The organism is Virgibacillus sp. 7505 (genome assembly GCF_002272135.1).
Classification (GTDB): Bacteria; Bacillota; Bacilli; order Bacillales; family Amphibacillaceae; genus Terribacillus.
The window spans coordinates 1-57,671 of sequence record NZ_NPBF01000028.1 but is presented as its reverse complement, the minus strand read 5'-3'; the positions used below and the strand labels follow the sequence as shown (position 1 = coordinate 57,671).

The window sequence follows — 57,671 nt, the reverse complement described above, 5'->3', positions numbered from 1 at the left end:
TAGCTTTTTGTTTACCGTATTGGTGTATAAATACCCCGTCATAATGAAAGTAAACAAAAAAACTGTAATTACAATAGCATTACCCTTTTTTGCTTTTGCACGAAATAGACCATTTCCTTGAATCCGATATCCTTCAAACGCTCTTTCACTTTATCGAAATCCTCGCCGATCCGGGATGGTACATGGGCATCAGAGCCAAAGGATATGTCCACGCCATAATGCAGTGCCCGCTCCAAGATCCGGTCTGAAGGATACCATCCGCCTACTGCCTTCGTCCCTCCGGATGTATTCACTTCTATTGCAACACCAGTTTCCCCGATAACTTTTAAGGTTTGTTCAATCGCATGATCAGCAGGAATCTCAGAAAACGCAGGATAAAAGCCTTTCATCGCATCAATATGGCCAAGCACTTGAAATATGCCGCTTTTAGCCGATTGCTGAATCATATCGTAATAAGTTTCTTTCACCCGGATGTGGTCTGCTTCTGATAAGCCATCCCATCTGCCTTGATTGAAGATATTCACTTCATCAACATAGTGAACGGAACCGATAATATAATCGAATGGATACTTTTTATAGTAGTCCGCATATAAAGCAGCATGCTGCGGGAAGAAATCACTCTCTACACCTAAAAGGACATGAATCTGATCCTTATATTTCTCTTTCAGTTGCAGCACTTCCTGTACATATGCTTCAAATCCGCTGATCGGCATCGCAATACCAGGATAAAGCTGATCTTCCTCACTGTAGAAATAAGGAGAATGATCCGCTATCCCGATATAGTGCAAGCCTTTCTCAATCGCAGCAATAATATAATCCTCTATTCGTCCTTCAGCGTGCCCGCATCGATAATGATGTGTATGCAAATCGAATGTCATACCCCTGCTCCTTCAGCTACTTGCGTTTTTTCTACCAGGAATTCTTTAATCAGCATATTGACGATTTCCGGCTGCTCATGGTGCACCCAATGTGTCGCATCATCAATATATACCAGCTCGTAATCGGAACAGTACTTGGTAGATTCCTGCGCTAGTTTCTTTAAAAGGAATTGATCCTTAATTCCCCAAATAATCTTGGTAGGCACATGAACCATCACTGCATTCTTTTGGCCGTACACGCTAATGTTATCCTTTTCTGTCAAGGCTCGGTACCAGTTCAGCATGCCTGTCAGCGCACCTGGCTTTGACCATGCTTCTTTATAATTATCTACATCCATCTGAGAAAACGTTCCTTCTTGGCTGAACTTTGTCAAAGCCATTGCAAGACCGTAATAGTCATTAGCCGCCAATGATTTTTCCGGTACATCCTGCATTTGGAAAAAGGCCATATAAGAGCTCTTGAACCACTGCAGCGGATTGGTTGCGAGTATTTTTGGCATAGCTGCAGGATGCGGCATATTGATAGCAATGAATCTCTCTACATGTTCCGGCCGAGTGACTGCCAGATGCCAGCCGACAGCTCCACCCCAGTCATGGCCAATGATAATTGCTTTCTCTCTTTGGAAGAGACGAATCACTGCTATAACATCGTCACGGAGCTCGTCCAATACATAATTGGCCGTACCTTCTGGTTTATCACTCAAATTATAGCCTCGCTGATCAAGTGCAAGCACTCGGAATCCTTGTTCTGCAAGCGGAACGATCTGTTCCTTCCACCCATACCAGAATTCCGGGAAACCATGCAGGAGTATCACCAATTTACCATCATTCGGACCAGCTGCAGCCATATGCATGTTCATTCCATTCGCTTTTACCGTCAAATGCTCGACTCTCATTCATATCCTCCTCGTCTAACTTCGGGTCAATCCATAATGCGATAATGCCTGCTGCAAGGAATTATAGAAAAGTATATCCCCCACCTGTCTATCTCCTCCTAAAGTCTGTGCCAAATCTGGACGGACACCGGAAATTGCACAGTTTATTCCGAGCATTTGCAGGATCCGCACCATCTGACTGAGCTTTTCCCTTACCAGTGCTTCTGTAAAACTCGCTCCTGACATATCTATGAAGAGCGTTTCTATCCCTTTTTCCTTGCAAGCTTGCGGCATATGCTCGACGATCAGCTCTGCCCTCCGCTCACTTATTTCTCCGACCAATGGAAAAACACCGATGCCCTTCATGATTGGAATAACAGGTGAACTAGTCTTATGGATTACTTCGCGCTGACTTCTGATTTTCCTGTCTATCAGCTCATAATAGAACTTTGTGAATTTATTGATGACTTCATCTAGAGCACGATGAAGATTCTTCGACCACCGGATGACCATCGCAGGCGTGACATCCTCTTTATGCTCTTCTGTAAATGACTCGATAAATTCCCAAATGACCGTTCCTGATTTCCCTACTGCCTTCAGCACTTCATGAATTGGTGTATTGGTCTTAACTCGGCTATTCGCCACTTTTTCTACCCATATTTTGAGATTCTGACTATATTGCTCTTCATCCTCCAATAGTGCACTGGCAACGGTGACGATTGTCATTCGGTGCTGTTTTCTTAATTTCGCACGCATCTCTTTACCAGCATCATCTGCATAGATCGAATCTTTGTAGTCATATAATAATGCGGCCCATCGATCTGTTATATATGAGGCGTTGTCCATGATGTAGTCATATAATGCTTTGTTCATACCTGGCATGCGATTCTCCTTCATCTTTATCATTTGCCTTTATTATAACGGAACCGCCGAAGCGCTTCTATCTTGAGCACGTAAAAAAGGAGTCTGCCGAAGCAGACTCCTTCTAAACTCCCAAAGGTACGATATGTCCCTCGTTCACCCTGATATAGCCTTGATCCGTCAATTTCAATGCAGGACTCACCGGCAGCGAAAGGGTACTGATCGACATAAGAACATTATAATGCTTGTAACCGAGTGATTTAATAGACTTTGTCAGGTCAGAAACTTGTGCAGCTACTTCCTTCAATGGTGCTTCCGATAGAATACCCCCAACAGGCAATTGCACCATAGATAGAACTTGACCATCCTTCACACAGCAGATGCCGCCTTGATGACGAATCACTTCATTTGCCGCGAGGACCATATCATCTATATCACGACCGATAACAAGCAAGTTATGGTTATCATGCGAATATGTAGTGGCAATCGCCCCCTCTTTCAGCATATCCCCTGTTAAAAGACCAAAGGCACGATTACCGTTCTTCCCATATCTTTCCGCAGTCATGACAAGCGCAAGTCCTGCTTCCTGCCATTGCACCTGTCCAGATTCAACAGCCAAACGAACATGCCGTTCTGTCGTGAATGTCGAACCATCTTTTATTTCCATAACACGGTACCGAGCATCACTTTCGTCTGTTTCATTCAATAGAAGAAAATCGTCATGTCTCAGTTCATCCAGCTTAATGCTCTCATAGTAGAATGGGGGAAATTGTGGTTCAAGAACGATTTGCTCCTTTACAGCGTCCTTATCATATACTTGTTGTCCGCGCTTGAAAACCTCTTGGATGGAGAAGGTATGTAAATCATCAAGCAAGATGAAATCAGCTATCTTCCCAGGAGCGATTATACCTCGGTCCCTCATCTGCATTCGTTTTGCAGGTGCAGCAGTAGCTGCATATATTGCCCGCTCCGGCTTCATCCCCATATCTATAGCCTTTTGGACAAGCTGGTTCAAGTGCCCTTCTTCCAGCAATTTATCTGCCATGACGTCATCCGTTACAAAGCAGAAATGTTCACTTACATCGTTTTCAATTACGTAATCTATGATTTCCTGCGTCATAGATTTTTCCTGCAATTCTACAAACATTCCTGCATTGATTCGCTGCTCCATGCCTTCTACTGTCTGATGCGTATGATCGGAATCGACACCGGCATAAATCATACGCTGCAGTTCAAGATTCAAAAGCTTTGGTACATGACCTTCAATAATTAACTGGGGATATGCTTGTCTTACATGCTCCAGGATACGATTCGTCTTACTATCAGGAGCTGATATAACATCATAATAGTTCATAATCTCACCAAGGCATTGTATATTACCTGACAGCATCAGCGCATCGATATCATGGATATCAATCTCTCCGCCTGTCGTCTCCATCGATGTGGCCGGCACGGAGCTTGGAATAGCATAAAACATATCCACTGCGCAATCCGCACTTGCCTCCATCATGCTTTTCACACCGTCTACTCCGAAAACATTTGCCATCTCGTGGGGTTCAGGCACAATAGTCGTCACGCCGTTTTGAATAATGCCATAAGAGAAGGATGAGGGCGTAATCATCGTACTCTCAATATGCAAATGAATATCAATCAAACCTGGTACCATGTACCTTCCTGCTCCATCTATCACATTTTCCGGCTGCAGTTTATCGGTATCTTTCTTACCGATATAAAGGAATTTCCCATCCAGCAGAGCAACATCGGCATCGATGAATTTCTTTCGATAGCTGTTAAATACCCGCACGTTACGGATCAGTAAATCAACAAGCATGGTACACCTCCTAATCGACGAGCACGATTTGTTTCTTTGGAATCTCGAGTATAACGTCCTGGCCATTTGCCAGTGGTGCTGCTGCAGCATCATCATTTACGGTGAACTGCCCAATACTCGTTTGCACTTCATATTGATAACTGCGGCCTAGATACGTGCTGATCAGTACTTTCCCTTGTACAGCATTCTCCACCGACATTGGTGCTGCATCCACTGGATACAGACGCAGATCATCCGGTCTGATTGCTCCTATCAATCCAGCGGCATTGTCCTGCTGCTGAACAGTTAAAGTTATTCCTTGTACAGTTGCAGCGCTTCCATCTGCCTCCTGACGTCGGCTGTCGAATTGGATGAAGTTCTTGAATCCGATAAAGTCCGCGACAAATTTCGTCTTCGGCTGTCTGTAGATAGTAGCAGGATCACTTAACTGTTCAATGATTCCTTTATTCATGATGGCTACCTTGTCCGAAATGGAAAAGCACTCTTCCTGGTCATGCGAGACGTATACTGTCGTAATGCCCAGCTCTTGCTGTATCCTTCTGATCTCCACGCGCATATTCACACGCAGGTTGGCATCCAAGTTGCTTAAAGGTTCATCGAATAACAGGAGATCCGGCTCAATGACTAACGCTCTGGCAATTGCGACACGCTGCTTCTGTCCGCCTGACAATGCAGCTGGAAAGCGTTCTTCGAAACCTTTCAAACTGACAATATCAAGCACCCGCAGCACTCTATCCTTGATCGACGCTTTCGATACTTTTCGCTGACGCAAGCCGAACGCAACATTATCGAATACCGTCATATGCGGGAACAAAGCATAATTTTGAAAAACAAAGCCGAAATTGCGTTTGTTTACCGGAACTTTCGTATAATCCTTCTCGCGAAACAGGAATTTACCTTGTTTTGATTGCAGGAATCCAGCAATCAAACGAAGCGTGGTCGTTTTCCCGCAACCACTTGGACCAAGAAGGGAAACGAGTTCCCCTTCTCCGATAGACAAATTGAAGTCTTGAAGAATAGCTTGTTTCTGATAAGCAACCGTGACGTCCTGCAGCGTAAACAAAGACATGATAAAGCCTCCTAATTACCGTTTCGTGAAATAAGATAAGCCAAGCAACCGTTCGACAAAGAACATGAATAAAGCTGTGATGATCATCAATACAACGGATAAAGCAGCGATGGTCGGATCGAAGTAATTCTGCACATACGTGAGCATTTCGATTGGCAGTGTGCTTACGCCAGGTCCAGTCATGAAGACCGAAATGTCCACATTATTGAATGATTCCAGGAATGCGATCAGAACTCCGGCAATGATACCGGATTTGATATTCGGCAGAACTACTTTGAAGAAAGTACCGATTCTGCTTGCCCCTAAACTGACTGCCGCCTCTTCGATGGAAAAATCAAAGTTAGCCAGGCTTGAGGAGACGACACGGATAATGAAGGGCAGCATAATGACAGTATGCCCGATAAACAGACCTGCATAGATCGGAAGCTGATAGTATGTTATGAAAAAGCGCAGGAACGTAAAACCTAGCACGATACCCGGAATAATGATCGGGGATACGAATATACCTTCCAAAAGCGCCTTTCCTTTAAAATCGAATCGATTCAATGCATAAGCTGCTGGTATGCCGATCAACAGCGCAAGCAGGTTGCCCGCCAAGGAGAGATAGATGGAAACCTTGAACGTTTCCAGAAAACCGCTCACCTCGAATATATTTTTATACCAATCGAGCGAGAAGGATTCTGGCGGAAACCGAAGTACTGTCCCCTGTTCAAAAGAAGTGACAGAAATTATCACCAATGGCCCCAGCAAGAAAACGAATACTAGAAACGTGAATATACCAAGTCCTATATTTTTTTCCCGCATCGTCTACCTCCTCGGATTCAATCTATTTGCCAGTAAATTCATGCATGTGATAACAATGAGCGTCACAACAATCATGATGGCAGCTAGAATACTGGCCATATGCCAGTCGTTTAATGTATTAGCATTTTGATAGAGCAGCGTCGAAAGCACACGCTGCTGACCTCCTAGCAAAGCAGGCGTCGTATACGCGGTAAAGCTGCCGACGAAAACCAGAATAGCACCAATTACTAACCCAGGTACGCAAAGCGGCAGGACTACCTTCGTAAACACTCCAAATCGGCTAGCACCAAGGCTTGCTGCTGCCGTCAGTAAATCTGACTCAATATTTTCCATAACACCAACCAATGTAATGATGGTCAATGGCAGGAAAAGGTGGACAAGCCCGATGATGACAGCAGTTGGTGTATACAGAATTTCCAAAGGTTCCTGTATAATGCCAGTTCCCATCAACGCTTCATTGACCAGCCCATTGCGGCCAATGATGACCATCCAGCTGAAGGAACGCACAACAGGACTCGTCAGCAGCGGGAATATAGTCAAAATCAACAGGACTGCCTTCATTTTCGCAGACAATCTTGCAATAAAATACGCAGCCGGGAAACCAATCACCATACAAAGGATAGTAGTCAAAAGGCTTACCCGCAGTGTTGTCCATAGAATCTCCAAAAAGTATGAATCCCGGAAAAGACTGGCGTAATTGCTCGTATCAGCTGCTGCTTCATTTGGAAAGAAGGTCGAGATGATTGTCATGCCGATTGGGACGAGCATGAAAATTGTTAGAAATAGAACCCCCGGCAAGATCAGGAGATACTTATAATAATTTCGCATAATGATTTACTCCCGTTCTTTTGTCTAAGCGTTCAACAGCTTGAGAAAGAGGTCGAAGAAACGAGCTTCATCTAGCTCTAGACAAACATGCATATTCGCCGGATGTCCTAGACGGTTCTGGAAATCGCAGACAGTCTGACCGTCACAGTAGGTACTGTTTGTCTCCATCGTAACGTGCAGCCATTCTGTTTTTACCAGCTCGGAATCGATCGCAATCGCAACAGCTAGCGGGTCATGCATCGCACAAGCCCATACGCCATTTCGCTCAAAATAGCTATTGCGGTATGTCGCAGTGCTTGTCCGCACATAATCCTGCAATACTGGGTTCTGTATTAAATCAATATGTTCATCCTTCATCAAAGCACTTCTCGTAACGTCCAGTCCGACTTGTGTTAAGGACTGGAACCCTGCTTCGAAAACAATGGTTGCAGCTTCTGGGTCAGCGAACATGTTATACTCCGCCACCGGCGTCACATTGCCAACCCCTTTCACGACACCACCCATAAAGATGACTTCTTTGACTGCCGATACAATTTCAGGATACTGCTGTACAGCCTCAGCCAGATTAGTCAGTGGACCTGTCATGATCAATGTGATGTCGCCTGGTGCGGCCATGACTTGGTTTTGTATAAAATCAGTTGCAGATTGTTCTTGTATCTTACGGTGCGTAGCAACACCTTTCAGTGCGCCTCCAATACCGTCTTCTCCATGTACACGATGCTCGAAATGAGGTTTCCGGGTCAGCGGTTTGGCAGCTCCCGAGAATATAGGAGTCTTATCATCTTCAAGCAAATCGAGTATCTTGGCTGTGTTGGTCGTAGCGGTTTCCAAAGAGACATTGCCGCTGACAGTCGTGATACCAACGACATCTAGCGCTTCGCTTTTCACAGCAAGCATGATTCCAATTGCATCATCAATACCAGTATCTACATCCAATATGACTTTCTTCATCATGCTCCCCCTCACTTGGTCACTTCTTTATTCCAGCGATCGATCCATCCCTTAGAGTTCTCGACTAGGAAGTCTGCTGGCAGGACATGTAGTTCCTCGATGATATCTTCACCGTACGTAACACCTTCCTGCTCTTCATCGGAAAGTACCACTTCTGTATTAACCGGAGAATCCACCTTCGCTTTTGCTGTCTTTTCTTGTACTTCTGTACTCAGCTGATAATTGATAAATTCCTCAGCCAATTCTTTTTGATCGCTGTCTTTCACTACGTTAACTGTATTCATGACAGCATATCCGCCTTCTTCAGGTGTAACAAATTCAGCTTCGGGAACTGCTTCCTTCAAAGAACTGAAGTACATTTCCATAATCGGTCCGCCTGCGATTTCGCCTTGTCCAAACATATTGACGAACTCGGATGTTTGATTATATTCATTTACGATATTAGGCTTCAACGCTTCGAGCTGTTTGAATGCTGCATCTTCATTGAATGAATCATTGCCGCTCACTTTGGAAGCTGCATCAAGGAACATCGGTCCTGTTGTAGTCGTAATACCAGGAATTGCTACATTACCTTCCCACTCTGCACTCCACAGATCCTTCCATGATGCAACAGATCCTTTCACCATTTCAGGATTATAGGCAATCCCGAACTGTCCGATTGTGTATGCTGGTCCGTATCCTTCACCGTTAGGAGTCTTGGCTGCATCATAGATCTTATCCAGGTTTGTCAGCTTGGAAGAATCCAGCTCCTCGAACAAGCCATCATCCACCCCTTGCTGCGCGTAATAGTCAGATAGATAGACTAAATCAACGTCTGAGTTGCCTTGTCGTATTTTGTTCAATCGTTCTGCGTTATTTCCTGTTTCTACTACAATGTCGACATTGTGTTCCTCTTCAAATGGCGCATACACATCTTCATTGAAGAAATCTTCCGAGAAACCCCAAGTAGAGATGACAAGCTTTTCTTTCCCAGCACCAGCACTGTCACTGCCACAAGCAGATAAAGTAAGTGCAGAAGCGATTGCAGCTGAACCCAAAAGCATTTTAATACGACCATTCATGTGAAAAACCCCCATATAATTAGTGATTTATAAAAGCAAAAAAAGAAGACAATCTTAATAGAATGCGAGCATTCTACTAGATCATCTTCTCTTCGATCAACAAAGGTCAGACCAATCAAGCTTTTCTATGGCATTAACCGCACACCAGATGAATCCGGTGTTGGCTTAACTGCCTAAGACAATATTGGTAAAAGCACGTTGAGAGGCTGCGTCGTAATCTCGTAGTATAGACTCAATGTGCCATTCCGTTTCGGTATTAAGTTTTTCTGCCAAGCGTTTTTTGTACAGCATGGATAACCGGAAGTCGACCTCCTGCTTCAAGCTGGGAGCCTCGCCTTCCAAAGCTGCAGATCGCGGTGAACGCCGATGCTTGGCTTGGATGGTGATGATGTTCTGATCGATGGAAACCTTCAATAATGTCGTTCCTACACCGAACAATTCCTTCGACACATCATTGTACATATGTGACAGCTTCTTCTTGATTTCATTGCTATTCTCTAGCATGCCAACAACCACCTGTCATGTATGCGGTAAGGTCATTATACATACTTTAATAAACCAAATCAATATATTGTTCGGTTTTAAATGATTTTTTCTTATTTTCAATCCGTTATTGTTCACCAAAAAGAGAGACAGGCTTTACCATGTCTCTCTTACCATTATCATATCGCGGTTTGCCCGCTCTGCTTTTATTAGTTGCTTTGCCCTGTACAATCGAGTCTTCACTGTTGATTTGGTTAAAGATAGGTTAGCAGCAATTTCACTTTCTTTCATATCATTCACATAACGCAGCGCCAGCACTTCTTGGAGTTTTGGCTTCAGCTTTCGAATATCCTGCTCGAGTTCTCGTTTCGTCTCCCGCAGCTCGACCTCTTCCATGACGATATGCTCGAGATAATGCTGCTCAAGCTCCCAGCTGGCCAATTCTATACTAATGAACTTGCATTTACCTTCTTTGCGAAGCATATCAATGGCTGTACGTGAAGCAATTGTTGCAAGCCATGCACCTGCCTTCGACACATCCTCCAGCTTGTCCAGATTACGATAAGCTTTGATGAACGTCTCTTGCGCCGCGTCCTCTGCCAGCTGCGGATCACGCAGCACCTTCTGCGCTGCATGATATACCCGCTGATGGTAGAGCGAATAGATATGCTGAAACACCGACTCCGTCACATATACACACTCGCTAGCCACGCTTTATTCCTCCAGTTGGTTTTTGATTGATTCGGGGAGGTCATCGTATTCGATAGAGAGCTCATCTTGCATACTCTGTCCCCTGTTAAGGTTGAACGTTACAAAAGCGGAATCCTCTTCTTCGCTATAGTAAGTAATGTGATCGAGTATTTGCTTGATTACATCTTCATCCTCTATAGTTACCGTATTATTCCGTTCAGAATCCTCCAAATCAATACTTGATATATCCTCGGAATATACTTTTAGATCATCATAAAGCCCCGCATCCTGTAATACTTTAATCGTATTTTTATCACTGTCATCAAAATTTGCATAATAGTAATCTTGATCTTTATTAGTCATTAGATCCACTGAATAAGTTAGTGCTTCCTCTGAATACGCCTGTGGATCTTTAAGCTCTATATCTTTCTTGATAGCCTCAATAAGCGCATGTATCAAGTCTGGATCGGAAATCCTGGTGCTGCTTTGCTTAATGTTATTTGATTGTACATCCACAGCATAAATTTCATCGGACTCAATATTAAAGACTGCGTTATTTGCATACTTATACGCCTTTGATCCTTCAATCTTATGCTGCAGACTTTTCAGTTCAGGATTGTCATCAAGAGAATACGTATATGATCTAGCTATCTTCTTTCCGTTTTTCAGCTCATAAACGACGAACGTGGAACGTAAATTTCCTTCATACCAATCATCTACTCTCGGAGTATCTATTGCTTGCTCATGTAAATCCCGAACCAACTTTATATCTTGCTTATCAGTGAAATATAGCGGTTTAATACCCGGTTGCAAATATTCCCGATCCTCTGTGTACGTATAGGTATCTCCAAAATAAACTCTTTCAATGTTGTCTGCGGAAGGAATCTTATTTTCATAATTCTCTTTAACTAGATTCACAGAAATAAGAACAACTGCTAAGGAAATTGCGAATATCAGATAAGATTTGTAGTTACTATAAACTCTCCATGTTTTATTCAATATTGCTTCAGCTATAATAAACCCGATTAGCGATCCTGCAACATAGCCAAATATAACCCAAGCAAATGACGAAGACGCAATATGGAAATAATAACCACCTGCCATCATAAAGCTGAAAGTTACGCCATATTGGAAAACAGGTCGCAAGAAAGGAAATACAATTGCTTGTGAAGTAGCTTCCATTTGCCGGTGAGCGTATAACCAGAATGCAGCCAGATATAATAGCAAACCCGCTGCTGCATATGCTGACATCACAATCCAGGAAAAATCAGAACCAGGAGCAAAGTTAACAAAGAAATACGAGATTGGTGAGAATTTAAAGATTGCCATATCTGCATAATAATCCATTGGGTAACCTACGAATAAAATACTCATATTCGCAATTAGCAGGAGAGCAAGACCCGCTGGAAGCAAGACTAAGATATAAGTTAGTACAAAGTGCATGGAAAACATTCCTGTTATCATGCCTGTGAAAACCGTGGCCAATAACATAAAAGTATTAAGAAATAGCATTATGCCCAGCCAAGATAACACATGCATCCCATTAAAATAATTCCCTATGCCAGTGAAAGCCTGTAAACCAATCAGGATCAGCGCATTCAATATAATAGGAATGAATAATAATATCAGTCCTACAATTAGATGGTGATGATACAATGACGCCCTCTTAATAGGCATACTGTGGATGAAATCGGATACCTGTTTCTTATGCAAGTAACGCAATAATAATATCCCCAGAAGCACTGGCACTGTAATGGCCAGAAGCCACTGAACATCCGGAATATATAGGAAAAGATCGCCTTTTTCCATATATTCTCTATTTGGCAGGTCCGAATACTGGATAATAATTTGTATCGGCAGAATTAATAGTAAAGCTAAAAAATATAATACACTTAACCAACCAACCTGTCGGACATCATGCAAAATGATTTGCTTCTTAATCAAGGATGTTTTCGATGGCATAGCCAGCACCTCCCATTTCATAGATAAAGATTTCTTCCAAGGATAGCGGCAGCATATCCAGTACGACTGGGTTTTGTGCTGCAAGTATTCCTTCTAACTCATGATGGTCTGCTTTGACGATCAGCAGATGGATGCTCCCCCGTTTTTCCTGGTGAAGGATATTTAATTTTTCTAAGAAACTCATATCCTGCCCTTTGCGCAAAGCGAACTGGACCTTTTGAACCTCTGTCTTCATATCATCCAGATTCCGCTCCAGAATCATTTTTCCTTTATGTACGATTCCAACGTCATCACAGAGGTTCTCCATTTCCCGCAGATTGTGGGAAGAAATAAGGACGGTCATCTCTCTCTCCGCTACGTCATTGATAAGTAAGCCTTTAATTCGCTGCCGCACAACAGCGTCTAATCCATCAAGCGGTTCGTCCATGATTAGAAAATCCGGCTTTGCTGCCAATGCCAGACAAAATGCCACTTGTCGTTGCATCCCTTTCGAAAAGGTAGAGACTTTCTTGTTCTCCAGTTTGAATTGGCTGATCAGCTGGTCATATCGCTGCTGATCCCAATTCGCATACATATCAGCATAAAATTGCCCCATCTGCTTCACTGTATACTGCGGGAGAAAATAAAGGATATCTGGCATGAAGATGATGCGCTGTTTCATTGCCACATTTTCAAATACCGTTTTGCCGTCTACCAGGACACACCCTTTGTCTTGCTTCAGTATACCGGCAAGAATACGCATTATGGTTGTCTTTCCTGCGCCGTTCGAGCCAAGTAGACCGTAAATCGTCCCTTTTTTAACCTGAAAACCAACTTGGTCCAACACTTGTTTCCGGTCAAATTTTTTACTTAATTCTACTGCTTTGATCATTTTTCGCTTCCTCCCCCATTAAGCAGCTGCTGCTCCACCACATTTCGAATTTCATCTGCTGTCATACCGATATACAGTGCCTCGGTAAGCAGTTTTTTCAATTCCTCCTGCATCTGCTTCACCTTTTGCGGATCGACCTGTAAACTAATCGCGTTCACGAAACTCCCACGTCCCTTTACGGAATAGATCAATTCTTGATTTTCAAGCTCACGGTATGCTTTTTGGATTGTATTCGGATTGATTGTCAGCTGCTGGGCGAGCTCCCGTACCGAGGGAAGCTTCTCGTCTGTTTCCAGCACCTGATTGATGATCAGTTCTTTGAACTTATCAACGATTTGTTCATATATCGGCTTGCCGCTTCGCAAGTCAAGTTCAAACATGTATTCACCTCATTCGAGCTTCTGTATTAACTGTATTAGTTATAGTAGTACACTTGATACACCAAAGTATACACCAGCACTTTCTATTTGAAAAGAACTTTTTTCCAAAAATAAAAAAGCCAAATCATGAGATTTAGCTTTTCCAATAAATAAACAGAAATCAGATGTGTGATATTCCCGTTTCACTGCCACGTATTACAAATTCCTGCTGAACATAAAAACCCGTCCTAATCATTATTAGAACGGGTTAAAGCGCAAATTAACCAATACCGATGATATTGAAACCAGCATCCACGTAAACAATCTCACCAGTTACACCGCGGGAAAGAGCTCCGAGCAAACCTACAGTCATATCGCCAACTTCCTCAGCAGAAACATTACGGCGAAGCGGTGCAGTATGTTCCACTTTTGAAAGGATGTCATTGAAAGAAGGTACGCCTTTTGCAGCCAATGTACGGATTGGACCTGCAGAGATAGCGTTAATACGGATGTTATCCGGACCAAGATCATTCGCCAAGTAGCGTACACTTGCTTCCAGAGCTGCTTTTGCAACACCCATGACGTTGTAGCCCTGGAGCACACGATCAGCACCAAGGTAGCTCATTGTCACGATGGAGCCGCCTTCTGTCATTAACGGACGGACTGCTTTTGCTACTGCAACTAATGAATAGGCACTTGTATCCTGTGCGAATGCATAGCCGTCACGAGAAGTGTCGATGAAATCACCTCTCAAATCTTCTTGATGTGCATGTGCTACAGAATGCACAAGACCGTGGACAGTTGTGAACTTGTCTTTGATTTCTGCAAATGCAGACGCGATGCTGTCATCATCGTTTACGTCACACTGGATAACAGCTGCTTCCATTTCATTCTTTTCCAACAGCTTGTTCAACTTTTTAGCGGAACGCTCCTGGCGATATGTAAAAATCAGCTTCGCACCAGCGGCATATAACGATTGCGCAACGCCCCATGCGATACTGCGATCATTCGCCACACCCATGATGACGATGTGCTTATCCTGTAATTGTAGAAAATCCTTCATTTTCATTCTCCTTCTATATGAACAGCTTCGTTCACGTTTTCTACCGCCTATCATAACAGAAAACAGAAATGAAAGGAATGAGGCGGCTGTTCAGACAAGTCTTACTTCTATATAATAAAGTTTGGAAATAACAACCAAATAATCGCGAGGTGAAAAAATGGATACTACGCCTCCCAATAAATCCGGAGATCTGTTCGAACAAAGACTTCGGGAATTATTAGATCAAGGCTATATATCTAACGAAACATACTCGAACGCAATGACTGGGTATCGAACCAAACTGTCTTATGATGCTTCGAAACAGACTGAAACAAAGACACATCCAGAGATTTCCCCAGCACGTCAGACAGCTGCGGCGGCTGAACAGATGTACACTACACCAGAAACTGCTGTCTATTGGAATTCATCAGCCCACCAGAAACAGAAAAAACAAAAGACTCCTGAACAAATCCGAGAGCGCAATCTGACTATCATTCTCGTTCTCGGGATCATCATGCTTTTCTTTGGCGGGTTATATCTCGGCACTTCAAACTGGGGGAACTTCTCATCTTTAGGAAAAGTGCTATTAATCAGCCTGATTCCTTTCCTTTTCGCAGGATTGAGTTATATCAGCTATAAAGTTAGGATTCCGCAAACAGCCTTCGCATTCTTAATGCTCGCAGCGCTGTTTGTACCGATAGTCATCTTCTCAGCATCCTACTATCAGCTGTTTGGCAGCTATTTATCCTTCGGCGGTGACGGTGCAGCATTGATAGGAACTGCTGCGGCATTAAGCTGTACAGCTTTGTACTATGCAGTGGCAGCCCGTACAGGATCCAAAGCATTCATATGGGTAACATATGTCGGCTTATCGTCCACCTTAATCTCAGCATTACTATATGTCACGACTACGTATAGTGCATTTCTATTCTGCTTGCAGCTGGCCAACTTCCTGCTACTTTTGTTCGAGCGAACGATCCGCAATACATTTAAACTTAAGACACTGCAGCGTTATTGGCCTTATTATCTGCAAATGAAACTTGGAACAGAAGCCATCATCACAATCATTCTGATGAGCAGTGCCATCACCTATGATCTGACTTTACTGGTGATTGGCATTAACGCATTGATTTTGGCAGCCAAGAACTTCAGTAAACTTTATCATTTTGGATTTATCGCTTTTACCTTGATTGGCAGCATCTTGCTGCTTTTGGAGATTAACTCTTATTTCAATATGTTCTTTGGTCAATTCATAGGCTTAGGCTTCATTCTCGTTATGTTGACATGGAATTTGCCTCGCTGGCTGCAAGTGGTCTATGAATCTTTTATCCATGCAATAAATGGCTTTCTTTTTATCCTTTTCACAAGTCTTCTTTATTATTTTGATTTTAATTGGGCGTACTTAATCGGGATTTCATTCTTACTGATCCAGTATACGATCTGGACCGCTTCATCACGCAAAGCCTATTACAGCTATCCTAGCGTCGGACTGTTCCTGCTTGTCGTCTACTGGCTGCTTTATATGGTAGATGCTCCAATTTGGATCCGTACAATTGCGTTGGCGACGTTATGTTTCATCGGACTTTCATACAGTTATATTTGGCCAAGAAAGATAACATTCTTGGAGCCATTCCAAGTTACGATTAACTGGGCAGCCGTAGGGCTCGTCATCCCTATATTCCTGGTAAATCATAGCTATGGATATTATGAAGCCAATAGCTATCTGCTGCTATTAGTGGCTGCAGCAGGTTTCTTCTGTTACGAGAAAGAAAACGCAGAGGTTGTGCTCATCAGTAAGATCATTACCCCGATTAGCTTGATCGCAGCATTATTACTCGGCGGTTACCGTCTATATACTGAAAATGAATTTTATCATGAACAAATCGGTATTTCAGGACATGCAACTTTGATTGCATTGATAGCCATTGCAATTGCATTCCTATGCCGTAGATATCGATACCGGCCATTATTTTTATCGTTTTTCCTAACTGGTCAAATCCTGCAGAGTTGCGCTGTTCTGATTGCCATCTTTACGTGGAATTTACCTGCAGTCACAGTTACGATTGTTTCACTTATCAATGTCGGTATTCAATCAATGGCTCTTCAAGTCTTTCGGAGGCATCCATTATGGCTTGCAGTGCTCAGCTCCATCATTGTGACATATGTATCACTGCAAGATCTATTCGAAATTCGAGAGTCGAATATATTAACAGCTTATGTCTTGTTATGCGGAATGCTGTTCTTTGCAGCTAGCCTATACATGAAGAAGAAAGCTCCGATTGGTTCGCTCTACTTCTTCTGGTGCAGTCATGCTTTGATTATTTTCGGCACGCTATGGGTTTTGCTTGCACAGTTGTTGGATTTTGTTCCGCCTGTATGGCTTCTTATTCCGCTCGTTCCATTCGTGTTATCTGCACACATTGTTACGAGACCGATAGAAAAGTATATATTTGCAAATGCCAGTATTTTAATTGTCTTCCTTATCTCGATCACCCATATGGATCAGTACTCAGATCTGAGTCATCAATTTACACTGGCTGCAGCATTGACAACAGGCTGCATTGCCTTGGCATATGCTCTGCTGCCTAGCTGGCGTTCCTTATTGCGGATTAGCCTGCTGACTGGCTATAACGTTATTCTGCTGTTCGCATTAGCAGAGCTTACTGGCCTATTCTCCTGGCAAATCATCCTGCTGGCTATCTTTGTCGGGGTAATTGCAATCTATCAACAGCATCAATGGCAGCTAAGCATCGTTTCTGCCTGCACGTTGCTGTTACTTCTTGCCATTTCGCTTCTCTATGGAAGCATCGGCCAGGAAATCCGTTTAGCTTACTTACTGCTTGCCGGCGCAACAGGATTAGCACTTACCAGCTTCAGCAATTACCAATCTTTCGTTGCCGAAGCGGGCAAGAGTTCTGTTTCGAATAGAGTGGATATATATCGGATCGGTGCTATCGTTTATACTATCGTCGGCAGTCTGGCAGGTGTTGCAGCCTATGAATCAGGCCTTGCTGATACGCTATTTGGTTTATCAGTACCGGTACTTTTATATGCAATCAGTATATACACAGCACCAGCAGCTGAAAGACGTTATGTACGGCTTGCTGCCATCGTATCTTGTTTGTACCCTTATATACTCGTCCTGCAAGTCGCAGACATCAGTCCATATTTAACAACAGAGCTATATGTCGTACCGATAGCATTACTAGTTCTTATCATCTTGCGACTGTTTTTCTATGATCCCGATGTAACACCGCATATCGAGTTAGTTTTGCTAACAATTGGGTTCGGCATCCTCGTGCTAGATGGGCTGTCTTCAATGACAATTTATGATGCCTTATCTCTTGGCAGCCTTTCTTTACTGGCCGCTGTCATTGGTTTCTTACGGAAATATCGTGCGTATTTCCTGACAGGGACGATCACTGTTGTGTTTAACTTATTCTTTAACACCCGTACCCTTTGGGGAAGCGCACCATGGTGGTTATATCTGATTGGAGCTGGCATTCTGCTGATTGGCTCTGCCAGCTTTATCGAATATCAGAAGCAAAAGCATGACAGAACCACCGAATCCCTGCTCCAAGCAAGCAAATCCAGGTGGATAAAATGGTTTAAGCAATATAAATGAAAAAGGCAGCTGTCTTCTGCAGACAGCTGCCTTTCTTCATCTTCATCTTAAAAATCGAACTCGTCCGGATGCGGGCCACTGCGGGTACCATCATCCAATTGATCTAAGCGCTCCATATCTTCTGGTTGAATTTCAAAATCGAAAACTTCCTTGTTTTCGATGATACGCTTGTCTGTCATAGATTTTGGTATCGTGATGACACCATGCTGAATATCCCAGCGAAGCACAATCTGGGCCGGGGATTTCCCGTATTTGCCAGATAGCTCCAGCAGCAATGGCTGCGCCAGCAATTCTCCGTTCATAAGAGGTGACCATGCTTCCAAATGGATTCCATTTCTCTTCGTGTATGCACGCAGTTTTGCTTGAATCAAGCGCGGGTGGAATTCTACTTGATTGATTGCCGGCACCACAGAAGCGGTTTTTAGTAATTCTTCCAAATGATGAACTTGGAAGTTGCTCACACCAATTGCTTTCACTTTCTTCTCTTCATATAGTTCTTCCAGTGCTCGATATGGCTCTAAAAACTTATCTTTCCCTGGCCAGTGGATTAAATAAAGATCAAGATAATCAAGCTGCATTTTTTCCAAGCTCTCTCCATAAGCTGCTTTTGTTTGTTCCAACGTCAGGCCTGCATTCCATACTTTAGAGGTGACAAACAAATCTTCTCTTTTCACTAACCCTGCTTGGATGGCCCGGTTAATTCCTTGACCGACACTTGCCTCATTTCCATAAATAGCAGCAGTGTCGATACTGCGATACCCTTGCTCGATAGCAAAATAGACTTTTTCAGCTAGTTCCTCTCCATCCTCTACACGGAAGACACCGTAACCTAGCATCGGCATAGAATTGCCGTTATTGAGCTTTACTGATTTCATGAGATATTACTCCTTTGTTTTCTAGTTTTCTCGAAATAGCCGTTAAACCAACTGCTGCCGCAACCATAATGGCTGCTACCCAGCTTGTATGAAGCAGACCTAGCTGCTCTGTAATAACTCCGCCCAAATAGGACCCGAGGGCAATTCCAGCATTGAAAGCTGCAATATTCCAAGCAGAGGCTACATCAACCGCCTGCGGTACAAGCCGTTCGGCAAGCACAACGATATACGACTGTAAACCGGGAACGTTCATAAAGGCGAACAATCCCATAAGCAGTATGAACAGCAAACCAAGTCCTTTGACAGGTAATGTAAGGTATAAGGCAGCTAGTATAATTGCCTGTATGGCAAACATATAAAATAACGCATGAACCGGCTTTTTATTAGCCAGCTTACCACCAGTAATATTGCCGATTGCTACTGCAATACCATACACGAGCAAAAGCCACGTCACTGTCCCTGGCTGAAATCCGCTTATCTGCTGCAAAAGTGGTGATAAATACGTAAAGACGACGAATGTGCCGCCATAGCCAAGTGCCGTAATAAGAAGAACCAGAACGATAGGGACTGACCGCAAGAGACTAGTTTGATCTTTAAGTCTTACTTTTACGCCTTTAGGCAGCGTATTTGGCAGCAATGCCAGATTAGCCAAACCAGCAAGAAGTCCAATAACGACAATAAATAGAAAAGCGATTCGCCAATCTAGCTGCTGACCGATGAATGTCCCGAACGGTACACCGGTAATCGTGGCAACAGTAAGCCCGGTGAACATGATACTGATTGCTCCTGCCCGCTTATTTGGCGGAACCAAACTCGCAGCGATTGTAGAGCCGATCGACATGAATACGCCATGCGCAAGCGCCGAGATGAAACGAGCTACCAGCAGAATAGACATATTAGGAGCAGCAGCGGCTATACTATTACCTATCAAAAAGACAAGCATAACCAAAAGAAGCTGCTTCTTTTTCGGTATACGGGAAAGCATCGGTGTCAGGATCGGAGCACCGACAACAACCCCGATGGCATATAGGGACACTGTAAGTCCAGCCGCCTGCACTGATGAGTGAAAGTCATCCGCAATCAGCGGCAACAGACCCACACTGATGAATTCTGTTGTGCCGATCGCAAAAGCCGTAATAGCCAAAGCGATCAAGGCAAAAGATTGTTTTCCTTTCATATTACATTTCCTTTCCATTTCTTATATCTCCCGCATCAGCCGGAGTAATGTTATTATGTCGTATAGGATTCACATTGAACAGTACGTACTTTTTTGTGCTATAGGCACCTTTTAGTACCTATAAGGAGAGAAGAAAATGCAAAAGAAATATAATATTAGTGTAGAAGCAACACTTGAGGTAATAGGCGGGAAGTGGAAAACGGTCATTCTCTGCCATCTGACACACGGAAAGAAACGGACAAGCGAATTGAAGCGGCTTATGCCGAATATCTCCCAGAAAATGCTCACGCAGCAGCTTCGCGAGTTGGAGGCAGACGGGATCATTAACAGGATTCAATACCATGAGCTTCCGCCGCGTGTCGAATACGAACTGAGCGAGTATGGCTGGAGTTTGCAAGGGATACTGGATTCCTTGTGCAGCTGGGGTGAATCTCATATCGTCAAGGTATACGGAAATAAAGAGGACTATCTGGAAAAGACATATTTAAACGAATGAAAACAGCTATAGCATTATCGCTATAGCTGTCTTTTCTAATACATTTCGATTTTAACTCTGTTTTTCTGGTTCGCTTTTACTTTCTTTCCCGCTTGGAACACAACTTTCTCAGCAGGTACCAGATTCGTAAACACAACCGGGGTCAGCAAAGACGGGACCTGTGGTTCTATATTTGCAAGGTCAGCTTCCACTAGTTTCTGACCCGCTACGACTCTGTCTCCCTCTTTCACAAAAACCTCGAATCCTTCTCCCTTCAAATTCACCGTTTCCAATCCAATATGAATCAGCACCTCACGACCATTGTCTGCCTCTAAACCAATGGCGTGCTTTGTAGGAAAAATGTTGATGACTTTCCCGTTAATCGGAGAAACAACAGTTCCATTGACAGGTTCGATCGCAAAGCCATCTCCCATTAGTTTTTCAGAGAAGACTAGATCCGGTACATCCTCCAAATAACGCAGTGTTCCAGACATCGGTATGACGAATGGGTCATTTTGAAGTAGGTTTGACTGGATATCCTCGACCTGTAAAACGACTTCCGCTGCAGGTGCAGCTTCATTTTGCGAGCTTGATGTCTTGCCCATTATGATATCCTGTATCTGCTCTTTCAGCCCTTCCGATTTCGGCCCAAATATGGCTTGCATGTTGTTCCCGACTTCCAGTACACCCGCTGCCCCTAATTTCTTCAGTTCAGTTTTATCAACTTTGTTCTTATCATTCACTGTGACTCGAAGACGCGTTAAACATGCGTCCAAGTATTTTATATTTTCTTTATTACCCATCGCTTCAAGCACATGATACGCCAATCCTCCAGCCCGAGAGTTTCTTGTATTTGTTTCTTCTTTCACTTCTCTTTCACGACCTGGCGTCATGAGATTGAATTTACGAATTGCGAATCGGAATACGAAATAATAAATTACCGCAAAAGCTAATCCTACTGGAATAACCAGCCACCAATCCGTCCGGTTGGGCAGGATTCCGTACAAGAAGAAATCAATGAATCCACCGGAGAATGTCATTCCGACTTTAATATCCAGCATGTACATCGTCATATAGGAAAGTCCAGCAAATACACAGTGTACAGCGTATAACAATGGCGCAACGAACAAGAAAGAGAAATCAAGCGGTTCTGTGATTCCTGTCAAGAAGGAAGTCAGTGCCGCTGAACCCATCAACCCAGCAACAACTTTCTTTCTTTCAGGGCTTGCTTCGTGATAAATAGCCAAGGCTGCCGCCGGCAAACCGAACATCATGAACGGATATCTGCCAGTCATGAATGTACCTGCTGTCAGCTCCGCCCCATCTCTGATTTGCGCCATGAAAATACGCTGATCACCGCGGATCAGTTCTCCCGCCGCATTCGTGTAGCTGAAGAATTCATACCAGAATGGTGAATAAAAAATGTGATGCAGACCGAATGGAATCAATGCCCGCTCAATGACACCGAAAATGAAAGCCGTCAGCGTCATATTGGAAGATAACAAGCCGCTCGAGAAGCTATTCAATGCATGTTGGATTGGCGGCCAGACAACAAGCATCAACAGACCAAGCGCCAATGCACAAAGAGATGTCACAATTGGAACAAAACGCTTTCCAGCGAAAAATCCCAGATACTGCGGCAATTCAATTTTATAAAATTTATTGAACATAATGGCTGCCAGCACACCGACAATGATCCCGCCGAATACTCCTGTGGCGAGTGTCGGGATTCCGAGCATCGTCGTATAGGCCGGATTATTCCCTGCAAAGAATGCTGCTTGTTCAACAGCATCTTCCGGGATACTGCCATTAGCGATGAGCACCGCACCCATCGTCGCGTTCATGATCAGATAACCGATGATGGCTGCAATACCTGCCACACCATCTCCATTCGCTAGTCCAATGGCAACACCTACCGCAAATAGTAACGGCAAGTTATCAAATACGATATAGCCGGCGCTTTGCATGACAGAAGCAATGAGCTGCACCCATGCACTGTTCAAAAATCCGATATTCCCCATCAGATCCGGATTCTGTAATGCATCCCCCAATGCCAGCAAGATACCGGCAGCAGGTAGTATTGCGACAGGCAGCATAAGCGCCCGGCCGATTTTCTGCAGGACACCAAAAGCATTTTTCATCTACTATACACTCCAATTCCTTTACATCCTGATAACGTTTACACAAAATATCAATAAAAAAGACATGAGCGATAAAGAAAATCACACAAAAAGAAATGAATTCTTCTTGCGCATCCTTTTATCCTCATGCCTGATCAGTTCAGTTACACGCATAAATGCCATGCACATTATAATTTATTGGTCAAACGGTACAGATGCAAAGTGAGATAGACTGCCTCTGCTTCTTGTACAGGACGTTTTAACGTTTGCTGTAATATTTTGACTAGCTTCCAAGCAGTATTATAGCACAGCGGATATTCAGTTTTCAATAGGTTCATGATTTTATCAGGCTCGCGAACTTCCTCACCCCGTTTTATCCGGTCTATTGCAAAACGAAAATGACGGACAAGCCTTATATAATTAATACTTTCCCGATCGACTGTAATAGCTAAACTTGCCTCGATCACCTGGAACATCTGCGCAATCAGCCTTGTATATTGACTTAGTTCTCCTACAGGCTGATTGATACAAGCACTGTGAATATGCAGTGTAATAAAACCGATTTCACCTTCCGGCAGCTGGATGCCGAGCCGTTCATTCAAAAGTGATACTGCCTCACTAGCTACGCTATATTCCTTCGGATAGATGAATTTCGTTTCCACTGCAAAAGGATTTTTGATATCCAAGCCTTGCTCCAGTCGTTTCATTGCAAAGGCTAAGTGATCGGTCAGCCCGATGTGAATATGCTCATTTAATTGCTGCCCCATCCGCTCTGCGATTAGATAAATGACATCATTCATAACTGCAACCAATTCTTCATCGATATGATCCAGCATCTGCTTGTAGCTGTTCTGCTCCTTTTCACCTTGAAGCACAAACAGCTTTTCAAATTCGCCTTCCTCCAGCTTACTGCCTGATTTCTTACCAAAACCGACTCCCTTACCGATCAGGACGACTTCTTTTGAATCCTCATTTTCGGCTATCAGCACATTATTATTGAGTATTTTTTGGACAGAAAAGGATTTCCCCATAGACTATCTCCTTTTTTATTCATAACGCCATTGTAATAGATAATTAGTCCTTTGTGTAACTTTTTTGAATCCGCTTTCTTTCCTATATAGAAAAAGTGTATAGCTAATTTCTGCTATACACTTCTTTATACGGGCTCTGGTATCGAAGTATGCAATAATAAATCCGCGAAATTACGCGTTAGCGGTAAGGCATCATCCAAGCTGCGGGAAGTACCATAAGCATAAAGGAACGGGCTATGCTTTTTTTTCCTGATTGCAACACGGCAGCTGGCTTCTTTATATTTCTCCCGCACATCCATGCACGCAAGCAGCTGGTCGAATGTCAGGATTGCGATTTCTCCGCCGAGAAGGTCTTTCTTACTGCAAATAAGCACAAACAGCTGGTGCCGTTCTTCTTCAGACCATTGCAGCAGACGTTCCCGTTCCTCATCCGAGAAGCGGAAATTCCACGTATTGGTCGAACTTGTCGCGTACTTCGAGTACACTTTCATCCGATTCGAACCTGTTTCCAGCTGATATACACGCCTTTCCTTACTTTCCTCGATCAGCGCAGGTACAATCTGCATGGATACTAGCTTGGAAAGGAAGGCACCATAGTAATAATCATATTTGTTCAACATACCATCGTTGCTCCTGTCTTTGTTGTTTCAACAGTATAGCATGGCCATAGATTTTTTGCAGATGGCTGTTACAAAAAATAACTCGCTTACGAATGAGCATTTTGTTTGCTACCTTTTTCACAACTCTCTAGAATATAGTCCATACAAAGGAGGAATGATTCCCATGAATGAAAAATACGCTTCCCTTTTCGAGAGTTTAACTTTACCAAATGGCGTTACGTTGAAAAACCGCTTCGTACTCGCTCCGATGACACATTACTCTTCCAATCCTGATGGTACGATTTCTGATCAGGAACTTCCATATATCGCACAGCGTTCCAAGGATATCGGCTTGGTCATCACTGCTGCAACCAATGTTTCTGATAGCGGGAAGGCATTCCCTGGACAGCCTTCCGTGGCTCATGATACAGACATCCCTGGCTTGAAGAAACAGGCTGACACAATCAAGGCTGAAGGAGCAAAAGCAATCCTCCAGATACACCACGGCGGACGTGAAGCAGTTGCTGATCTTGTGCCTAATGGAGATATTGTTGCTCCAAGCGCTGTTGAAAAAGAAGGAGCGGCTACTCCGCGCGCATTGGAAACAGCAGAGGTTCAGCAAATCGTAGACGATTTTGGTGAAGCTGCCCGCCGCGCTATCGAAGCAGGCTTCGATGGTGTAGAAATCCATGGTGCAAACGGCTATATCATTCAGCAGTTTTATTCTCCATTCTCCAATCGTCGTGATGATGAATGGGGCGAGCGTTTGCGCTTCCCATTAGCTGTCATCGATAAAGTGAAGGAAACTGTAGAAAAACACGGCTCCAAAGACTTTATCATAGGATATCGTTTCTCCCCAGAAGAACCGGAAACACCTGGATTGACAATGAAAGAAACATTCGAGTTAATTGATGCACTTGTAGAAAAACCTTTGGATTACCTGCATGTATCCCTGATGGACTTCCACTCCACAGCTCGACGCGGTGCTGATACAAATGCGAAACGTATTGATTTGATCAAAGAACGAATCAATGACAGAATACCATTGATCGGTGTTGGATCCTTGTACTCCGCCGAAGACGTAGCTGCAGCGAAAGCAACTGGTGTCCCATTAATTGCATTGGGTCGTGAATTGCTGATTGATCCGGAATTCGCAACGAAGCTTAAAGAAGGACGCGAAGACGAAATCATCCGTTTGATCGACCCCGCCCGCGAAGATCATCATGGCATTCCAGAACCGCTTTGGAATATCATCCTGCAAACAAAAGGCTGGGTTCCGACAAAAGCAGAGTAATAGCGAAGTGCATCCTATTATGCTTTAATGGAATAAAAGCGTTCGAAGGAGAGAACCCACATGGCAAAAATATCAGCATTAGTACTTAAACCAGAAAGAGACTTTGCTGCAAAGTCCGTACCATCAGACCCACAAGGCATTCAGAAGTTTGTCGGCGGTTCACCTATCATGACACGATTGGTTGACGGTATTGTTGTCGTCAGCAATGAAAGTGCTACGGAAAATGATCCGTTGAACTTTACTATTTTCCAGCGTCACAATGACCATGTTCATGAACTAGGCAAACTATATGGCGATGCTGTATTTGCAGCAGAATCTGATAAAGGATTGACTAGCCTCGACAAGGACCAAAAACAAGTTGTTAAAGACTGGTTCCAGTTTGGCCGTGACAGACTTCTATTGAACGAATAAACGAAAAGACCCTCTCATACGAGAGGGTCTTTTTTATGCTTGCTGCTTTTCAACAAAACGCTTGATCCGTTTCATCGCTTCTGTCAGCTGCTTCATCGAAGTCGCATAAGAACAGCGAATATAGCCTTCCCCGCTTTCCCCGAAAACACTTCCAGGTACAACGGCCACCTTTTCTTCAATCAGCAAAGCTTCCGCAAAGGCTTCGGAACTCATACCGGTTTCTTTGATGGATGGGAAGATATAGAAAGCTCCGCCCGGTCTGTTGGTCATCAAGCCCATTTCTTCAAAAGCTGATGTAACAAAGTTCCTACGCTGACGATAGCTTTTTCTCATATGCTCTACACTGGCTGCTCCGCTGCGCAGCGCTTCTACCGCACCGTACTGGGCCATCGTCGGCGCACACATGATTGTATACTGATGAATCTTTGTCATTGCTTGGATCAGTTCAGCAGGTCCCGCGGCATAACCGAGACGCCAGCCTGTCATCGCAAACGATTTGGAAAATCCGGAAATAAGAATCGTGCGATCCTGCATATTCGGTAAGCCGGAGAAGCTCACGTAATCAGCTTCATAGCTCAGCTCTGCATATATCTCATCAGAAAGGACGAGCAAGTCATGTTCTTCCACAAGCTCCGCAATCGGCAGCAGCTCCTCACGATTCAGCATCGTGCCAGTCGGGTTATTCGGATTACATAGGATGATTGCCTTTGTTTTTGGCGTAACGGCACTCTCCAACTCTTCCGGCTGCAGCTTGAAGCCATTCTCCGCTTTCGTCCCTACAGAGACTGGTACGCCCCCTGCCAATGAAACAGCCGAAGCATAAGCAACAAAACACGGCTCGACAATGATGACCTCATCACCCGGGTTAAGGATAGCCCGCAGCGCAATATCGATTGCCTGACTGGCCCCTACCGTCACGATCACTTGATCTGCCGGACGATAGCTCACAGAGTATGTCGTTTTGAGATAATCAGAAATCAGTTCACGTAGCTCCATCAGTCCAGCATTCGCTGTGTAGGCTGTATACCCTTGCTCGAGTGAATGGTAGCTTGCTTCGATCACATTCCAGGGCGTGACGAAATCTGGTTCACCAACCCCTAAGGAAATAACATTATCCATTGTCGAAGCTAAGTCGAAGAAACGCCGGATGCCGGATGGTTTCAAAGCATCGACATGCTCCGCAATGAAGCGGCTTGTATCCAGACTCATGGACTCACCGGCATTCTGCGATCATTATCGTCATCCTCACCGAAGATGATGCCATCATGTTTATACTTTTTCAGGATGAAGTGCGTAGTCGTCGAAATAACTGTATCCAATGTAGATAGCTTTTCCGATACAAAGCGGGCCACCTGTGACATCGTCTTTCCTTCCACTGATACAGACAAATCGTATGCGCCTGACATCAAATAGACAGCTTTCACTTCTGGGAAGCGATAAATACGTTCTGCTACATCATCGAATCCTTTGCCTCGAACAGGCGTTACCTTTACATCAATCATAGCGGTCACACCTTCATAGCCCCGCACTTCCGTCCAATCGATCAACGTTGAATAACCATGAACAATCTGCATTTCCTCGAATTTACGGATAGCAGCTTCTACTTCCTCAACGGACAGCTCAACCATCCGCGCTATCATATGTACATCCATTCTTCCGTTTTTTTCTAATAGCTCTAATATTTCTATCTCTTTCTTATTCAAGTCTGTCACTCCTCTAACACCTTAATGATGTAGTTCTATTTTATCTGAAAACAAAGAATTGAGAAACCGAAAACGGATACAACAGCTATATTAGCCGATGATGATTCGTTCCTCCGGGTTCCGCACGGCAGTCTTCCTGATTCGGAAAGCTAGCGCGAATGCGATAGTAATCGGCCCAACACGACCCATGAACATGAGGAGGGAAAGAAGCATCTTCCCCGGTTCGGAAAGCTCCGGCGTCAATCCCAGTGTCATCCCAACCGTCCCGAAAGCAGAAAGTACTTCGAACGCAATATAATTGAGTGCAGCGCCTTTCTCCGTAATAGCAAGCAAAAACACGAATAACGATACGAGAAGGACTGAATATGTCGTGATCGAAAATGCCCGGAACACTAAGTCCCCAGGTATCCGTCGATTTCTGATATTCACTTCCTGCTTTCCTTTGATCAGTGCCCATACTGCAAACAGCAATATGGCAAACGTTGTGACTTTAATGCCTCCTGCTGTTCCTCCAGTTCCGCCGCCGATAAACATAAGTGCCATAGTTACCAGCTGTGATCCTAATGTCAGATCAGCTGTATTCAGCGAGTTGAAACCAGCAGTCCTCGGGACTACACCATGGAAATAAGAAGCTAATAGTTTTTCATTCCAAGGCATATTTCCGATAGTGGCTGGATTACCATACTCCAATAAAAAGATTAATATTGTCCCGATAGCGACAAGTATAGCAGACATCCATAAAACAACTTTTGTATGGAGCATCAGCCGTTTTCCTTTTTTCTTCTGTAAGATATCAGCTACGACGATGAAGCCGATACCACCTAACATCAGAAGACTTGTCAACGTAAGATTGACTATTGGATCGCCAACATAAGCAGTCACGCTGCTGAAATCCCCCATAATATCAAATCCGGCATTATTGAATGCTGATATTGAATGAAAGAGTCCGTAATAAAAAGATTTCGGATAGCCAAACTCATCCCCCCAGTGAATCCCGAGGATAAGCGTTCCAATCACCTCACAAATAACAGTGAATAAGAGAACAAACCGCACCATCCGGACAATACCTTCGTACGAATTTTGATTGAGTGATTCTTTGACTAAATGCCGCTCCTCAAAGCTTATATTGCGGCGAAGCAGCAATGCGATGAATACGGTGAGCGTCATAAATCCTAATCCGCCTATCTGGATAAGACATAACAGTACAATTTCGCCAAATAAAGTAAAGGTGGTCTGTGTATCGACCACTACCAGCCCTGTCACACAAACAGCTGAAGTTGCCTCGAATAGCGCATCAATAAAAGAAAGATGGTGTCGATCCGCTGTCGCCATCGGAAGCATCAGAAGAAACGTCCCCAATGCGATTAACACGAGAAATCCCAGCGCAAAAAATTGCGGCGGATTGATTTTTATACGATGAAACAGCTTTTTACTTCTAGTCGCCATGTCTATACAAGTCCTTTTATGATTTTTTATTTTACCTCTCACTTATACTATATATCATTCGATTATGATACTGAAAAAAGGGTGGATATGCTATGGTATATTGTAGCTAAATGAAGAAAAGGATGTTCGACATGCATATAGCAATTATTGGAGCAGGAATAGCAGGATCCGTTACCGCTTATAAGCTCGCCAAAGCCGGCATGCAAGTTACGGTGATCGATCGCTTTGACCAAGGACAAGCGACAGATGCTGCAGCAGGTATCGTATGTCCGTGGCTCTCCCAGCGGCGCAACAAAGATTGGTATGAGCTGGCCAAAGGCGGAGCCCGCTATTATCCGGAGATTATCGAAGAACTCCGGCTTGAGGGTGAAGAAGAAACAGGCTATGCCCGCGTAGGTGCCTTAAGTTTACATCAGGATCCCAAGAAACTGGAAGCCATGCAAAAGCGGGCAGAAAAACGAAGAGACGATGCTCCGGAAATGGGAGCCATCAGCCTGTTGGGAGAAGAGGATGTGCGCCAGCTTTTCCCATTACTAGCCCCCGGGTTTGGTGCAGTGCACGTCAGCGGAGCCGCTCGTGTCGATGGTCGGGCTTTACGTAATAGTTTGCATCGGGCAGCTAAGAAATATAACGCTCGTTTTGTTTCAGCCGAAGCTCGCCTATCGTTGACAGCTGGGCAAATCGCCGTCACAGCCGGCGATGAGATATGGACACCTGATCATGTTGTCGTCACCGCCGGGGCATGGGCCAAGGAGCTATTGGAACCGTTAGGCTATTCACTGCAAGTCAGCTTCCAAAAAGCCCAAATTTGTCATTTACAGCTGGATGCTGCTCAAACAGAGACTTGGCCTGTTATAATACCGCCTAATGATCAATATCTGCTCGCATTCCCAGACGGCAGAATGGTAGCAGGAGCCACTCACGAGAATGATACAGAGATGAATACGAAAATCACGGCCGGCGGAGTACATGAAGTACTGAGTAAGGCTATGCAGCTTGCTCCTGAATTAGCAGGAGCTGTACTGGCTGAGACTCGGGTTGGATTCCGGCCATTTACCCCTGGTTTCCTCCCGGTATTCGGCCGTCTGCCAAAGCATAAAAATCTTTATGTAATGAATGGGTTAGGTGCGTCAGGCCTTACAATGGGGCCGTTTGTTGCCTCTCAGCTCACCAAGCTGATATTGGGACAAGAAACCGATATCGATATTTCTGCTTACAATCCAGAAGGCGCGTTAGAATAAATAAAGCCCATGTCAGCATGGGCTCTTTGTCATGATTAGGAACAGCAAGCCATCGGACTCGCGGTTAAAACGATTTACCTCCCGGAAACCAGCCTTTTCGTAAAGGTGGACAGCTCGTTCATTGAAAGCTGCTACTGTTAGCCGATATTGGTCCTGCTCGATATTTATCTTGATCCAATTGAGTATTTCAGTGAAGAACTGCGAGCCTCTTCCGTGTCCGGTTTTTTCAGGTGCCATCCCTACGCCTATATCCAAATAGGTCTGGTCACTATAGTCACCGCCAAGCACTCGCGCATCATCTCCAACACAGAAATATCCAAGCAGAATCCCGTCTTCGTAGACTCCATAATAATCACCTACCATAAGCATCATGACCGCTCCTTCCGTATAGGTGAGATTATAGAGATCATAAGGCGGGGAATAGCGCCAATGCAATACTGCATACGCATCATCTGCTGTTAACGATTTTATCTCATATCCCATTAAAAGGACTCCTTCTATCAGTTATTGCTTGTATTATAGCATTTTCCTTCTATAGAGAAATGGGTATACTTGAACTTAAGAAAGGACGGTATCGTTATGGAATTGCGGCAGCTACGCTATCTGATCGAAATTGTGAAACAGAAGAGACTGACAAAAGCAGCAGAAAGCTTGCATGTATCTCAGCCTGCTCTCAGTAAAACAATCAAGAGTCTGGAAGAAGAACTCGGAATCACCTTATTCAAACGTACGAACAAATCCACTACCTTGACCGATGCCGGCAAAGTGGTACATACCTATGGTCAGCAAGTACTTGCCCAATTGGACGAAATGCAAACGACACTCCAAGATCTTACTGATCTGAAGCAAGGAGCTGTCACGATCGGAATTCCGCCGATTATAGGCAGTCTCTTCTTTCCAAAGGTAATGGCTCGCTTCCACCAGACCTATCCGAATGTCACGATCAATATTACCGAATATGGGGCTGCCCGTGTCGTAAAGGCTGTAGACGAAGGAGAATTTGAGCTTGGCGTTGCTGTTCTGCCCCTTGATGAAACGGAGTTCAACTATTATCCGATTGTAGAAGAAGAGATGAAGCTGATGGTGCATCGCGACCATCCGCTCGCTGATCGGGAATTAGTTGAGCTGAAGGAATTAAAGGATGAAGACTTCATTTTCTATAATGAGGAATTTGCATTGCACGATATTATGCGGAAACGCTGCATCGAGGAAGGCTTCGAACCACATATCCTCTTCAAAAGCGCGCAATGGGATTTCATCAGTGAAATGGTCGCAGCAAACTTAGGAGTCAGCCTGCTTCCTGAATCCATTTGTAACCGAACCTATAATGCTGATATCCGTATTATCGATTTAACGCCTTCCATTCCGTGGAACCTGGCAATCATCACAAAAAAGGACAAGTATATTTCCTATGCCGGAAGGCGTTTCATTGAGTTTTTCCTTTAAGTCAATATAACTTAAAGTTATAGACAATATAATATATATGTATTTTACGAATACGTGAGACCGCAGTATGATGGAGTTATCAATAAAAGTTATGGATAACTTTCTGTTAGGAGGAAGATTTATGGTACGAAAAACGATTACCATGCTTTCTCAGCTAGCGATCATTCACGTATTTTATTTTGCCGGTGTCGGCTTAGCACATATATTATCTCTTCCGGTACCAGGCTCTATCGTAGGTCTGGTCTTGTTATTACTAAGCTTATTTGCAGGCATCGTCAAACTGGAATGGATCGAGAAAGCAGGGGGCTGGCTGTTGGCTGAACTTCTGCTTTTCTTTGTCCCATCAGCTGTTGGTATCCTGAATTATAAGGAGATATTGAACTGGCAAGGTCTGGAGACTGTGCTGCTGATCCTTATCAGCACCTTCATCGTGATGGCCGCTACTGGATTCACTGCTGAGAAGCTGTATAGAAGAAAAAGAAAAGGAGGACACACACAATGACTACCGCACTTATCATCTTAATAGGCACCATTGTTACCTATGTCATCTACCGCGCCTCAAAAGTTGTGTACAAGAAATGGCCGATGCCATTCTTCCATCCGCTGCTGCTGTGTCCTTTGATTCTTATCGGCATTATCCAGTTGGCACATTTAGAGCCAAGTGAATACGCCCTATCTTCAAGTTTATGGACACATATGCTCGGCCCAGCCACAGTTGCTTTTGCTATACCAATTTACAAACATGCTCCTCTGTTACGTAAGAATATCATGATCATTCTAACAAGCATTGCAGCCGGTACATTGGTAGCAATCGGTTCTTCCTTGCTTTTGAGTCTTGTTATGCGCTTCAATGGCGATTTACTGATCAGTATCCTGCCACGATCCATTACAACACCAATTGCGATTGAAGTATCAAAAACAATTGGCGGTCTGCCGACCCTGACGACTGTCTTCGTTATCGTGACTGGTGTTACAGGCGGTATCATCGGCCCATATGTCATTCGGCTTATGGCATTAAAATCGCCTGTTGCCCGCGGCTTGGCACTTGGAATGGGAGCACATGGAGTGGGTACCAATAAAGCCATGGAATACGGGGAACAAGAAGGTACGTTCTCGACTATCGGCATGATCATGGCTGCCGGTATGACGCTAATTTGGGGAGGCTTGCTTATTCCTTCCCTATTGAACATCACCATCCTATGAAAAAAAGCATTTGCCTAAAATGGCAAATGCTTTTTCTTATGCGTGTTTTTTACGAAGAATGAACATGCAGACTGTGATAATTACGAATGCTGTGAATGCCAGCAGCGGAATCGTTATGAACCCGAGCCAGTTGATATAATGACCTGAGCACGGTACACCGCTGGAGCAGAGACTCGCTCCTTCTAAAGCTGGCACTTTCTGATGCAGGTAATGATAGCCTGAAATTAGTATTCCGAGAATACTAAGCGGCAGCACATACTTATAGATACGAACATCATTTTTATAAAATGCGATACCTAGTATGATAGCCAGCGGATACATGAGGATACGCTGGTACCAGCATAGTGTGCATGGCACGAATTTCATGATTTCACTGAAATAGAGACTGCCCAGCATTGCAATGACTGCCGTTATCCAGGCAAATAACAGGCTCTTATTCATTAGTTCGCCTCCTGCGTTTCCTCATCTACCATCTCGATCAAGTCGTTCATATCTTGACCTTCGAATAGTTTTCCATTGACGAAGATAGTAGGTGTACCTTGCACACCAAGTTCATCTGCAAGTTCTGTATCTGTTGAAACTGCATCATCAGTTCCCTTGTTGTACACTTGAAGCACTTCTTCCGCTTCTTCATCGCTGACTACTTCGCGAAGCTTGTCCATCAGGAAATCATCCGTGAAGCTTGTGTTCAAATCCTCTGCGAAGAGAACATCGTGGAATTTCCAGAATCCATCATCTCCAAGCACTTGGTAAACTGCTTCACTGAATTGTGCGCCCTTCTCTGAGTCGGCATTTATGATCGGCATATTCATGAAATAGAAGCTAGCCTTACCAGTATCAATCAATTCCTGATCGATTACAGGAAAATTATTATGATGGAACTCTTGGCAGTGGATACATTTGTAATCGCCAAATTCAACTATTTTAACCGGGGCATTTTCATCGCCAAGGAAGGGCTGACTGCTGTAGTCGATGTCCTGCGACGCCTCATCACTGGAAGACCCTGTATAATTATTAATGAGGACCAGTGCTACTACTAAAAGGACAATCGCCAAGACAACCCAAACAATGACCTTGGATGCTTTAGAAGCAGCTCCTGATGTATTGCCTGCGGGTTTCTTCTTTTTTGCCATCTCACTATCGCTCCTTTATTACAGAAATAAGATGATAGATTTCTTCTATCACATAACATCATAACATTAAAAAGTAAAAATGGATGCCTTGCAACAAATTTGATTACAGGTATTTTCATGCGGAATTCTTTCACAAGATACTTCACCCGTTTGAATTAGTTTGTGAATTGCATTACAATATAATAGTTCTGATTATGACCTTTTTTTATGGGTATCATGGAAAGAAAAGAAGGGATTTACTTGAAGGATTATCATTTACCACAGGCGCCTGCACGGCTTAGTCTGCGAGATGCATTACGTGTCAGATCTGCTGCCTATCCTTGGAATCGGGCAATAGGATCAGGTCTTGCCACCTGCCTGCCGATATTGATCGGTTTATTACTGGGGGACATCATCCATGGATTTTCAGCCGCGCTTGGCGCTTTCACATTCTTATATATAGGAGCAGAAACGTACAAACAACGTGCAAAAAAACTAGCCGCCGTGGCTATATGCCTTGCTGCTGCTATGGTGCTTGGAAGTTTGCTTGCTCCGTATACAATCGTACTCTCTATAGTCGCAGGTATTATCGGCTTAATAGCCTTTTATGTCCTGAACACCTTGCAGCTTCTCATTCCAGGTCCAATGTTCTTCGTCCTGATATTCTGCATGGCTACAGGGCTGCCATTAGACCCAAATAGCGCGTGGGAACGAGGATTTTACGTCCTGCTTGGCGGAGCACTATCCTGGCTTCTAGCCATGGCAAGCTGGCTCTGGACGAAAAAGAACCACGATGAACAAGTTCTTATCAAGTCTTACAGACAGCTTATGGCAATGCTGCAATCCGCTGGAACACCAGCTTTCTATCAGATGCAGCATCTTACCGTCCTGACGTTAAGACAAGCCGATCGTATCATCTATGCATCCAAAAGGCAGCCATCTACGCTGCGTTTACATGAGCTGGCAGCAGATATTTTCTATACATTGACACAGCTCAATAATGAAAACCTTAGCTCAGATGTGCGAATCTCACTTGAGAAGCAGCTGACCGCGGTGATTGATGCACTCGAAAACGCAAAAGGCAACTGGCCTGCATATACAAAGTCGGAACAGACAGTAGTCCACAATCTCCAGCTTGAATTGGAACAGGCATATGATCTTGCTTCACAAGCAACTGCTGAGGAATCAATCCAGGTTGAGAAAGAATCCGCGTGGACTGTTCTTCGTAACGGTATTTCACGTAAAAACATCACTGTCCGGCACGCTTTATTCTACGGACTGTTTATTATGATTGCATCGCTGCTGGCACATAGCCTGGGATTCAACCGACCTTATTGGGTGCCAGTAGCCTGTGCAGCTGTACTTATTGGTGCAAATACGACGCTCACTATTCATCGGGCAATCCAGCGCTCTCTCGGCACCATTGTCGGTACCATAATAGGCGGATTGATTTTATCACTGGAACCATCAGGCTTTTATCTGATTCTTATTGTCGGTCTGCTGCAGCTTTGTGTGGAACTGGTGATTGTACGTAACTATGTTTTTGCTAATATGTTCATTGCGCCTCTCGTTCTTGTATTGGTAGAAACAATGAATCCAGGCAATACCGTCAGCTATTTTGTGACAGCGAGGGTTGTCGACACGATTGTTGGAAGCTTGATTGCCATAATCGCTGTTTTGCTTTTATGGCGCGGTATCCATACCCGCTTCCTCCCGATTATATTAAAAGAAACAATTCTTCATATGCAGGAGCTCCTTCGTGCAGTTCATTCAGGAGATCAGGAAAAGAGACATACAAAGAAACTGATGAACAGTTTGATCGAATTACGCGCGGCATATGATCGAAGTCTTGGCGATTTCTCGGCTTCCCAGCAGCAGGCAGAGGTGTTATGGCCAGCCATCATGCACGCCCAGCACGCAGGCTATTTGCTCATGTCCCTCCGCAAGAACAAAGATAAAATAACAGAAACACAATATGATGCAATTCAAAACCAGCTTGGCAGCATTATGACCAGTCTTACAACACGGCAGCCAGTATCCTTTGAAAAGTATGATGAGCTCGATTTACAGCGGGAGCTCAACCAGCTGCAGTCTGCTCTTACCCAGCTTTATAGCACAAATGATGCAGCCAAGCTTGCACCGAATTGACCTTCTCTGACTACAGAGAAGGTTTTTTTGTGTTACAGGTACGAGAAAGAAGGGTACGATTAAACACAAGAACCAGAAGACAGGAGCGGTATATCATGCAAACCGAACAGAAAAAACGCCCCGTCGTCGCTTTGACAGGAGCGAGCGGCTACATTGGCAGTCATTTATTGGATAAATTGAAAGAGCGTTTTGACGTCATCGCCCTATCACGGAGCGGTGACAAGCAGGAAAACACTGATCGGGTAACATGGCGTTCATGCGATCTATTTTCCCAGATTGATACCGAGAAGGGTCTTCAAGGAGCAGATATCGCCGTCTACCTTGTCCACTCGATGAGCCCCTCCGCCAAACTCACACAGGCGAGATTTGAGGATATGGATGTCATTTTGGCCGATAACTTTGCCCAAGCAGCCAAGAAGAACGGCGTGAAGCAAATCGTTTATTTAAGCGGGATCATACCACCGGAGGAAAAACTGTCCCGTCATCTTCGCAGCCGATTGGAAGTAGAAAAAATCCTTGGATCTTACGGCGTACCTGTGACGACAGTCCGAGCTGGATTAATCGTCGGTCCGAAAGGCTCTTCTTTTCCGATTGCTGAAAAATTGGTCAAACGGCTGCCTGTCATGGTGCTTCCAAACTGGACAAGGACGAAGACACACCCAATCGCCCTTGCCGATGTACTGACTGCCTTACAGAAAAGCGTCGGCAACAAAGATGTTGCAAATAAAGCGATTGACGTTGGCGGACCTGAGGTTATGACTTACAAGGAAATGCTGGAACACATCTCCCGCGTAATGGGCAAGAAATTCCGAAGTATACATGTACCATTTCCAACTATCAAACTGTCTCGTCTTTGGGTAAAACTTATCAGCGGTATGCCCAAGGAAACTGTCTACCCACTGATTGAGAGTCTATCGCACCCTATGGTTGCGCAACCTTCACACTACGTGGAAGGCATCAGTAATGGTCAAATTCTTTTTGATGAAGCTGCCAGGACTGCCATGGATGAAGAGCAGAAAAGTAAAGATTCCAAGCATAGTAAAAAGCTGACACTCCCTTCCCCACCGCCTCGCCAGGACGTACGCTCTGTACAACGCATGCCACTACCTTCTGGAAGAGATGCAGGATGGGCAGCGAAACATTACATGAGCTGGGTATCCGAGTCCCTGCGACCTCTTGTTCGGACCGAGGTTGATGATCAGCTTAACTGCAAAATCTATCTGACATTTACAAAACAGCCGCTGCTGATACTTTCTTACGCCAAAGAAAGAAGTACAGGCCACCGCGCATTGTATTACATTACTGGCGGCTTGTTCGCGAATGCAAAAGAAAGCCAGCGGGGCCGCATTGAATTTCGTCAAATACCAGGTAAGCAGGAGATGGTCGTGGCCATACACGAATATTTACCTTCCTTGCCTTGGTTCGTCTATAAATATACCCAGGCACCTATCCATATGCTCGTTATGTTCTTGTATCGGAAGCATCTCGAGCGTCTGGTCCGCCTTAAGAAGCAGTCCGGTTTACAAATACCACAGCTTGCGACAAAGCATTGAAAAAAGGCAGCACATAATGTGCTGCCTTTTTCAATGTTCTACACTAGAAAGCTGCTCACACCGTGTATCAGCATGAAAGTTACTGGTACCAAAAGAGTGAATAATCGTTCATAGTAGAGGCGTGGCCCAACTGGCGCAGCATTGCAGAGACATTGCCCCGGTGATAGGTACCATGATTGACTACATGCAGTACAATTTCTGATAACCGAGTTTCTCTTGTTCCAGCATATGGGTTCTCGAGCAGAATAGTTCGCTCCAAGTCGTCCTGGTCTCTTAACCATTCTTTGTAATATTCCGCTGACTGCGCGAAGTCGTTTGCAAATTGAACTGCAGAATGCAGAAGATTCTCCTTTTCAAGTGGCATACACATTTCCAGAGCTTCCTGCATTCGATCACCATTTAAAACCCTATACCAGACACTTTCCACTGCATAGATATGACTGAAAGCTTGGGCAATAGTAGGAAACGCGGTGTTCACTTCCTCGCGCAGTACATTGGCTGGAAGCTCCTTGATCCGGTTTAGGAGGGTTTGATTGGCCCAAGAATGGTAGTTAAACATTTGTTCGGGATGATTCATTCGTATCTTCTCCTTTTAATATAGATAGATTAAGGTTGTAACGGATCTCATTATAAAAAAAGAAGTATGACAGCAGTCTGTCATACTTCTTCATAAAGTTTAATTGTGTTTTTCAGTTTCTCTTTTAAAATGACTCGAAGGGCGTGCGGCTGGACGACTTCGACTCCGCTGCTGAAACTCAGCAGAATTGACCATAACCATCGTGCTTTCAACGGCTCATGAACCGGGATTCTCATCGTCATACTGCCATCATCATGAAATTGCTTATCAACCTGGTGAAACTGATCCAACGCTTCCGCCAATGCCTCCGGTCTAACCTTTATTACCACATCAGATACCTTATTTCCCCATTCGTTGTCAGAAGTATAATCCTCTTCCAGAATCTCGTCATGTGGCTGAAACGAATCCTGCGTCAAAGACAGCTTCAGCATCCTGGACAATCGGAACTCCCTATAATCCTTCCGTTTTCGGCAAAATCCATTAAGGTACCAATTGCTATACTTATAATGAAGCTGCAATGGTTCCACATCACGGGTGGTACGTTCATTTTGTGCATTTATATAATCAAAGGAAATAACTTTTCGCTCCGTGATGCCAGAACGTAATTGACGAAGTGCATCCGGCGCCGTCCGATAGCTTTCAAAGTCCACAGAAAGATTCTGATTTTGATTATCCTCCCCAATTGTTTGAAGGCGCTCAATGGTGCTCTGTACACGTTCATCTTCAAACACAGTGGCTAGACTGCGGAGCACCGTAACCAGATAATCAACATCGTATGAACCGAGCAAGCTTCTGTCCATCTTGTATCCGTCCATAATGCCATAGCCACCCTTATTTCCCTGATACGATATAACCGGGATACCTGCAGCACAAATCACATCGATATCCCGGTAGATAGTTCTTGGGGAAACTTGGAACTCTTCAGCGAGCACAGATGCAGACAGAACTTCGTGGTTCAACAGTTTGTAGATTATAGAAATCAAACGCTCCAATTTCATATGTTTTCCACCCTTTGTCCGGATTCGAACTCTTACACATTTCTTTGAATATGGGATGGCACATCGTGCGCTACCCTCTTATTCCCCGCCGCCCCCATCAAACGCGAAAGTACTATTATTATGCAAGACCATATCCATTACAATCATAACAGCAATATACGTAAGCAAATGGGATTCATCCTCTATTTGCATTTCATACGTATCGCCCCAGGTGAACCACTTCTTCGTTACATGCATCAATGGACCATTTTCATCCGTCAGTGTGTACTGATGCGACCAAACGTCGCCATGCAGACTCCAGTTTTGCGGCTTTAACGAGAAGTTAGCTTTGAAGAAGGTGAAATTCTTGGTCACTTCGGCAACTTTTTGTCCATTCTCTTCGATGATATATCTTGGCTTTAAAAAGGCTAGCTGCTGCTTGATTTCAACAAGCGGCTTATCATCAAGGTCGGTAATCGTAAGTCGATCCTGCAGTGAAAAGAGTTTGCTTTTGACACGGTACAGCTCCTGCTGTTCTGCATCGAATACCGAAAAGCTATCCTTAAAGCTGAATACTCTCTGTTTGATATAATAAGTCCCCATTGCCGCACCTCCGCAAATTCTTTTTTCCCTTCATACGAAGATACGGAAGTTTTTGTTCCAATTTCTAAATAAGTTTGGTTTTTTCTTTTGGAGTGACACGCTCAACACTTTCATACCGCTGGCGCAGTGCCATTTCACAGAACAAGATGCCAAGCAGTGTAAAGACAATATAGCTAAATCCCATTCCGTACTTGCCGACCGATTCTCCCATGATGATGCCTGCGGCACCGATCAGCTTTCCGAATTGGAACACAAAGCCGTGAAAAGCCATGTACGTCCCGCGTTTCGTATCATCGACCATTTCAGCCAGCATGCTCTGCCTGGTTGGGACATACATCAGTTCTCCTAAGGATAGAATCAGAACTGCTGCTGCCAAAAGAAATGGGCTGTTGCTGACAGCCATGATGGCAAAACCTGCTCCGAAAAGAATAAAGCCTGTATACATAACCAGACGCTCATTATGCCCTTTGATCAGCTTAGTGATTAATCCGGTGAAGAGCACAATTATCAGTGTATTTTCCACAGTCAGGAGACTGACCAGCCGCAGTCCATCTACGGATAAACTGAAGCCGAAAATAGACATGCTCATCTCTGCGATGTCCTTCTCCATACGAACCGTCAAATAATTGCTTCGCTGGAATTCAAGCGATAGGATGGCGATGCCGCTAAGCACAAACAGCAAAAAGGCTCTATCCTTACCAACACTGCGATAACTCCGGAATAAAGATTTCAATCCAAGGTCTTTCTTTTCTCCAGCCGTTGTGCGTACCGTGTATGTTTCTTGGATGAACATCATTGTAATAGCCATGGTGATGATAGACATGAGCACTAATCCGATAAGCAGCCGGAACATATAATCCTGGAAAAGCCAGCCACCGATCGTGAGACCGATCATCATAGCCAGATTATTTGCCCAATAGTTGATAGCGTACATATAAGCACGAGTTTCCTGTGTACTCACATCAATGAGCATCGCCTCTTGGGCTGGCATTATCATCCCGCTGGCAATACTGATCACGATTAGCATGGCAAAGGTTATGGAAGCGGAAGTGAAACTTGGTGTATTGGCCAAGACCATTCCGATGAATGCTGCTGCTTTTGCCGCTTCACCAAGTACCATCATCCGCTTCCTTCCGATTCGATCGGCTAAGTGCCCGCCATAAAGACTTGCCAGGAACTGAATAATGACGTTGATCATCATGAGTATCCCTGCGATTGCCGCATTCATTTCTTGTACAAAATAGACCGCCATAAATGGGAAGATCATGCTGCCGATCATGCGGCTCATAAATGAAGTATAAATTCGTATTCTAATATTCGGATGCAGACTTCTGAACATTTCTGCTCCCCCTCTCTCTTTTTTCCATTATGTAGAAGTTGAAAAGAGGTAAAAAGTGTATAATTCCATTAAAGATGTCATCTTTTAGGAGGGGAAACGACTTGGATATTAGCTACTACCTCATACGAGCCCATTTATACGAGAAAGAAAAGGACGGACAAGTATCGTGTACGCTGCAGGAAATCGAAGCTATCTGGCAATGCACGAGAAGGCATGTCATCCGCAAACTGAAGAAGCTGGAGGAACTTGGGCACCTTCGCTATCAGCCTGGACGGGGCAGAGGCAAAAAGTCCATCCTCTCGTTTCCGAGCGATTTTCGGGAAGACGTAGAAAAGTATATGAAATTCTGCATTCAGGAAGATAAACCCACTATCCTCTTCCAGCTCCTGCAACTGCCAATCCCCCGTCACTGGTATGCCCATATGTCGGAACTGGAGCAGCTTTTCGGCTACCAGCAGCAGGAAGGGCAGGATACGCTTCGTACCGTGTTCAATCGGCCGATTACAACGCTTGATCCATGCGCAAGCTCGATTACCTTCGAAAGCCATCTGATTGAGCAGATCAGCGACACCCTAGTAATCTACGATCAAGAAACGGACAGCATACACCCCCATCTGGCCCACCATTGGAAAACGAATGAAGATAGCACCGAATGGATTTTTTATTTGCGAAAAGGTGTCCTTTTTCATCATTTACGGGAGATGACTGCAGAGGATATAGCTTATACGATAGACCGCTTCAAACCGGATTCGCCATATTACTGGCTCGTTAGTGATATAGCGCAGACAGAAGTGATCGATCGTTATATCATCCGGTTCCAGCTAGCACAGCCTAATCCGTTTTTCCTTCGTTATATGGCGAGTGTAAGCATGGCAATCCTTCCAAGAGACGTGCCTTTCAATGAGTACGAATGGGTAGCAACGGGACCTTATCAATTGAAAGAAAGAACAGAGCAAAAACTTGTGCTAGAGGTTTTCCCTTCTTACTTCCAAATGCGTCCTTTCCTTGATAGGGTCGAAATGTGGCGTATCAAACCCGGTGAAAAGAAAGTCAATTACAGTTTGCCCGATCAACAGGGACCGACGCAGTCACACTATGAAGTTGAGCAAGGGTTCCGGTTCCTTGCCTTCAATTTTCATCGTGATTCTATCATCCAGGACAGATATTTCCGGGAAGCTATGTATCACTTAGTAGACACAGAGAGAATTTTCACCGAGTTAAACTTGGAGAATCTGTTTGGTAAATTGAAGCATGCAAGCAGCTTCTTCCTTGAGAAATCCGTCGCACCTATGAAAAGTGAACAAAAACTACTGGAAGCGCTGAGAAAATCAGCTTACCAGGGTGAGTCATTAAAGGTGGGTGTCCTGCGTCATAAGTCTGCTGGAATCCAAGCCGAATGGCTGTCGCAAGAAGCAGCTAAGTATGGCATAATCCTTGAACTACGCGAATATGAACTGGACAGTATTTATAACAAAAAAGAGATGCTTGCATTCGACATGGCCTTCATGGGCGAAGTTGCCAATATTGACCGAGAGCTTTCATTCATTGGGGCCTTTAAAAATGAAGCATTGTTATTCCGGACATACTTTAGCCCAGCTCACCTCCAAAAGATTGATACCTATTTGGAAGCTTTCAAAAACGGTAAAACAACGAAGGATAGATATAACATCGCCGATAAAATTGAAGCCTACCTTCATCAGGAACGACTCATCATCTTCCAGAACCATCCGATGAAAGAAAGAACTCATACTGCTTTCTTGCAGGATTTTGAGCTGACCGGCTTCGGCCACCCGAATTTCCGCAAGCTGTGGATTGATAAATTGGCATAAAGCTTTTCTTCTATTTGGCTTGTCTCCTGTTGGGCGTTACAACTAAAAAAAGGACTGCTAGGAGAGCAGTCCTTTATGGTTTCAATATGACCTTGATACAGCCATCTGTTTTTGTATCGAATTTTTCGTAGCCTTCTTTAGCTTGATCGAGCGGAAGGATATGTGTGATGATATCAGCCAAGTCGACCTTCCGATCCTGAAGCAATCCATGCAAATACGGCATCGTGTGGATGACGGGAGCTTGCCCGCTTTTGATTGTGACGTTCCGCTGGAATATATCACCAAAAGGAAACGCATTATAACGGCCGCCGTATACTCCTGTCACTTGGATATTGCCGCCCTTGCGGACACATTGAGCTGCCATGACAAAGGCACCTAATGCTCCGCCCTGAAGCTTCAGCCCGCTGCCGATGAATTCCATTGGAGTCATTTTCCCATCCATGCCGACCGCGTCAATGACCACGTCAGCTCCGCCTTTTGTTATCTCCTTGAGGTATTCACCTGTATTCTCATGCTGCTCGAAATTTACTATCTCTACTTTATTTGTACGCTTCGCATGCTCCAGACGGTAATCAATGTAGTCAACAGCAATGACGCGTTTGGCACCCTTCAGCCAGGCAAATTTCTGTGCAAGTAGGCCGACGGGACCACATCCGAATATGATAACTGTATCACCAGGCTTAACGCCTCCATTATCGACTGACCAGAAAGCTGTCGACCCTGCATCTGCCAGCAGAATCAGCTGTTCATCCGCAACCTCGGAATTTTCGGGTATTTTGAAAGGCACAAAGTTTCCATAAGGCACCCGCATGTATTCCGCTTGTCCGCCGGGGTAGCCGCCATTGTTATCTGAGTAGCCAAAATAGGCACCCATCTGACCATTTTCATTGCTATTGTCGCATTGGCTTTCCAAATCATGCTGACAGAAAAAGCATTCCCCGCAGCTTACGTTGAATGGAATGACAACGCGATCACCTTTTTTCACTTTTGTTACCTCGGGGCCGACTTCCTCGACGATCCCCATCGGTTCATGGCCGATGATATAATTCTCCGGCATATTCGGAATCATCCCGTGTATCAAATGCAGATCAGAGCCGCAAATCGCTGTAGCAGTCAGCTTGACGATGATATCATCCGGTTTCTTGATCGAGGGTGCCTTCACTTCTTTTACACGAACGTCTTTTATCCCTTGATACGTCACTGCCTTCATAACTGATTCTCCTTCGATTCGGTATTGGTCGGCGTCGCAAACATACCGAGACGGTCGGTATCATATTGGAATAAGTCCATACTTACCACATCGATTGCTGTATTGGCAGCTGTTCGGTCGAACGGATACTGGGAATTAGGGTCAGCCGGGAACAGCCAGTTGTGCTGTGCCATCAAGGCAGAAATAGCGCCCTGCATCTCAATCGCTTCATCCAAATGTCGAACAAGGGTTTGCCGAAGCTCTGGATTTACTGCTTCTGTTATAGCGATTGCGTAGTTGTTGACTGCTGATTTTGCGGTAATAAGCATCTCTGTGCAAATGGCGGAATCCATCAGATCAGGCATGCCTTTGGCGTTTTCTGGATCTAGGTAATCACGCATCTGTTTCACCTTCTTCTACGAGCTGGGACTTGCTGTACAGCTCCTCAAGTTCCCGAATTTGGCGTACAGAGGTTTCCACATCTCTCTCCATCAGCTGCTTGATTTTCTGATCGAACACAACACCTTGCAGGAACTTCGCTTTCATAACTGACGTAGTCTTGAAGTTCAGCAGCTCATGAACTTCCATCGTTTCATGCGGGGCCAATTGTTGATTATCATTCATCGTGCATCCTCCTTATTCTATTTCAGCTTGTCCTCGACACATAATTTTATGTATGTATAAAGCAGCCATTTTCTCACAAGATAGTGTTAAAAGAGGAGGCACATCCGTATGCATCAATCCGGTATACATGAAACGATGGAAGCAATGGAGCTTTTGAATACAGCTTGTCTTTCACTGACTAAGTCCTCAGGTATGCGATTCTTAGCGAAGGACGATGGACTCAAAACGCTGCTCACAGCCCAAGCGGATGCAGATAAACGTCATATCCATATGCTGCAGCGCTTCCTGAACCAGGAGGAACAGCATGGATAAGCTTATCGAAATACTGGGATCAGCTCGGGAAATAACAGATCAAGTAATTGTGACTGATTTACTTGTTACCGTTAAAACCGGCATCATCATCACCGCAAAGGCTATAAATGAAACGGGCAATGAAAAGCTGCGCACTGATTTGAAGGCAAAGCTGCATGAACACATCGAACAGCATGAACGTGTTTTCAGCTATATGATGAAGCATGGCTATTACTTCCCGCAAACGCCAACCCAGCAGATTCATGTATTGAATGAAACAGCTGAAACTGTTTTGACACTGAATAAGGACTAAGCAGGAAAGCACGAGCCATACGCTCGTGCTTTCCTGCTTTGTAAGCTGTTCTTTTGCTTTCTGTTCTTTTACCTACGTATAATATTCCGTAGAGCATGTAAGTCGCATGACGAACGAGGAGGCTATTATGAACGACTTCATCAATCAATTGCACAATCACCGTTCCGTACGGACATTCACTGATAAAAAACTGACACAGGAGCAATTGGATGCCATCATGGGTGCCGCTATCCAAGCTCCGAACTGGATCAACGGCCAGCAGGTTTCTGTTGTCGTCGTTACTGACAAAGAGAGAAAACGAAAGTTAGCGGAGCTTTCCGGTAATCAGAAACATATTGATGACGCAGCTGCTTTTCTCGTTTTCTGCATGGATTACAGCCGCGCCAAGCATATAACAGATCTACACGATAAGGAACTTGAGGTTATGGAGAATATCGAGGCTGTCCTAGTAGGCTCTACTGACGTTGGCATTGCACTCGGTACTGCTGTTGCTGCAGCAGAATCCATGGGAATTGGCACCGTACCGATCGGCAGCGTCCGCAGAAGCCCAGCCGAAATTTCAGAGCTGCTTGAGCTGCCTGAGCTTGCTTTCCCAATCTCTGGTTTGGCCATCGGCTACCCGGCAGATCCGCTCCCAGCACAAAGCCCGCGAATTCCAATGGAAGCTTTCTATCATAAAGAAACATATGTTCAAAACCAGCAGGAAGCTGTCGAAGAAATGGACAAAAGACAGCAAGACGCTATCAAAGCCCGAACAGGCGAAACAAAAGCTCACCCTTGGTCAGAAAGAATTGCTGCTTTCTATTCCGAACGATATAAAGAATACGGAAAAGTGACAGACGTTCTGAAACAAAACGGATTCGATTATAAATAATAAGAAGCAAGCAGAAAGGAAGTATGAATGATGACCAGAACACCTTTATCGGTTTTGGACTTATCACCTGTACCAGACAATAAAACACCAAAAGAAGCTTTCGAGAACAGTAAACAGCTGATTCAGCATACAGAAAAACTAGGGTATAACCGTTACTGGGTTGCGGAGCACCACAACATGCCGAGCATTGCGAGCTCTGCAACTTCTGTATTGATCGGCTATCTTGCTGGACATAGCTCCACTATCCGCGTCGGCTCCGGCGGTGTGATGCTGCCGAACCACTCACCGCTAGTCGTAGCGGAGCAATTCGGGACATTGGCAACGATGTACCCAGACCGCATCGATCTTGGTTTAGGTCGTGCACCTGGTACAGACTATATGACAAGCCGTGCTTTGCGCCGTGATGCTCACACAGCCGCGGAAAGATTCCCAGATGATGTTCAGGAATTGCTGCAATATCTTGGTGATGACAACTTGCCAATCAAAGCACATCCAGGTCATGGAACGCACGTACCGGTTTACTTATTAGGTTCCAGCACATTCAGCGCACAGCTTGCTGCGATGCTCGGTTTGCCATTTGCATTCGCCAGCCATTTTGCACCAGGAGAGCTGCACAATGCATTGCGTCTATACCGCGAACGATTCCAGCCTTCTGTTTACCTGGACAAACCGTATGCAATGGTCACGGTGAATGGTATCGTTGCGGATACAAATGAAGAAGCGGAATTCCTTTCCACAACATTGAAGCTTAAATTCCTAAGCATCATCCGCGGCCGCTCAGGTTCTTCCACTGCTCCAGTCGAGAGCATGGATCATATCTGGAACGAGCATGAAAAGCTCCATGTCACAAATACGCTGACTTACTCCTTCGTCGGAGATAAAGAAAAAGTAGCCAGTGAGTTGGAAGCATTCCATGCGAAAACGCAGTTTGATGAACTCATCGTTTCAGCCGACATATTTGATCAGGAAAAACGCAGAAACAGCTATACATTACTATCCGAGCTTTGGAAGTAAAATAATGTTTTTATAAGGATCCCGCATATTAGATATATCTAATATGCGGGATCCTTTTCCATTTGTATCTTTCTGTAATTTTTAAATATAACTTGAAGGCTTTGGCTTCATATTATATTTATAAATGTAAAAATGATTTGACATTTCCAAAGCCAATACATACAATGATTATTGTCAAATACTTTTTACATTTCAGATGAGGGGTGAATTGAAAATGGATTGGGTTAAAATTGTGTATTCAGTCATTTTGTTAGTTTGCGGAATTTTGATTTTCGTTGCAGCATCTTCTCAAAAAGGTGATGAAAGAAGGAAGTTTATCAAGTCGAAAGCTCAATCATATGCGTTTATTGTAGTTATGGGTATGCTAATCTTAGATGTTGCCCAGTCAGTTTATCTAACTATTCAGGGGAATACTTCTTATAATGGTAATTGGATTTCACCGATAATGTTTCTGACAGTGATTTCAATTATATATCTGGTAACATTGCTGATTTACAGGAAAAAATATGGTGATTAAATGAAAAACAACATTAAGGAATTACGAAAATCAGCGAAGTTATCCCAAGAAGAACTGGCTAAACTCTGTAGAGTTTCCAGACAAACAATAAATGCCATTGAAAATGATAAATACGATCCTACGTTACAATTAGCGTTTGATATAGCCTTTGTATTGGATACCACAGTTGATAAACTCTTCATCAGTGATCCCATCAAAAAGTAATACATCGACCTCATTTTAGAGGTTCTTTTTCTTTGTTATGTAATAATCGATTGATGTCCCTCTGTATGCTGGCTTGCTTCAGCACTTTGCGCTGCTTTAAGTATCTAAGGTCAGAAATATTGTCATACGATAACTGTATATAGAAGTAGTTTATGTACTCCAATATAGCGAAGACATATATAAATAACGCTATAAAAAGTCCGCCTATAGGAAACGGGGAATGCAAGCGGAGGAAATCATAGATAAATGCAAGAAGCGGAATGGCTATCAGCAGCACATTTACTTTCCTGAGTTTTATTAGTTTGTGTACTGCATATGTGGGAGTGATAAATGTCTTCTCATTCCTGAACCTTTTAAATTTTATATACCAATACATGGAGCCTTGCAATAATAGGAACTCCAAAAGAAGAAATGCTGTCCAAAATGAAAAAAGGGAATAGAGCTTCAAATCTGGATAGTTATGATTTATAAGCAAGCTGAGAATCACAAAACAAATTACGGCTATTAATTCGCCAGAGTAAAGATATTTCAATCTGTTTTCTATATGTCTTTTCACCTGTAAACCTCCTTAGAATAATGCTCTCTAAATCTATACCTAAGTAAGTGTACTTTTAGGAAACAGAAAAAGATTCGCCTTTCTTCATATTGCTCAATAAAAAAAGACCGCTAATTTAGCGGTCTTCCTTTAGGTTTTAATTATAAACTTCTTCAACTGGCGTTTCTCCAGCAAGCAGGGATACAATCTTTCCTTTTGCTTTCTCATTACCGATTGCTGCGACAATTGCACGCGCCACATCTTCTCGCGGAATCTGCGTTGTTTTGAATTCGGATGGGTCTGTTGTAACTTTGCCAGTTCCTGCATCATCAGATAATCCACCCGGACGCAGAATTGTATAGTTCAGCTCGCTGCCTTGAACGATTTGATCCGCATAATGCTTCGCGATGTAATACGGCTTCATGCTTTCGCTCCACTCTTCCGGAGAATCAGCGTGAATGGCACTCACCATGATGAACTGCTTCGCCCCTGCTTTTTCAGCAGCTTTCACTGATTTAGCAGCTCCGTCTAAATCGATCGCTAACGTCTTATCAGCTCCAGTGCTTCCGCCGGAACCTGCTGTGAATACGACAATATCCGATCCTTGGATAGCGTCTGTGATCGCGTCTACATTATCCTCCAAGTTCAAGTAGACCGGTTTTACACCTTTCTCTTCAAAGTATCCGAATTGCTCTTCCTTCCGCAATCCAACGGATACGTCATGCTCCTTCTTCTCGTTCAGGACGTTGACTAGGTTTTTTCCTACTTTGCCGTTTGCTCCAATAATGAATACTTTGCTCATGCTGATCCCTCATTTCTGTTTATTTCAAAAAGCTATCGTAATCCGTCCGTTCATTTTGGACACCGATCCATTTCGTTTCCGTGAATTCCTCCAACGCCCACTTGCCGTTGAATCGGCCAAGACCGGATTGCTTCACACCGCCAAATGGTGCTTGTGGTTCGTCATTGATGCTCTGATCGTTGACATGAATCATGCCTGTTTCAATTCGTTTTGCAATCAATTCCCCGTGTCCGACTGTAGAATGCACTGCACCGGAAAGACCATATGGATGTTCATTAGCCATCTCCACTGCTTCGTCTTCCGTTTCGAACGTAATGATTGGTGCGATTGGTCCGAATATCTCTTCGGCTGCGAGCGGTGACTGGTTGTCTACTTGATTGACGACTGTAGGCTCTAACACATTGCCATGGAAGCTGCCGCCTGTAAGAACATTTGCACCAGCGTCGATCGCACGCTGCAGCTGCTCTTTTATGCTGTCCACTTGCTGCTCATTTATAATAGGACCTACTTGTGTGTTTTTATCTGTAGGGTCACCGTAACGTAATTCTTTGACTTTTTCAACGAACTTGCTCGTGAATTCCTCTGCTACAGATGCCTGAACGAGTATGCGGTTAAGCGCAATACAAACCTGCCCTTGATGATAGAATTTACCGTAAACAGCAGATTCTACTGCCGCATCGATATTGGCATCTTCCATCACGATAAGCACGTTGTTGCCGCCAAGCTCCAATGCCGTACTTTTCAGTTCGCCAGCAGCAAGAGATGCGATGTGTTTGCCGACTCCGGTAGATCCTGTAAAGGAAATCATACGCGGAATCGGATGCTTCACAAAAGCATCGCCAATCTCGGAGCTCTTACCGCTGACAAGGTTGATCAGTCCTTTCGGTGCTCCAGCCTCTTCGAACAGAGCTGCTACAAGTGAGCCTGCTGTCACGGTTGTATCCTTGGAAGGTTTGATAACGACCCCGTTACCTGTAGCCAGTGCAGCTGCCACAGAACGCATTGTCAAATGAAGCGGGAAGTTCCACGGACTAATAACACCGATTACTCCTAACGGTTCCTGATAGACTTTATTTACCTTGCCTGGAACATGGGAAAGAAATACTTCCCCCTTCATCCGGTTCGGATAAGAAGCAGCTTCTTTCATGAAATTAACCGCGGTTGTTATTTCCCCGACAGCTTTTCGGTACGTACTTCCTGCTTCCTTGATCAGCCATTCGATGAATAGCTCTTTTTCGCGTTCAATAACCTGGATAGCTTTCTCAATCAGTTCCCGCTTCACTTGCGGTGGCTGCTCAGCCCATTCCTTCTGTGCTCGTGCTGCTGCTTGATAAGCTTCACCCACATCCTCTTCGTTCGCTCCTTGGATTGTAAGCAATGTCTCTCCTGTATATGGATTGATATTTTCAAACGTTTCTTCGCTATTCCCTTTTCGCCATTCTCCATTTATATAAAGTAAATCGAACTGCTTTTGCAAGATAACGCCTCCTTACGATTTGTCTCGACTTAGAGACAATTCCCCCTTTGAATGAGATTAAACAAGTCATCTGTGAAATGTCTCCTTCTTTTCTCAGCGTTTTCTAATTTTCACTTCATGTTGTTCTAAGATGCGTTGGATATAGTAGTACCATAACAACGAACAAGGAGATGGATAATATGAAAAGAAAGAATTTAATAGCAAGCGGTTTGGCGATTACATTGGCAGCTGGATTAGGCCTAGGTTTCCAGCATGTAAGTGCGGACGACGATAAAGTACCTGCTGATACAAAAGTGAATTTGAATCAAGCCATTGACAATGCAAGCAAAGAGCAAGCAGGAACAGTGACTAGTGTCGAACTTGATACTACACGCAGCGGTCAGGCTTATTACGAAGTAGATGTAAATGACGATAAAGCTGAATACGATGTACGCGTGAATGCCGATGACGGAACTGTTGAATCACGAAAAGATAATGACGATGACGATGATAACCAAACACCACAGCCAAAAGTAGACATCAAAACGGCAGCTGAAACAGCTCTCGCACAGGAAAAAGATGCTGTACTTACAGATATCTCCCTTGATGAAGATGACGGCAGACTGGAATATGATGTGGAGCTTCGTACTGATAAGGATGAAATCGAAGTGACTGTTAATGCAGAATCCGGCGAAGTGACGTATACAGAAAAAGAATCCATCGATGACGATCAAGATGATGATGGTGATGATGACTAAGAATGACACGAGTCTCCTATAGGAGGCTCTTTTTTTATGTTTCAGATTCCCCAAACGGGTTATTAGTTAGGAGAACCAGACATCCGAAAGGAGCAATCGAATCATGAGCGAAAATATTCAAGATAAAGTTGTCATTATCACAGGTGCATCAAGCGGTATTGGAGAGGCAACAGCTAAAGAATTGGCGCAGCATGGTGCTAAGGTTGTCCTTGCTGCCCGACGCGAAGAGCGTTTGCAAGAGCTGGCAGATTCCATCAAGCAGGATGGCGGAGAAGCTATCTATCAAGTCACAGACGTAACAAAACAGGAAGAGGTTGAACAGCTGGCACAGCTGGCTTTGGAAACGTACGGCAAGATTGATGCCATCTTCAACAATGCCGGTCTAATGCCGCTATCCTACCTGCATAAAAAGCAAATCTCTGAATGGGATACGATGGTAGACGTTAACATCAAAGGTGTATTGTATGGCATTGCTGCTGTGCTGCCGCATATGCGTGAGCGCAAGCAAGGCCATATCATCAATACATCCTCTGTTGCGGGGCATAAATCCGGTCCGGGAACTGCTGTTTATTCCGGAACGAAATTCGCTGTACGTGCCATCACGGAAGGCTTGCGCCAGGAAGAAGCAGAAAACAATATCCGCACAACAATCATTTCTCCAGGAGCCATTAAAACCGAACTCCCGGATAGTATCACAGATGATGAAATCCGCGAAAGCATGGGCGAGACATTAGGAGCAGCTGTTACACCTGACAGCATTGCACGAGCAGTCCGTTATGCTTTGAGCGAGCCGGATGATGTCGCAGTCAATGAACTGCTGATTCGTCCGACGAAACAGAAAGGCTGAGTTTTTCCTACAATAGAAAAGCACCTCCCCGGATCAGCCGGAGAGGTGCCTTTCTATTAATCGCTCAATTTACCGCCATTCGTTTCAATGACCTTCTTATACCAATAGAAGCTTTTCTTTTTTATCCGTTTAAGAGAGCCATTCCCATCGTTGTCCTTATCAACATAGATATAGCCATATCGCTTTTTCATTTCCCCTGTACTGGCGCTGACAAGATCGATCGGTCCCCAGCTGGTATAACCAAGGATTTCGACGCCATCTTCAATTGCTTCACCCATTTGTTCCAGGTGTTTTTGCAGATAGTCGATACGGTACGAATCTTCCACTTGACCTTCTTCATTGACTGTATCAACCGCGCCCAGTCCATTCTCTACGACAAACAACGGTTTCTGATATCGATCATAAAGCTGATTCGCAGTAATTCGGAAACCTGTAGGGTCTATTGTCCATCCCCACTCCGATTTCGGCAAATATGGATTTTCCACAGAACCGAATACATTTCCTGCTGTCGTTTTGCCGAGTACTTCCGGATCCTTACTAGTCGTGCGGCTGGCATAATAACTGAACCCGATATAGTCGACAGTATGACGGAGGATAGCTTCATCTTCTGGTTCCATCTGAATATGGATGTTATTGTCCTTGAAAAAGCGCTTTGCATATCCTGGGTAAGCCCCGCGAGCCTGAACATCAATAAAGAAGAAGGAATCTCTGTCTCGATCCATTGCATCCAGATAATCAGCAGGATTTGCCGAGTACGGGTAAGTTGTACCCGCCGCCAGCATACAGCCGATTTTTGCTTCAGGTATGATTTCATGGCAGAGCTTCACTGCTAACGCGCTGGCAACCAACTGATGGTGAGCTGCCTGATATTGAATTTGTTTTCTGTCATCACCTTCCCGAAAGACAAGACCTGCTCCTACAAACGGCAGATGCAGAAGCATATTAATTTCATTGAAAGTCATCCAGTACTTTACTTTACCTTTATATCTTGTAAAGATAGTTTTAGCGTAGTTTTCAAAGAAAGATACGAGCGCCCGGTTCCGCCAGCTTCCGTATTTCTGTACAAGATGGACTGGAACATCAAAATGCGCCATCGTTACAACTGGCTCGATCTTATGCTTCCGTAACTCATCAAACAGATTATCATAGAATTGCAGCCCTTCTTCATTTGGCTGTTCTTCATCCCCCTGCGGGAAGATGCGTGCCCAAGCAATCGAAACCCGTAACGCCTTGAACCCCATCTCCGCAAACAATGCGATATCCTCTTTGTAGCTATGATAGAAATCAATCGCCTCATGCGAAGGATAGTACGCACCAACAACTGGTTCCAGTGTTTCAATATTACCTTGCATGATTGAAAATCTATCTGCTCCTATCGGCAGCAAATCGACTGTCGTCAACCCTTTACCACCTTCACGATAAGCACCTTCTACTTGATTGGCAGCTACGGCGCCACCCCATAAAAAACCTTCAGGAAATACACTCATATCGTCAGCTCCCCTCTCTCTTTATATCTACTGATCAAGCATTTAAATATTCAAGGTAAGGAGCGGCTCTCCCCATTTCACTTGCTTCTCCTCTGTTGCCGCAACCAATTTGTAACCCCTTACATCCGTAACCACAACTGGTGTCGTAATATCGAAACCGGCACTCTGGATACTTTCCAAGTCAAATTCTATTAGCAGCTGGCCTTTTTCCACGTGATCTCCTTGCTTCACTTGAGCTTCAAAGAATTTGCCGTCCAACTGAACCGTATCCATTCCGATATGAATCAGGATTTCGGCCCCGTTATCCGTTGTGATGCCAATTGCATGTTTCGTTGGGAACAATACCGACACAACTCCAGAAGCAGGAGCATATAGCTTCCCTTCTGATGGAATGATTGCCACACCCTTGCCGAGTGCACCTGTCGCAAACGCCTCATCCTTGATTTCAGATAAAGAAACGATAGAACCTTGGAATGGACTGGCAATCACATCATTACCAATAGCGAGCTTTTCTTCTTTTTGAATCGGTGTTGTTGGCTCTTGTACTGTGTCTGGTTTGTTGTTTTCCTTGGTGAATCCGAATAGCATTGTCAGTACAAATGCAGCTCCAAACGCTACACCAATTGAAACGAATGAACCCCAGAATCCCATATCAAAACCATTTGGTCCAATGAATGTAGGGATCTGGAATATACCCAATCCTCCCGTCATGTAGCCAGTTGTTTTGAAAATACCTAGAACAGCTCCACCTAAAGCACCACCGATACAACTAATGATAAATGGTCGTTTCAGCGGCAACGTAATACCGTAAATCGCCGGCTCTGTCACACCAAAGATTCCAGAGATAAAAGCTGGTATGCTCAATGTTTTAAGCTTTCTCTGCTTGATACGGATCCAAACAGCCAATACTGCACCGATTTGCGCAAAGGAAGCAGCAAAGACGAGCGCTAACACAGGGTCTCCGCCGTAGACGGACAAGTTATTGATCGAGATTGGTACAAGTCCCCAATGCAAACCGAAAATAACGAATATCTGCCAGAAGGCTCCTAAGAACAAACCAGCGATGATTGGGCTTAAGTCGTAGATGCTAAGTGTCGCTTGCCCGATAAGCTGACCTGCCCAAGTCGCAATCGGACCGATAATAATGAATGTCAACGGTACAACCACTAACAATGTCAAGAACGGTACAACAAAGGTCTTGATAACATCAGGTACAATCTTTGCGAAGCCTCTTTCAACTTTTGCTGCAAAGAACGTCGCCAGAATGATAGGAATAACAGATGATGAATAAGTCATCAAGATTACTGGCATCCCCAAGAATGTAATATGCACTGGTGATTCAAACAGCGTACCACTAAATAACGTATACAGTGGATCGCCTGTTGTAAGACCGGAGAGTGTCGGATAAACGAGTGCAGCCCCGATAGCCATCCCGATAAAATGACTTCCGCCGAACTTTTTCATTGCAGTGTAGCCTAAGAAAATAGGGAAGAAATAGAACAAAGAATCGCCAACAGCATTAAGGATCTGATAGGTACCAGATTCTGCTTTTAACCAACCAAAGGCAAGAAACATTGCATTGAAACCTTTGATCATACCAGTTGCAGCTAATACACCTAATACCGGCGTAAAGATACTAGAGATAATATCGATAAACTTATTGAATGGATTTGTATCCTTGTCTTCCTCTTGAGACGCTTGCTCGTTACCAGTGAACCCGCCAACATGCGCTACTGCTTTATATACATCCGGCACATGATTGCCGATGACAACTTGATATTGTCCACCGCTCTTCAGAACGGTAACGACATCGTCCATGTTCTTCAGTGCTTCGGTGTTGGCTTTATTTTCATCCTTCAACTTAAAGCGTAAACGAGTGATACAATGGACAACGCTGTTAACATTTTCGCGGCCTCCGACTTGCTCGATGATATCTTTGGCCAGTTGCTCATACTTCATCTTAATCCCACCTTTTATTTGGAATTTGGCAAATAAAAAACCTGATCAGGTCGGCGCACGAAATCGTGCAGCCAAGCTAATCAGGTTATGCCCTATTAAGGTAACATTCCTTCGAAGGATATTCAGCTGATAAGTAAAATTTAACACCTTCGCCCCAAAATGTCAACGCTTACATTTACAATTTATTTACTTTTATTTTTTCTGCGACTGTTCTGTAAGGCGATGTATATGGACAGTCAGATACAATTGTTCATCCTGTGTAAGTCCAGAATCAAACTTTTCCTTCAAGTAAATATCCATTCTTTCTGTACATTGAAATGCATGCTTGTACTTCAGCCGCACTTGATCATAAAGGAATGATTCAGCCAGTTCAGGTAATCTCTCATCCCGCAGAAAACGTACTGCAAAAAAACGCAAGTGTGTCAGGAATCTCTCATAATTGACCGAGTTCTCATCTACATTCCCTTTCAAATAGTAAGTAACTATATTCAGCAGGTTGCTGACTATTTCGGTTACTTGTACAGCCGTCAGCATGTGCTCGCCTGTCAGCTGACTATTGACCAAATGTAACGCGATGGATGCAGCTTCATCTTCCCCTAAATGATAGCCTGTATCCTCTTCGATGATATCCAGCGCTTTCCACGCAATCTTATATTCTTGCTTATAATATTTTCGTATTTCCCAAACAAGCGGGTTCTTCAGGGTGATACCCTGTTTCTCTCTGCTGATCGCAAAACTAAGATGATCAGTCAATGCTACATAAAGATATTCATCCAAGTCGTACGGGAGATGACCGCGAGCATATTCTACTATTTTAGCGGCAATAGAAAGATAAAAGGGAGAAACATCCCGCAGAAGAGTCTCTAGTTTATCGGCCACGCCTGATTTTTCCAAGATGAATTTCTTCTCAATCTGAGATACATCTATCGGATCTCCAATCTTCTTCTTGAACGCCAAGCCTCTTCCCATCACGACCAGTTCCTGATTTTTATCATTCCTTGTAACCACAACACTATTGTTCAGGATCTTTTCTATCTTCATTGATTTCCCCCTCTTCCTTAACAGAATGAAAAAAACCCAAATTCACACATAGCAGCTGGCTGCTTGTGTAAATTCAGGTTTTGCCCGCAATGCGGTAACAATCCTCGTTCACTTGTAAACGCTTTATATAGAAAATATCATAACAGATATTCCCTGTCAATCTGACTAAAAGAGGCTGCACTTCACTTTCTTTAGTTTAACTATCGGTTATTTTAATTATAAAATGGGAATTACAAGCCAATTAATCGCTTTCCTCCTCTGCTGAAAGGTATAATCGAAGCTGGTATAGAAATCTACTATTAGATATTTACATATAACGAAGGGATGTAAGAGGATGAGTAATCTAAGAGAAGATGCACTGAGAATACACCGAGAAAATAAAGGGAAACTGACGATGAAGTCGAAGATCCC

General features: G+C 44.1%; 59 protein-coding genes. 19 read left to right on the top strand and 40 right to left on the bottom strand.

Going from position 1 to position 57,671, the window contains the following annotated elements; all coding sequences use genetic code 11:
* Positions 1–68 precede the first annotated feature (68 nt).
* The 16 genes from CHH91_RS13110 to fabI form a co-directional block, all read right to left on the bottom strand.
* Positions 69–878: a histidinol-phosphatase gene (locus tag CHH91_RS13110; RefSeq protein ID WP_095223911.1), complete on the bottom strand. Its 810-nt coding sequence runs from the start codon at positions 876–878 to the stop codon at positions 69–71.
* Positions 875–1,774 (bottom strand): alpha/beta fold hydrolase, encoded by a 900-nt coding sequence (locus tag CHH91_RS13105; protein WP_095223910.1) that lies wholly within the window; start codon positions 1,772–1,774, stop codon positions 875–877. Before CHH91_RS13105 ends, CHH91_RS13110 begins: the two co-directional genes overlap by 4 nt.
* Positions 1,775–1,789: 15 nt before the next feature.
* On the bottom strand, positions 1,790–2,635 hold the full coding sequence (locus CHH91_RS13100) for an STAS domain-containing protein (protein WP_176465787.1): 846 nt from the start codon (positions 2,633–2,635) through the stop codon (positions 1,790–1,792).
* 103 nt (positions 2,636–2,738) lie between these two features.
* Positions 2,739–4,445 (bottom strand): adenine deaminase C-terminal domain-containing protein, encoded by a 1,707-nt coding sequence (locus CHH91_RS13095; protein WP_095223908.1) that lies wholly within the window; start codon positions 4,443–4,445, stop codon positions 2,739–2,741.
* Positions 4,446–4,455: 10 nt separating this feature from the next.
* Complete coding sequence (locus CHH91_RS13090) at positions 4,456–5,514, bottom strand: ABC transporter ATP-binding protein (protein WP_095223907.1); 1,059 nt, start codon at positions 5,512–5,514, stop codon at positions 4,456–4,458.
* A gap of 15 nt (positions 5,515–5,529) precedes the next feature.
* The gene (locus CHH91_RS13085) at positions 5,530–6,318 is read right to left on the bottom strand and encodes an ABC transporter permease (RefSeq protein WP_095223906.1); all 789 of its coding nucleotides are present in this window, start codon (positions 6,316–6,318) and stop codon (positions 5,530–5,532) included.
* A 3-nt stretch (positions 6,319–6,321) separates the two neighbouring features.
* Positions 6,322–7,146 carry an ABC transporter permease gene (locus CHH91_RS13080; protein WP_095223905.1) on the bottom strand — a complete coding sequence of 275 codons (825 nt, stop codon included), beginning with the start codon at positions 7,144–7,146 and terminating at the stop codon, positions 6,322–6,324.
* A 24-nt stretch (positions 7,147–7,170) separates the two neighbouring features.
* The gene (locus tag CHH91_RS13075; RefSeq protein WP_095223904.1) at positions 7,171–8,097 is read right to left on the bottom strand and encodes a nucleoside hydrolase; all 927 of its coding nucleotides are present in this window, start codon (positions 8,095–8,097) and stop codon (positions 7,171–7,173) included.
* A gap of 11 nt (positions 8,098–8,108) precedes the next feature.
* On the bottom strand, positions 8,109–9,158 hold the full coding sequence (locus CHH91_RS13070) for an ABC transporter substrate-binding protein (RefSeq protein ID WP_095223903.1): 1,050 nt from the start codon (positions 9,156–9,158) through the stop codon (positions 8,109–8,111).
* A 165-nt stretch (positions 9,159–9,323) separates the two neighbouring features.
* Positions 9,324–9,662, bottom strand: a complete 339-nt coding sequence (locus CHH91_RS13065) for a Na-translocating system protein MpsC family protein (RefSeq protein ID WP_095223902.1) — start codon at positions 9,660–9,662, stop codon at positions 9,324–9,326.
* A gap of 135 nt (positions 9,663–9,797) precedes the next feature.
* Entirely contained in the window at positions 9,798–10,352 is a 555-nt protein-coding gene (locus CHH91_RS13060; RefSeq protein ID WP_095223901.1) for an RNA polymerase sigma factor, read from the bottom strand.
* Between the two features lie 3 nt (positions 10,353–10,355).
* Positions 10,356–12,254 carry a hypothetical protein gene (locus tag CHH91_RS13055; protein ID WP_141234166.1) on the bottom strand — a complete coding sequence of 633 codons (1,899 nt, stop codon included), beginning with the start codon at positions 12,252–12,254 and terminating at the stop codon, positions 10,356–10,358.
* 13 nt (positions 12,255–12,267) lie between these two features.
* Positions 12,268–13,164 carry an ABC transporter ATP-binding protein gene (locus tag CHH91_RS13050; protein WP_095223899.1) on the bottom strand — a complete coding sequence of 299 codons (897 nt, stop codon included), beginning with the start codon at positions 13,162–13,164 and terminating at the stop codon, positions 12,268–12,270.
* A complete protein-coding gene (locus CHH91_RS13045; RefSeq protein WP_095223898.1) occupies positions 13,161–13,544 on the bottom strand; it encodes a GntR family transcriptional regulator in 384 nt (127 codons plus the stop codon). The genes CHH91_RS13050 and CHH91_RS13045 overlap by 4 nt, the downstream gene beginning before the upstream one ends.
* A 39-nt stretch (positions 13,545–13,583) precedes the next feature.
* Positions 13,584–13,736 (bottom strand): hypothetical protein, encoded by a 153-nt coding sequence (locus CHH91_RS20615; RefSeq protein ID WP_176465786.1) that lies wholly within the window; start codon positions 13,734–13,736, stop codon positions 13,584–13,586.
* 67 nt (positions 13,737–13,803) lie between these two features.
* The gene (gene fabI / locus CHH91_RS13040; protein WP_095223897.1) at positions 13,804–14,586 is read right to left on the bottom strand and encodes an enoyl-ACP reductase FabI; all 783 of its coding nucleotides are present in this window, start codon (positions 14,584–14,586) and stop codon (positions 13,804–13,806) included.
* Between the two features lie 157 nt (positions 14,587–14,743).
* On the opposite strand from fabI, the gene CHH91_RS13035 reads away from it, so the two are divergent.
* Positions 14,744–18,190 (top strand): hypothetical protein, encoded by a 3,447-nt coding sequence (locus CHH91_RS13035; protein WP_095223896.1) that lies wholly within the window; start codon positions 14,744–14,746, stop codon positions 18,188–18,190.
* A gap of 47 nt (positions 18,191–18,237) precedes the next feature.
* Here CHH91_RS13035 and CHH91_RS13030 read toward each other — a convergent pair whose 3' ends face one another.
* Together CHH91_RS13030 and CHH91_RS13025 are read right to left on the bottom strand one after the other, a co-directional pair.
* The gene (locus CHH91_RS13030; RefSeq protein WP_095223895.1) at positions 18,238–19,065 is read right to left on the bottom strand and encodes an aldo/keto reductase; all 828 of its coding nucleotides are present in this window, start codon (positions 19,063–19,065) and stop codon (positions 18,238–18,240) included.
* Complete coding sequence (locus CHH91_RS13025) at positions 19,043–20,260, bottom strand: MFS transporter (protein WP_286160779.1); 1,218 nt, start codon at positions 20,258–20,260, stop codon at positions 19,043–19,045. Before CHH91_RS13025 ends, CHH91_RS13030 begins: the two co-directional genes overlap by 23 nt.
* 118 nt (positions 20,261–20,378) lie before the next feature.
* Here CHH91_RS13025 and CHH91_RS13020 point away from each other — a divergent pair, with 118 nt between their 5' ends.
* Positions 20,379–20,738 (top strand): winged helix-turn-helix transcriptional regulator, encoded by a 360-nt coding sequence (locus tag CHH91_RS13020; RefSeq protein ID WP_095223894.1) that lies wholly within the window; start codon positions 20,379–20,381, stop codon positions 20,736–20,738.
* Positions 20,739–20,773: 35 nt separating this feature from the next.
* Here CHH91_RS13020 and ptsG read toward each other — a convergent pair whose 3' ends face one another.
* From ptsG to CHH91_RS13005, 3 genes are all read right to left on the bottom strand, one after another.
* Positions 20,774–22,858 carry a glucose-specific PTS transporter subunit IIBC gene (gene ptsG / locus CHH91_RS13015; RefSeq protein ID WP_095223893.1) on the bottom strand — a complete coding sequence of 695 codons (2,085 nt, stop codon included), beginning with the start codon at positions 22,856–22,858 and terminating at the stop codon, positions 20,774–20,776.
* A 167-nt stretch (positions 22,859–23,025) separates the two neighbouring features.
* Positions 23,026–23,868 carry a glucose PTS transporter transcription antiterminator GlcT gene (glcT, locus tag CHH91_RS13010; RefSeq protein WP_095223892.1) on the bottom strand — a complete coding sequence of 281 codons (843 nt, stop codon included), beginning with the start codon at positions 23,866–23,868 and terminating at the stop codon, positions 23,026–23,028.
* A gap of 125 nt (positions 23,869–23,993) precedes the next feature.
* Complete coding sequence (locus tag CHH91_RS13005; RefSeq protein WP_095223891.1) at positions 23,994–24,488, bottom strand: hypothetical protein; 495 nt, start codon at positions 24,486–24,488, stop codon at positions 23,994–23,996.
* 163 nt (positions 24,489–24,651) lie between these two features.
* Between CHH91_RS13005 and CHH91_RS13000 the strand changes: the two genes are divergently transcribed.
* The gene (locus CHH91_RS13000) at positions 24,652–25,761 is read left to right on the top strand and encodes an NADH-dependent flavin oxidoreductase (RefSeq protein ID WP_095223890.1); all 1,110 of its coding nucleotides are present in this window, start codon (positions 24,652–24,654) and stop codon (positions 25,759–25,761) included.
* A 60-nt stretch (positions 25,762–25,821) separates the two neighbouring features.
* Positions 25,822–26,172 carry a DUF3846 domain-containing protein gene (locus CHH91_RS12995; RefSeq protein WP_095223889.1) on the top strand — a complete coding sequence of 117 codons (351 nt, stop codon included), beginning with the start codon at positions 25,822–25,824 and terminating at the stop codon, positions 26,170–26,172.
* 33 nt (positions 26,173–26,205) lie between these two features.
* Here CHH91_RS12995 and CHH91_RS12990 read toward each other — a convergent pair whose 3' ends face one another.
* From CHH91_RS12990 to CHH91_RS12980, 3 genes are all read right to left on the bottom strand, one after another.
* Positions 26,206–27,381 (bottom strand): aminotransferase, encoded by a 1,176-nt coding sequence (locus CHH91_RS12990; protein WP_095223888.1) that lies wholly within the window; start codon positions 27,379–27,381, stop codon positions 26,206–26,208.
* Positions 27,378–27,875: an Lrp/AsnC family transcriptional regulator gene (locus CHH91_RS12985; RefSeq protein ID WP_176465785.1), complete on the bottom strand. Its 498-nt coding sequence runs from the start codon at positions 27,873–27,875 to the stop codon at positions 27,378–27,380. Before CHH91_RS12985 ends, CHH91_RS12990 begins: the two co-directional genes overlap by 4 nt.
* A 90-nt stretch (positions 27,876–27,965) precedes the next feature.
* Positions 27,966–29,321: a TrkH family potassium uptake protein gene (locus CHH91_RS12980; protein ID WP_095223886.1), complete on the bottom strand. Its 1,356-nt coding sequence runs from the start codon at positions 29,319–29,321 to the stop codon at positions 27,966–27,968.
* 131 nt (positions 29,322–29,452) lie between these two features.
* Here CHH91_RS12980 and CHH91_RS12975 point away from each other — a divergent pair, with 131 nt between their 5' ends.
* Positions 29,453–30,562, top strand: coding sequence for an NAD(P)/FAD-dependent oxidoreductase (locus tag CHH91_RS12975; RefSeq protein ID WP_095223885.1), 1,110 nt, complete (start codon positions 29,453–29,455; stop codon positions 30,560–30,562).
* Positions 30,563–30,574: 12 nt separating this feature from the next.
* Here CHH91_RS12975 and CHH91_RS12970 read toward each other — a convergent pair whose 3' ends face one another.
* Positions 30,575–31,045, bottom strand: coding sequence for a GNAT family N-acetyltransferase (locus CHH91_RS12970; RefSeq protein WP_095223884.1), 471 nt, complete (start codon positions 31,043–31,045; stop codon positions 30,575–30,577).
* 96 nt (positions 31,046–31,141) lie between these two features.
* Here CHH91_RS12970 and CHH91_RS12965 point away from each other — a divergent pair, with 96 nt between their 5' ends.
* The 3 genes from CHH91_RS12965 to CHH91_RS12955 all read left to right on the top strand — a co-directional run bounded on the left by CHH91_RS12965 (position 31,142) and on the right by CHH91_RS12955 (position 33,211).
* Positions 31,142–32,008, top strand: coding sequence for a LysR family transcriptional regulator (locus CHH91_RS12965; RefSeq protein WP_095223883.1), 867 nt, complete (start codon positions 31,142–31,144; stop codon positions 32,006–32,008).
* Between the two features lie 121 nt (positions 32,009–32,129).
* Positions 32,130–32,510, top strand: coding sequence for a CidA/LrgA family protein (locus CHH91_RS12960; protein ID WP_038557742.1), 381 nt, complete (start codon positions 32,130–32,132; stop codon positions 32,508–32,510).
* The gene (locus CHH91_RS12955; RefSeq protein ID WP_095223882.1) at positions 32,507–33,211 is read left to right on the top strand and encodes an LrgB family protein; all 705 of its coding nucleotides are present in this window, start codon (positions 32,507–32,509) and stop codon (positions 33,209–33,211) included. Before CHH91_RS12960 ends, CHH91_RS12955 begins: the two co-directional genes overlap by 4 nt.
* Before the next feature lie 36 nt (positions 33,212–33,247).
* Here the strand turns inward: CHH91_RS12955 and CHH91_RS12950 are convergent, their stop codons facing one another.
* Positions 33,248–33,652, bottom strand: a complete 405-nt coding sequence (locus CHH91_RS12950) for a disulfide oxidoreductase (protein WP_095223881.1) — start codon at positions 33,650–33,652, stop codon at positions 33,248–33,250.
* Entirely contained in the window at positions 33,652–34,344 is a 693-nt protein-coding gene (locus tag CHH91_RS12945; protein WP_095223880.1) for a DsbA family protein, read from the bottom strand. Before CHH91_RS12945 ends, CHH91_RS12950 begins: the two co-directional genes overlap by 1 nt.
* A 240-nt stretch (positions 34,345–34,584) precedes the next feature.
* Between CHH91_RS12945 and CHH91_RS12940 the strand changes: the two genes are divergently transcribed.
* Positions 34,585–36,471: an FUSC family protein gene (locus CHH91_RS12940; RefSeq protein WP_176465784.1), complete on the top strand. Its 1,887-nt coding sequence runs from the start codon at positions 34,585–34,587 to the stop codon at positions 36,469–36,471.
* 95 nt (positions 36,472–36,566) lie between these two features.
* The gene (locus CHH91_RS12935; protein ID WP_095223878.1) at positions 36,567–38,024 is read left to right on the top strand and encodes an NAD(P)H-binding protein; all 1,458 of its coding nucleotides are present in this window, start codon (positions 36,567–36,569) and stop codon (positions 38,022–38,024) included.
* A gap of 79 nt (positions 38,025–38,103) precedes the next feature.
* On the opposite strand, the gene CHH91_RS12930 is transcribed toward CHH91_RS12935, so the two are convergent.
* The 4 genes from CHH91_RS12930 to CHH91_RS12915 form a co-directional block, all read right to left on the bottom strand.
* Positions 38,104–38,601 carry a DinB family protein gene (locus tag CHH91_RS12930; protein ID WP_095223877.1) on the bottom strand — a complete coding sequence of 166 codons (498 nt, stop codon included), beginning with the start codon at positions 38,599–38,601 and terminating at the stop codon, positions 38,104–38,106.
* 80 nt (positions 38,602–38,681) lie between these two features.
* On the bottom strand, positions 38,682–39,599 hold the full coding sequence (locus CHH91_RS12925) for a helix-turn-helix transcriptional regulator (RefSeq protein WP_095223876.1): 918 nt from the start codon (positions 39,597–39,599) through the stop codon (positions 38,682–38,684).
* A gap of 78 nt (positions 39,600–39,677) precedes the next feature.
* The gene (locus CHH91_RS12920) at positions 39,678–40,181 is read right to left on the bottom strand and encodes an LURP-one-related/scramblase family protein (protein WP_095223875.1); all 504 of its coding nucleotides are present in this window, start codon (positions 40,179–40,181) and stop codon (positions 39,678–39,680) included.
* 64 nt (positions 40,182–40,245) lie between these two features.
* Entirely contained in the window at positions 40,246–41,520 is a 1,275-nt protein-coding gene (locus CHH91_RS12915; protein ID WP_095223874.1) for an MDR family MFS transporter, read from the bottom strand.
* 101 nt (positions 41,521–41,621) lie between these two features.
* Here CHH91_RS12915 and CHH91_RS12910 point away from each other — a divergent pair, with 101 nt between their 5' ends.
* Positions 41,622–43,349, top strand: a complete 1,728-nt coding sequence (locus CHH91_RS12910; RefSeq protein WP_176465783.1) for an ABC transporter substrate-binding protein — start codon at positions 41,622–41,624, stop codon at positions 43,347–43,349.
* 73 nt (positions 43,350–43,422) lie between these two features.
* Here CHH91_RS12910 and CHH91_RS12905 read toward each other — a convergent pair whose 3' ends face one another.
* The 3 genes from CHH91_RS12905 to CHH91_RS12895 are packed head-to-tail and all read right to left on the bottom strand — an operon-like array spanning position 43,423 to position 45,162.
* Positions 43,423–44,559 (bottom strand): zinc-dependent alcohol dehydrogenase, encoded by a 1,137-nt coding sequence (locus tag CHH91_RS12905; protein ID WP_095223872.1) that lies wholly within the window; start codon positions 44,557–44,559, stop codon positions 43,423–43,425.
* Complete coding sequence (locus tag CHH91_RS12900) at positions 44,556–44,939, bottom strand: spore coat protein (RefSeq protein ID WP_095223871.1); 384 nt, start codon at positions 44,937–44,939, stop codon at positions 44,556–44,558. The genes CHH91_RS12905 and CHH91_RS12900 overlap by 4 nt, the downstream gene beginning before the upstream one ends.
* Positions 44,932–45,162 carry a spore coat protein gene (locus tag CHH91_RS12895; RefSeq protein ID WP_095223870.1) on the bottom strand — a complete coding sequence of 77 codons (231 nt, stop codon included), beginning with the start codon at positions 45,160–45,162 and terminating at the stop codon, positions 44,932–44,934. Before CHH91_RS12895 ends, CHH91_RS12900 begins: the two co-directional genes overlap by 8 nt.
* Positions 45,163–45,270: 108 nt before the next feature.
* Here CHH91_RS12895 and CHH91_RS12890 point away from each other — a divergent pair, with 108 nt between their 5' ends.
* The 6 genes from CHH91_RS12890 (at position 45,271) to CHH91_RS12865 (ending at position 48,375) form a co-directional block, all read left to right on the top strand.
* Complete coding sequence (locus tag CHH91_RS12890) at positions 45,271–45,474, top strand: hypothetical protein (protein WP_095223869.1); 204 nt, start codon at positions 45,271–45,273, stop codon at positions 45,472–45,474.
* Positions 45,467–45,766, top strand: coding sequence for a spore coat protein (locus CHH91_RS12885; RefSeq protein ID WP_095223868.1), 300 nt, complete (start codon positions 45,467–45,469; stop codon positions 45,764–45,766). The genes CHH91_RS12890 and CHH91_RS12885 overlap by 8 nt, the downstream gene beginning before the upstream one ends.
* A gap of 127 nt (positions 45,767–45,893) precedes the next feature.
* On the top strand, positions 45,894–46,640 hold the full coding sequence (locus CHH91_RS12880) for an NADPH-dependent oxidoreductase (protein WP_095223867.1): 747 nt from the start codon (positions 45,894–45,896) through the stop codon (positions 46,638–46,640).
* A gap of 27 nt (positions 46,641–46,667) precedes the next feature.
* Positions 46,668–47,654 (top strand): LLM class flavin-dependent oxidoreductase, encoded by a 987-nt coding sequence (locus CHH91_RS12875; RefSeq protein ID WP_095223866.1) that lies wholly within the window; start codon positions 46,668–46,670, stop codon positions 47,652–47,654.
* Positions 47,655–47,868: 214 nt separating this feature from the next.
* The gene (locus CHH91_RS12870) at positions 47,869–48,171 is read left to right on the top strand and encodes a hypothetical protein (RefSeq protein ID WP_095223865.1); all 303 of its coding nucleotides are present in this window, start codon (positions 47,869–47,871) and stop codon (positions 48,169–48,171) included.
* Complete coding sequence (locus CHH91_RS12865; RefSeq protein ID WP_095223864.1) at positions 48,172–48,375, top strand: helix-turn-helix transcriptional regulator; 204 nt, start codon at positions 48,172–48,174, stop codon at positions 48,373–48,375.
* Positions 48,376–48,385: 10 nt separating this feature from the next.
* Here CHH91_RS12865 and CHH91_RS21255 read toward each other — a convergent pair whose 3' ends face one another.
* The 3 genes from CHH91_RS21255 to CHH91_RS12850 all read right to left on the bottom strand — a co-directional run bounded on the left by CHH91_RS21255 (position 48,386) and on the right by CHH91_RS12850 (position 51,189).
* Positions 48,386–48,931: a general stress protein gene (locus tag CHH91_RS21255; protein ID WP_095223863.1), complete on the bottom strand. Its 546-nt coding sequence runs from the start codon at positions 48,929–48,931 to the stop codon at positions 48,386–48,388.
* A gap of 136 nt (positions 48,932–49,067) precedes the next feature.
* Entirely contained in the window at positions 49,068–49,712 is a 645-nt protein-coding gene (locus tag CHH91_RS12855; RefSeq protein WP_095223862.1) for an SDR family oxidoreductase, read from the bottom strand.
* A gap of 19 nt (positions 49,713–49,731) precedes the next feature.
* Positions 49,732–51,189: an aldehyde dehydrogenase family protein gene (locus tag CHH91_RS12850; protein ID WP_095223861.1), complete on the bottom strand. Its 1,458-nt coding sequence runs from the start codon at positions 51,187–51,189 to the stop codon at positions 49,732–49,734.
* 179 nt (positions 51,190–51,368) lie between these two features.
* On the opposite strand from CHH91_RS12850, the gene CHH91_RS12845 reads away from it, so the two are divergent.
* The gene (locus CHH91_RS12845; RefSeq protein WP_176465782.1) at positions 51,369–51,926 is read left to right on the top strand and encodes a PepSY domain-containing protein; all 558 of its coding nucleotides are present in this window, start codon (positions 51,369–51,371) and stop codon (positions 51,924–51,926) included.
* A gap of 103 nt (positions 51,927–52,029) precedes the next feature.
* Positions 52,030–52,773 carry an SDR family oxidoreductase gene (locus CHH91_RS12840; protein ID WP_095223859.1) on the top strand — a complete coding sequence of 248 codons (744 nt, stop codon included), beginning with the start codon at positions 52,030–52,032 and terminating at the stop codon, positions 52,771–52,773.
* 56 nt (positions 52,774–52,829) lie between these two features.
* Here the strand turns inward: CHH91_RS12840 and CHH91_RS12835 are convergent, their stop codons facing one another.
* The 3 genes from CHH91_RS12835 to licT form a co-directional block, all read right to left on the bottom strand.
* On the bottom strand, positions 52,830–54,260 hold the full coding sequence (locus CHH91_RS12835) for a 6-phospho-beta-glucosidase (RefSeq protein ID WP_095223858.1): 1,431 nt from the start codon (positions 54,258–54,260) through the stop codon (positions 52,830–52,832).
* A gap of 42 nt (positions 54,261–54,302) precedes the next feature.
* A complete protein-coding gene (locus tag CHH91_RS12830) occupies positions 54,303–56,219 on the bottom strand; it encodes a beta-glucoside-specific PTS transporter subunit IIABC (protein WP_095223857.1) in 1,917 nt (638 codons plus the stop codon).
* Positions 56,220–56,411: 192 nt separating this feature from the next.
* The gene (gene licT / locus CHH91_RS12825) at positions 56,412–57,260 is read right to left on the bottom strand and encodes a BglG family transcription antiterminator LicT (protein WP_095223856.1); all 849 of its coding nucleotides are present in this window, start codon (positions 57,258–57,260) and stop codon (positions 56,412–56,414) included.
* Positions 57,261–57,671 lie beyond the last annotated feature (411 nt).

What these genes read in the sequence shown, in the direction of transcription:
- CHH91_RS13065 (WP_095223902.1), bottom strand. Translation starts at nt 9,662, where the DNA reads ATGCTAGAGAATAGCAATGAAATCAAGAAGAAGCTGTCACATATGTAC.
- CHH91_RS12965 (WP_095223883.1), top strand. Translation starts at nt 31,142, where the DNA reads ATGGAATTGCGGCAGCTACGCTATCTGATCGAAATTGTGAAACAGAAG.
- CHH91_RS12905 (WP_095223872.1), bottom strand. Translation starts at nt 44,559, where the DNA reads ATGAAGGCAGTGACGTATCAAGGGATAAAAGACGTTCGTGTAAAAGAA.
- CHH91_RS13025 (WP_286160779.1), bottom strand. Translation starts at nt 20,260, where the DNA reads ATGGAAAGGAAATGTAATATGAAAGGAAAACAATCTTTTGCCTTGATC.
- CHH91_RS12880 (WP_095223867.1), top strand. Translation starts at nt 45,894, where the DNA reads ATGAACGACTTCATCAATCAATTGCACAATCACCGTTCCGTACGGACA.
- CHH91_RS12955 (WP_095223882.1), top strand. Translation starts at nt 32,507, where the DNA reads ATGACTACCGCACTTATCATCTTAATAGGCACCATTGTTACCTATGTC.
- licT (WP_095223856.1), bottom strand. Translation starts at nt 57,260, where the DNA reads ATGAAGATAGAAAAGATCCTGAACAATAGTGTTGTGGTTACAAGGAAT.
- CHH91_RS13105 (WP_095223910.1), bottom strand. Translation starts at nt 1,774, where the DNA reads ATGAGAGTCGAGCATTTGACGGTAAAAGCGAATGGAATGAACATGCAT.
- CHH91_RS12875 (WP_095223866.1), top strand. Translation starts at nt 46,668, where the DNA reads ATGATGACCAGAACACCTTTATCGGTTTTGGACTTATCACCTGTACCA.
- CHH91_RS13095 (WP_095223908.1), bottom strand. Translation starts at nt 4,445, where the DNA reads ATGCTTGTTGATTTACTGATCCGTAACGTGCGGGTATTTAACAGCTAT.
- CHH91_RS12975 (WP_095223885.1), top strand. Translation starts at nt 29,453, where the DNA reads ATGCATATAGCAATTATTGGAGCAGGAATAGCAGGATCCGTTACCGCT.
- glcT (WP_095223892.1), bottom strand. Translation starts at nt 23,868, where the DNA reads ATGGGGAAATCCTTTTCTGTCCAAAAAATACTCAATAATAATGTGCTG.
- CHH91_RS13085 (WP_095223906.1), bottom strand. Translation starts at nt 6,318, where the DNA reads ATGCGGGAAAAAAATATAGGACTTGGTATATTCACGTTTCTAGTATTC.
- CHH91_RS13100 (WP_176465787.1), bottom strand. Translation starts at nt 2,635, where the DNA reads ATGCCAGGTATGAACAAAGCATTATATGACTACATCATGGACAACGCC.
- CHH91_RS12915 (WP_095223874.1), bottom strand. Translation starts at nt 41,520, where the DNA reads ATGTTCAGAAGTCTGCATCCGAATATTAGAATACGAATTTATACTTCA.
- CHH91_RS12935 (WP_095223878.1), top strand. Translation starts at nt 36,567, where the DNA reads ATGCAAACCGAACAGAAAAAACGCCCCGTCGTCGCTTTGACAGGAGCG.
- CHH91_RS12920 (WP_095223875.1), bottom strand. Translation starts at nt 40,181, where the DNA reads ATGGGGACTTATTATATCAAACAGAGAGTATTCAGCTTTAAGGATAGC.
- CHH91_RS12885 (WP_095223868.1), top strand. Translation starts at nt 45,467, where the DNA reads ATGGATAAGCTTATCGAAATACTGGGATCAGCTCGGGAAATAACAGAT.
- CHH91_RS12870 (WP_095223865.1), top strand. Translation starts at nt 47,869, where the DNA reads ATGGATTGGGTTAAAATTGTGTATTCAGTCATTTTGTTAGTTTGCGGA.
- CHH91_RS12830 (WP_095223857.1), bottom strand. Translation starts at nt 56,219, where the DNA reads ATGAAGTATGAGCAACTGGCCAAAGATATCATCGAGCAAGTCGGAGGC.
- CHH91_RS12900 (WP_095223871.1), bottom strand. Translation starts at nt 44,939, where the DNA reads ATGCGTGATTACCTAGATCCAGAAAACGCCAAAGGCATGCCTGATCTG.
- fabI (WP_095223897.1), bottom strand. Translation starts at nt 14,586, where the DNA reads ATGAAGGATTTTCTACAATTACAGGATAAGCACATCGTCATCATGGGT.
- CHH91_RS13090 (WP_095223907.1), bottom strand. Translation starts at nt 5,514, where the DNA reads ATGTCTTTGTTTACGCTGCAGGACGTCACGGTTGCTTATCAGAAACAA.
- CHH91_RS12845 (WP_176465782.1), top strand. Translation starts at nt 51,369, where the DNA reads ATGAAAAGAAAGAATTTAATAGCAAGCGGTTTGGCGATTACATTGGCA.
- CHH91_RS13005 (WP_095223891.1), bottom strand. Translation starts at nt 24,488, where the DNA reads ATGTTGAACAAATATGATTATTACTATGGTGCCTTCCTTTCCAAGCTA.
- CHH91_RS12925 (WP_095223876.1), bottom strand. Translation starts at nt 39,599, where the DNA reads ATGAAATTGGAGCGTTTGATTTCTATAATCTACAAACTGTTGAACCAC.
- CHH91_RS13045 (WP_095223898.1), bottom strand. Translation starts at nt 13,544, where the DNA reads ATGTTTGAACTTGACTTGCGAAGCGGCAAGCCGATATATGAACAAATC.
- CHH91_RS12840 (WP_095223859.1), top strand. Translation starts at nt 52,030, where the DNA reads ATGAGCGAAAATATTCAAGATAAAGTTGTCATTATCACAGGTGCATCA.
- CHH91_RS12995 (WP_095223889.1), top strand. Translation starts at nt 25,822, where the DNA reads ATGGCAAAAATATCAGCATTAGTACTTAAACCAGAAAGAGACTTTGCT.
- CHH91_RS12945 (WP_095223880.1), bottom strand. Translation starts at nt 34,344, where the DNA reads ATGGCAAAAAAGAAGAAACCCGCAGGCAATACATCAGGAGCTGCTTCT.
- CHH91_RS13110 (WP_095223911.1), bottom strand. Translation starts at nt 878, where the DNA reads ATGACATTCGATTTGCATACACATCATTATCGATGCGGGCACGCTGAA.
- CHH91_RS12895 (WP_095223870.1), bottom strand. Translation starts at nt 45,162, where the DNA reads ATGAATGATAATCAACAATTGGCCCCGCATGAAACGATGGAAGTTCAT.
- CHH91_RS13035 (WP_095223896.1), top strand. Translation starts at nt 14,744, where the DNA reads ATGGATACTACGCCTCCCAATAAATCCGGAGATCTGTTCGAACAAAGA.
- CHH91_RS13020 (WP_095223894.1), top strand. Translation starts at nt 20,379, where the DNA reads ATGCAAAAGAAATATAATATTAGTGTAGAAGCAACACTTGAGGTAATA.
- CHH91_RS12835 (WP_095223858.1), bottom strand. Translation starts at nt 54,260, where the DNA reads ATGAGTGTATTTCCTGAAGGTTTTTTATGGGGTGGCGCCGTAGCTGCC.
- CHH91_RS12980 (WP_095223886.1), bottom strand. Translation starts at nt 29,321, where the DNA reads ATGGCGACTAGAAGTAAAAAGCTGTTTCATCGTATAAAAATCAATCCG.
- CHH91_RS13000 (WP_095223890.1), top strand. Translation starts at nt 24,652, where the DNA reads ATGAATGAAAAATACGCTTCCCTTTTCGAGAGTTTAACTTTACCAAAT.
- CHH91_RS13080 (WP_095223905.1), bottom strand. Translation starts at nt 7,146, where the DNA reads ATGCGAAATTATTATAAGTATCTCCTGATCTTGCCGGGGGTTCTATTT.
- CHH91_RS12970 (WP_095223884.1), bottom strand. Translation starts at nt 31,045, where the DNA reads ATGGGATATGAGATAAAATCGTTAACAGCAGATGATGCGTATGCAGTA.
- CHH91_RS13050 (WP_095223899.1), bottom strand. Translation starts at nt 13,164, where the DNA reads ATGATCAAAGCAGTAGAATTAAGTAAAAAATTTGACCGGAAACAAGTG.
- CHH91_RS13075 (WP_095223904.1), bottom strand. Translation starts at nt 8,097, where the DNA reads ATGAAGAAAGTCATATTGGATGTAGATACTGGTATTGATGATGCAATT.
- CHH91_RS13070 (WP_095223903.1), bottom strand. Translation starts at nt 9,158, where the DNA reads ATGAATGGTCGTATTAAAATGCTTTTGGGTTCAGCTGCAATCGCTTCT.
- CHH91_RS13030 (WP_095223895.1), bottom strand. Translation starts at nt 19,065, where the DNA reads ATGAAATCAGTAAAGCTCAATAACGGCAATTCTATGCCGATGCTAGGT.
- CHH91_RS12890 (WP_095223869.1), top strand. Translation starts at nt 45,271, where the DNA reads ATGCATCAATCCGGTATACATGAAACGATGGAAGCAATGGAGCTTTTG.
- CHH91_RS12855 (WP_095223862.1), bottom strand. Translation starts at nt 49,712, where the DNA reads ATGAGCAAAGTATTCATTATTGGAGCAAACGGCAAAGTAGGAAAAAAC.
- CHH91_RS12930 (WP_095223877.1), bottom strand. Translation starts at nt 38,601, where the DNA reads ATGAATCATCCCGAACAAATGTTTAACTACCATTCTTGGGCCAATCAA.
- CHH91_RS12960 (WP_038557742.1), top strand. Translation starts at nt 32,130, where the DNA reads ATGGTACGAAAAACGATTACCATGCTTTCTCAGCTAGCGATCATTCAC.
- CHH91_RS12990 (WP_095223888.1), bottom strand. Translation starts at nt 27,381, where the DNA reads ATGAGTCTGGATACAAGCCGCTTCATTGCGGAGCATGTCGATGCTTTG.
- ptsG (WP_095223893.1), bottom strand. Translation starts at nt 22,858, where the DNA reads ATGAAAAATGCTTTTGGTGTCCTGCAGAAAATCGGCCGGGCGCTTATG.
- CHH91_RS12865 (WP_095223864.1), top strand. Translation starts at nt 48,172, where the DNA reads ATGAAAAACAACATTAAGGAATTACGAAAATCAGCGAAGTTATCCCAA.
- CHH91_RS12950 (WP_095223881.1), bottom strand. Translation starts at nt 33,652, where the DNA reads ATGAATAAGAGCCTGTTATTTGCCTGGATAACGGCAGTCATTGCAATG.